This window comes from Mesorhizobium sp. BR115XR7A, assembly GCF_020165315.1.
In the GTDB taxonomy this organism is placed as follows: Bacteria; Pseudomonadota; Alphaproteobacteria; order Rhizobiales; family Rhizobiaceae; genus Mesorhizobium; species Mesorhizobium australicum.
Genome location: NZ_JAIUHW010000017.1, coordinates 57,672 through 112,825, shown reverse-complemented (window position 1 = coordinate 112,825; position 55,154 = coordinate 57,672). Strand labels below are relative to the sequence as shown.

The following is a 55,154-nucleotide window of genomic DNA, read 5'->3' as shown; positions in this document are numbered from 1 at the left end:
GGCAAGCGATCCTGAGGCGGCGCGCGCGCAGCTCTTCACGGCACTCGAGCGGATGGTCGGCTTCATCGTGGCACAGCCGCAGGCCGGAGAGATCGTGCAATTCGTGCTGCGCGAGCTGTCGCATCCGACGGCGGCGCTCGACCGCATCTATGACGGCGTCTTCGAGCCGACGCACCGTCGGCTGTGCCAGATCTGGGAGCAGGCCACCGGCGAGCCGGCCGAGAGCGAACGCACCCGGCTCACCGTGTTCACGTTGATCGGCCAGGTCATCTATTTCCGCATCGGCCGCGAGGCTCTCATGCGCCGCATGGGCTGGCGCGACATCGGCGCCGCCGAGGTCGCCAAGGTGGTGGCGGTCACCACGGACAATCTCGGCGCCATACTGGCCGCCCGGAAGGGGCCAGGGATGAAGGGATAAAACAATGAGCTTTCTGTGTTCGCTGCCGCTCGCCGCGCAGTTGTTCGGTGCCTGCGCGCCGGCGGCACCGCTCGCCGTCGGTTATGTCGAGGGCGATTATGTGCTCCTGGCGCCGATCGAGGTGGCGCAGGTCGAGACGGTGGCGGTGAAGCGCGGCGACCGCGTCACGCCGGGAGCCACCGTGGTGACACTCGAAAATGCCGACGCCAAGATCGCGGTGGCGCAAGCGCAGGCGGCGCTGGCCCAGGCGCAGGCGCAGTATGCCGATCTCCAGGTCGGCAAGCGGCCGGAAGAGATCGCCGTGCTGAAGGCCGAGGTCGACATGACCAAGGCACAGGCCGCCGATGCCAAGCGAAAATTCGACCGCGCCAGCGACCTGTTCAAACGCGGCGCCGGCACGCAGGCTGATTTCGACACGGCTTCCGCGACGCTGGAGACGGCCAATGCGCAGGTCGGCCAGGCGGAGGCCAACCTGGCGGTCGGCGGCCTGCCGGCGCGTGCCGAAACGATCAAGGCCGCCGACAATCAGGTCAAACAGGCGCAGGCGGCACTGGATCAGGCGCAATGGCGGCTCTCCAAACGGGTGTTGGCGGCGCCTTCGCCAGGCCGCGTCAACGACGTCATCCGCAATCCCGGCGACACGGCGGGCCCGACCGCGCCGGTCATCTCGGTGCTTCCCGACGGCGCGGTGAAGCTCAGCGTCTATATTCCGGAAAGCGCGTTCTCCTCGGTCAAGGTCGGCAGCCTGCTCAGCGTCCATTGCGACGGCTGTGGCCCGGAGGTGAAGGCGCGCGTCAGCTATGTCTCGCCCGATCCCGAATTCACCCCGCCGGTGATCTACTCCCTGGAAAACCGGCAGAAGCTGGTCTACCTCGTCGAGGCGCGGCCGGAGGGCGATGCGGGGCCGCTGCAGCCCGGCCAGATCGTCGATGTCGATCTCGCGGATATGGGAAAATGAACGCCATCGACGTTCACGGCCTGGTCAAACGCTTCGGCGACAAGACCGTCGTCGACCATGTGACGATGTCGGTCGCCGAGGGCGAGATCGTCGGCTTCCTCGGCCCCAACGGCTCGGGCAAGACCACCACCATCCGCATCATGTGCGGCCTGCTGACGCCGGACGAGGGCGAAGGCACGGTGCTGGGCTTCAACATCCGCACCGACAGCCTCAGGATCAAGCGCGAAGTCGGCTACATGACGCAGAAATTCTCCTTCTACGAGGATCTGACGATCGGCGAGAACCTCGAATTCGTGGCGCGGCTCTACCGGCTGCGGCCGGTCGAGGACTATGTCTCGCGCACGCTGGAGGAGCTCGGCCTGACGACGCGCCGCAACCAGCTGGCCGGCACCTTGTCCGGCGGCTGGAAGCAGCGCCTCGCGCTGGCCGCCTGCATCATGCACAAGCCGAAACTGCTGCTGCTGGACGAGCCGACGGCCGGCGTCGACCCGAAGGCGCGGCGGGAGTTCTGGGACGAGATCCATCGCCTGGCGAGCGGCGGGCTGACCGTGCTGGTGTCCACTCATTACATGGACGAGGCCGAGCGCTGCCACCGCATCAGCTACATCTCCTATGGCAGGATGCTGGCCACCGGCACCGTCGCCGAGGTGGTGAAGAATGCAGGCCTGACCACCTTCGTGCTGCAAGGTCCAAAGCTCGACGAGGTGGCGCAAGCACTGCAAGGCCGCCCCGGCGTCGACCAGGTGGCGCCGTTCGGCGCGACGCTGCACGTCGTCGGTTCCGACCGCGAGAAGCTCGAGGCCGCGCTTGCCGATGTCGAGAGGGAGCACAAGGGCGTAACGGTGACGCCGGGCGAGACCAGCCTGGAGGATGTTTTCATCCAGTTCATGTCGGGATCGAAGGACAACATGGCATGAACAGCGTCTTTTCCTTCGCCAGGCTCGGCGCACTGCTGATCAAGGAGTTCATCCAGATGCGGCGCGACCGCATCACCTTCGCCATGATGCTGGGCGTGCCGCTGATCCAGCTCGTGCTGTTCGGCTACGCCATCAACAACGACCCGAAAAGCCTGCCGGCGGCCCTGGTGGCGACCAGCAGCGATCCTTATACCCGCGCCATGGTCGCGGCGCTGCAGACCACCGGTTACTACCGCTTCGACCATGTCGCGCAAAGCGCCGAGGAGGCCGAGTTCCTGATGGCGCGCGGCGACGTCGCCTTCGTCGTCACCATCCCGGCCGATTTCGCCCGCCGCGTCGAGCGCGGCGACAAGCCGCAAATCCTGATCGAGGCCGACGCCACCGATCCGGCGGTGGCCAGCGGCGCCATCTCGACGCTCGGCACCATCGCCGGCCAGGCGCTGCTGAGAGCGCAGGGCACGCAGGAAGCCGCGGCGGAAGCCGCCAGGGGGCAGCTCGATCTCGTCGTCCACCGCCGCTACAACCCCGAAGGCATCTCGCAATACAACATCGTGCCCGGCCTGCTCGGCGTCATCCTGCAGATGACCATGGTGATGATGACCTCGATCGCGCTGACGCGCGAGACCGAGCGCGGCACGATGGAAAATCTCCTGGCGATGCCGTCGAGCCCGCTGGAGATCATGATGGGCAAGGTGCTGCCCTACCTGGCGGTCGGCGCCGTGCAAGTGGTGGTGGTGCTGGCCGCGTCGAAGCTTCTGTTCGCCATCCCGTTCACCGGCTCGATGACGCTGCTTCTGTCGGCGGTGCTGGTGTTCGTGCTGTCGCTGGTGCTGCTCGGCTACACGATCTCGACGATCGCACGCACGCAGATGCAGGCGCTTCAGCTCACCTTCTTCTTCTTCCTGCCGTCGATCATGCTGTCGGGCTTCATGTTCCCCTATCGCGGCATGCCGGACTGGGCGCAGACCTTCGGCGAGATCTTCCCGCTGACGCATTTCCTGCGCATCACCCGCGCGGTGATGCTGAAGGGCGCGCAACTGCCGGCGGTGGCGACCGAGATCGGCTGGCTGGCGGTTTTCGTGGCGCTGTTCGCCGGCGTGGCGCTGGTGCGGTTCAGGCGCACGCTGGACTGACGAGAGCTGACCTGTGCCGCCCTACGCCGCCATGATCCCGGCATAGGTGCCGAAATCGACATTGCCGCCGGACAGCACCACGGCGACGCATTTGCCCGACAGCTCGATCTCGCCCGACGACAGCGCCGCCAGCGCGACGCAGCCGCCGGGCTCGACCACCAGCTTGAGATAGGCCATGGCGTCGCGCATCGCCTGCCTGACGGCATCCTCGGAGACGGCGACGGCGCCGGCGAGGTTGCGGCGGTTGATCTCGAAGGTGATCGCGCCCGGCTCGGCGGTGAGGATGGCGTCGCAGATCGAACTGTGGCCAGGCTCGTTCGAAACCCTGGCGCCCGCGGCCAGCGAGCGGCGCGTGTCGTCGAAATGCTCGGGTTCGACAGCCCAGATCGCGGTGCCGGGCGAGGTATCCTTCACGGCGACCGAGATGCCGCTGGTCAGGCCGCCGCCACCACAGGGGATGACGACCGCGTCGAGGCCGACACCCAGAGCCCGCGCCTGCTTGACCAGCTCCAGTCCGATCGTGCCCTGGCCGGCAATGATGGCCGGATCGTCGAAGGGCGGCACCAACGCCATGCCCTTGTCGAGATAGGGGCGCACCACCGTCATGCGGTCGTCCTTGAATCGGTCGAAGGGCACCACCTCGGCGCCCATCCTGCGGACATTGGCGATCTTCATGTCAGGTGCATCCGCCGGCATGGCGATGACCGCCTTGACGCCGAACATGGCGGCGGAAGCCGCCACGCCTTGCGCGTGATTGCCCGAAGAGAAAGCGACGACGCCACGCGAGCGCTCCGCCTCGCTCAGCGTCGACAGCTTGTTGTAGGCACCGCGGAACTTGAACGAGCCGGTGCGCTGCAGCGTCTCCGGCTTGAACAGGATGCGGCCGCCGAAGCGCCTGTTCAGTTCCTGCGATTCGATCAAGGGGGTCTCGACGATCAGGCCCGAGAGGCGCGCTGCGGCGGCATGGATGTCGGCGATGCCGGGAGGGGTGGTCATGGCGGGTCCTGTGGCGATGCGATCCGGCCATGGTGCACGCAAAGGTGCGCGCGATGCCAACGAAAAGATGTGACCGGGACAAAGTTCGCGATTGTGATCAAGACACAAACACATCCTGCGTTGCGGCCGTCACGCCCGCATATCGAAATTCACCCCAGCAATGTCCGCTGCCGCTTGCTGCCGCCCAGCTTGCGCCAATTGTTGAACCGATGCGTGGCGGCGGCAAACGAGATCTTCATCTGCTGGGCGACCGAATAGCGCGACTTGCCCTCGTCGAACATGCGGTAGCAGCACTCGACGCCTTCCTCGGTCAGCTTGCCGTCGGGTGCCTTATTGTGCGGGTTGGCGGGGTCGAATTTCTCGATCTGGTGCTCGACCAGCCCCTTCAGACGCTGCAGGTCGGCCTCGATGCTGGCGATGAGATCGAGGACCGGTTTCGGGTCGTAGGGGTGCGGAGGCTTCTTGGCCGTCATCAGCTCGTTCCTTTTTTGGCTTGGCCCGATATATAGGTAAACATTCGCTGATAATGAAGAGGGATGCCCGGTGCCGGCTCAACTATTCTTGACCGTGGCCAAGCGCACGATTGACCAAGGACGTTGCAAATCATAGTTTAGAACAATTCTAAACTAGGGTGATTTCCTCATGCTTTCCCGTGTTTTCGGCTTCGGCCGCCGCTCCTTCGAATCGCTCTCCGAACAGGAGATCCTGGCGCTGGCCATTTCATCGGAGGAGGATGACGGGCGTATCTACCGAGCCTATGCGGACGGATTGTCCGAGACTTTTCCGCAATCGGCCAAACTCTTCGAGGCCATGGCCGAGGAAGAAGACGGCCATCGCGACTCGCTGATCGAACTCTTCCGCAAGCGTTTCGGCGAGCGCATTCCGCTGATCCGCCGTGAACATGTGAGGGGCTATTTCGAGCGCAAGCCCGACTGGCTGGTGCGGCCGCTCGGCATCGAGGCCGTGCGCCGCCAGGCCGAGGCGATGGAGCGGCAGGCCTACCTGTTCTATGTCGAGGCGGCCAAGCGCACCACCGACGCCTCGACCCGCAAACTGCTCGATGATCTGGCCGCGGCCGAACAGGGCCATGAAAGCTCGGCGCATGCGCTGGAACAGAAACATGTGCCGGGCGAAGTCAAGGTCGAGGAGGCGACCGCCGAGCAGCGCCAGTTCATCCTCACCTATGTGCAGCCGGGCCTGGCCGGGCTGATGGACGGGTCGGTGTCGACGCTGGCGCCGATCTTCGCCGCCGCCTTTGCCACCCATGACACCTGGCAGACGCTTCTGGTCGGTCTCGCCGCCTCGATCGGCGCCGGCATCTCGATGGGTTTCACCGAGGTCGCTTCCGACGACGGCAAGCTGTCGGGCAGGGGTTCGCCGATCAAGCGCGGCCTGACCGTCGGCGTCATGACGACGCTCGGCGGCCTCGGCCACGCGCTGCCCTATCTCATCCCGCATTTCTGGACCGCGACGGCGGTAGCCGCCGTGGTGGTGTTCTTCGAACTGTGGGCCATCGCCTTCGTCCAGAACCGCTACATGCAGACCCCGTTCCTGCGCGCCGCCTTCCAGGTGGTGCTGGGCGGCGCCCTGGTGTTCGCGGCGGGCGTGCTGATCGGGAATGCGTAAACAAAGTGGCGAGGTCAGCGCTGCCCCTCATCGCCCTGCCGGGCACTTCTCCCCGTATAGTGACGGGGAGAAGGAGGCTGGCTGCAGCGCTGGCTCCCAACGCTGGGCGGCGCCAACGTCAGCCCAATAACTCTCACCCATTCACGGCCCGGCTGTCCGCTGGCGCCTCGTCCCTCTCGGCCAGTCCGTAGTCGCGCACCACGTGCGCGATCCGCAATCGATAGCCGGCAAAGATACCGCCGCGCCCGGCCCGCTGCGCCTGCCGGTGCTCTTCGGTGTTGCGCCAGGCCTTCACCGCCTCCTCGTCGCGCCAGAACGACAGCGACAGCACCCGGTTCGGGTCGGCCAGGCTCTGGAAGCGCTCGACGGAGATGAAGCCGTCAATGCCGTCGAGCAGCGGACGCAGGGCGGCGGCTATGCTCAGATAGGCCTCGCGCCGGCCCTGCGCAGGCTGCACCTCGAAGATGACGGCGATCATAGCTTGACCAGCGGCGCATGCGGGCCGGAAGCCAGTTTCAGGAACATGCGGTCCTCCTTGAGGATGAAGCGTTCGCGCTTGGCGAATTCATAGTTTGCCTTGCCGGCGGGGTCTGCGGCAAGCCGGGCGCGGTAGGCTTCGTAGGCGGCGAGGCTTTCGATGTTGTAGGCGGCATAGGCCGTCGTGGCCGAGCCCTCATGCGGCACGAAATAGCCGATCAGATCGGCGCCGCAGCGCGGAATGGCCTGACCCCAGTTGCGGGCATACTCCTCGAAGGCGGCCTTGCCGAACGGGTCGATCTCATAGCGGATGAAGCAGGTGATGGTCATGGTCGGCTCCTTGGTGTTTAGCGGCGACAGTTCGGGCGGCGTCGAAACGTCGTGCCACCCGATCTGCTAGGCAGATGAGTTGGCGATCACACCTGCCAGAAGGATTTCGCGCATTCGCGGCGCACATCCTCCCGTGTCAGGCCGAGGTCACGCAGCAGGTGGTCGTCGATCTCCGAGAGGTCGCGGCGCTGCGCATGGCGGTCATACCAGCGGGCCAGCAACCGTGAGCGGACCCAGGTGACGAACGGGAACTATTGGCGGCGGGGCACCGGTTCGGGGGTGAAAGCGATTCGTGCGGCCATCCTCGTCTCCTTGATCCCGTCGGAGAATAATGGTTATCTGACAAGAATGCTTCGATGAGGATCAAACCATGCGTGAAGGACCCGACATTGCCCGCATCGCCAGCCTGGTCGGCGATCCGGCCCGCGCCAACATGCTGAACGCCCTGATGGGCGGCACGGCATTGACCGCGAGCGAACTGGCGCTGGAGGCCGGCGTGTCGCTGCCGACCGCCTCCTCGCATCTGTCCAAGCTGATGGAGGGCGGGCTGCTGACCTTGGCCAGCCAGGGCCGGCATCGCTATTACGGTCTGGCCGGCCCGCAAGTGGCCGGCATGATCGAGGCCATCACCGGCGTTGCGGAAGCCGTTGGCCCCAAGCGCGTGCGGCCGGGCCCGCGCGACGGCGCGATGCGCGTCGCGCGCGTCTGCTACGATCACCTTGCGGGCGAGCAGGCCGTTGCGATGCTGGACCGCCTTGTGGAGAAAAACATACTGGTCCGCAACGACAAGGAGATCAGGCTCGGGCCGTCCGCCGCATCGCATTTCGCGGCGATCGGCATCGATGTCTACACCGAGCCTCGGCGGCCGGTGTGCCGCGCCTGCCTCGACTGGAGCGTGCGGCGCTCGCACCTCGCCGGGACGCTGGGCGCCGCCATCCTCGACAAGATCCTTGCCGAGAAATGGGCGCGCCGCGAGAAGGACAGCCGCGCGGTGATTTTCTCGCCGCCGGGCAAGCAGGCGTTCGAGAGGGTGTTTTTGGGGTGAGGTCGGCGGCGCCGAGAGTCGAGCTACCCCCGCTTCAGCACTTTGCCCTTCTTGAAGAAATCCACCCACGGATCGGCTTCCGAGAGCCGTTTCAGCGTCGTCTTGTCGCCGATCGGGAAGGCGTTCGGCGGCAGGCCGGCCTCGATCTCGGCCCAGGTCACCGGCATCGACACCGTCGCGCCCTTCTTGGCGCGCGAGGAGTAGGGCGCGACGGTGGTCGCGCCGCTGCCGTTGCGCAGGTAGTCGACGAAGATCTTCCCCGTGCGCGCCTTCTTCGACAGCGTCGCGGTGTAGCGATCCGGCGCGCCTTGCTCCAGCGCCCTGGCGAAATCATGGGCGAAGCCTTTGACCTCGGCCCAATCCGCCGACGGCTTCAGCGGAACGACGACGTGAAAGCCCTTGCCGCCCGATGTCTTGACGAAATTGGGCAGCGACAGCTCGTCGAGCTTGCCCCTGATGTCGAGCGCCGCCTCGCGCACCGCCTTCACATCGACGCCCTCGTCGGGGTCGAGGTCGAAGACGATCTGGTCGGGCTGTTCAAGCTTGTCGATGGTGCAGCCCCAGATGTGGATCTCGACCACGCCGAGCTGGACCAGCGCCGCGATGCCGTCGAAATCGCGGATGAACAGGATTTCCTCGCCATCCGTGGGATCCTTGGTCTTCTCGATCTTCGCATGCATGCCGGGCGAGGCATGCTTCTGGAAGAAGCGCTGGCCGCCGACACCATCGGGCGCCCTGACCAGGCTGAGCGGGCGGTCGACCACGAATTGCTTCATGCGCGGCCATACCAGCGCGTAGTGATCGAGCAGGGCCTGCTTCGAGATCTTTTCGTCGGGCCACAGAAGCTTGTCCGGGTGGGAGAGCTTCACGCTGGTTTTCGCCGCCGGTGCTGCCGTATTGGCGCTGCCTGCCGCCGGCTTGGCCTTGGCGGGGCTTTTGCCTGTCGCTGTCTTGGTTCCCGTTGCCCCTGTTCCCGTTGCATTGGGCTTTTCCTGCACGACTTCCTCCGCCGGCTTGTCCTCGCGCAGCCCCTGGAACGAAGCATGGCGTATTATACGGTCCGACGTCCAGCTGCGAAACTCCACTTCGCCGACCAGTTCCGGCTTGACCCAGACCAGGCCCTTGCCCTTCGGCACGGCCGCATCGAAGGGCGAGGCGTCCGCCTTCAGCGCATCGAGCTTCTTCTTCAGGTCGTTGGCGCTCTTGGTGGAGAAGCCGGTGCCGACACGGCCGGCATAGTGCAGGCTGCCGCCTTCGAAATAGCCGACCAGCAGCGAGCGCAGGCCGCGCCCGGTCTTGTCCGACGGCAGATAGCCGCCAATGACGAATTCCTGCCGTGCCGTGCATTTCGATTTGACCCATGCCGGACCGCGCCCGCTCCGGTAGGGCGCATCGGCGCGTTTTGAGACGACGCCTTCCAGCCCCATGCGGCAGGCATGTTCCAGCATGATCTTGCCGGGTTCGGCAAAATGGTCGGAGAAACGCACCGCCGCGGTGTCGGACGGCTCGCCGAGCAGCGCCAGCAGGGCCTGCTTGCGCTCGACCAGCGGCTCGCGGCGCAAATCCTTGCCGTCGAGCCGCATCAGGTCGAAGACGTAATAGATGAACCGGTTCGTCCGCTTCGCCGACAGATCCTGCTGCAGCAGCGCGAAGGACGATACCCCGCTGTCGGCCAGCACGACGATCTCGCCGTCGAGGATGGCGTCGCTGCATTTCAGCCCGGCGAGTTCGGCCGTGATCTCGCCGCCGAATTTTTCCGTCCAGTCCAGCCCGGTGCGGGTCAGGAGCCGAACGTCGGTGCCGGCGATCTGCGCCTGCATGCGGTAGCCGTCGAACTTCACCTCATGCAGCCAGTCCTGGCCCGACGGTGCGTCGCGCTCCAGCGTGGCGAGCTGCGGCTCGATGAAATCGAGCTTCTTGCCGCCGGTCTTGGCCTTGCCGGCGGCCGGCTTGTTCGAATGCCAGACCTTCGGCTTCTCGCCCTTGGCCGCCTTGCCTTCGCCGACCTCCTCGATCGTCAGGCCTGATTTCACCGATTTCGGTTCGTCTTGCAGAATATCCTCGCCGGGGCGTGCGGCGGCATCGTCCGACTTGATCAGCAGCCAGTTGTCGCGTTTTTCGCCGGGCCGCGGCCGCAGCCGCACCAGATGCCACTTGCCACGCAGCTTGTGGCCCTCGAGCTCGAAGTTGATGTGCCCCTTCGCCATCATCTTGGCCGGATCGCCCTCGGGCATCCAGGTGCCCTCGTCCCAGACGAGGACCGAGCCGCCGCCATATTCGCCCTTGGGGATGGTGCCTTCGAAGCCGGCATAGTCGATGGGATGATCCTCGACATGCACGGCCAGCCGCTTTTCGTGCGGATCGAGGCTCGGGCCGCGCGTCACCGCCCAGCTCCACAGCACGCCGTCATGCTCGAGGCGAAAATCGTAATGCAGCCTTGTGGCGGCATGCTTCTGGACGACGAAGATGCCGCCGTCCTTCTTGCCGCGCGCAACCTTGCCCGCCGGCTCGGCGGTCTTCTTGAAGTCACGCTTCGAATGATACTGTTCGAGGCTGCTGGCCATCTCGTATCCTCAGGCCGATTTGCGCTTCGGCGCAACGCTTTTCGCCTTGGCACGTTTGGCCGCCGGCTTGGCTTTCGCCGGGGACGACTTGGTTTGTCCTGAACCCGAATCCGACGACAAGCTCTTCTTCAGCGCGTCGAACAGGTTGACGACATTGGAGGGTTTGGGCGCCTCCTTGGCCTTGGGCGCCTTGTGCCCCGCCTTCTTGGCGCGGATCAGCTCGAGCAGGGCTTCCTCATATTTGTCGTCGAATTTCGAGGGATCGAACCTGGTCTTCTTCTTGTCAATGATGAGCTCGGCCAGATCGGTCATCTCCTGGTCGGTCTTCACCGCCTCGATGTCGCCGAAGACGGTCTCCGGCTGGCGCACCGTGTTGTCGTAGCGCAGCGTGGTCAGCACCATGCCCTTGCCGAGCGGCTCGATGACCACCGGACGCTCGCGTCGATAAAGGACGATGCGCGCCAGCCCGGCCATCTTCTTGCCCGCCATCGCGTCGCGGATGACGGCGAACGCCTCCTCCGAAACCTTGTCGGCCGGCGCGACATAGTAGGGGGTGTCGAGATAGATCTGCCGGATCGAGGATTTGTCGACGAAGCCGTCGAGGCTCATCGTGTGCGAGGTTTCGATCTGCACCGCCTCGATCTCGTCCTCCTCTATATGGACGAAGTCGCCCTTTTCGATCTCGTATCCCTTGATCTCGTCGCCGTCCTCGACCGGTTTGCCGGTCTCGGCGTCGACATAGATCCGCTTCACCGTATTGCCGGTCTTGCGGTTCAGGATGTGGAACGAGACCTTGTCGGCATGGGTGACCACGTTGGTCAGTTCGATGGCGCAGGTGACCAGCGAGAGCTTCAGATAGCCTTTCCAGGCCGGGCGCGGCGCCATGATGATTTCCCCGTGAGAAAGATCAGCTGGAACGGGCGACCACCCCGCTCGGTTCCAACCCGGTCGGGCCGGGGCCGGCGCGGTTGCCGCCGGCCCCGGCCTTCAGCCCCTATTCGGCGGCCTGCAGGTTGATCTTGCTTTCCGCGATTTCGGTCAGCTTGCGATCCGTCGCCTGCTCTTCCTTGAGATTCTTGGCCAGCACATTGGCGCAGTCGCTGCGGCCGAGCTGCTTGGCCCAGGCGATCAAGGTGCCGTAGCGGGTCATTTCATAGTGCTCGACGGCCTGCGCGGAGGCGATCAGCGCGGCATCCAGAACGTCCTTGTCGTCGACATCGCCGCTGACGTCGTCGGCCTCCTCGAGAATGCCGTCGATGGCCGGGCAGTTGACCTGCTTGGCCTTGACGCCATGCAGCTCGAACACCTGCTCGACGCGTTCGATATGGCCCTTGGTCTGCTCGAGGTGTTTTTCGAAGCCGGCCTTCAATTGCGGATCGGTTGCCTTGTCGACCATCTTCGGCAGCGCCTTCTCGATCTGCTTTTCGGCATAATAGATGTCGCGCAGCGTGTGCACGAAGAGGTCGTCCAGCGTTTTGATGTCCTTCGAAAAGAAGCCCATGATTTCAACCTTTCCATTGCTCTTGCTTGTTCGGGAGATCCCGGCCTTGCCTGGGCAGTGCCTGTGAGCCGGCAATGCCGGTTCTTGGAACTCAACGTCCATTGGTGGGGCCGGTTCCGAGCGCTCGCGGCCGCACGGCAGGAAATTCCCGGGCGGCACGAAAGTTGAAACACAAGCGCGCCAAGGCGACATTCAAACGAAACATATGTGATGCAAAAGTCACACCAACCGAAATGGTGACAAAAGGCGTCGAAACACCCCGAATCAGCCGCAATCCGGCCATGAAGCGACGGGTTTTCGACCAAAAATTAACATCACGTTCACTGAGTATTCACGCCTCGATGCTATCGTTCTCGCACTTCGGAAGGGACGTCCGAAAATCGGGACAGGGACCAGGTAAAATGAACTTCCTCACGCAACTCATCGGCTATGCCGCCGCTATCCGCGAATTCGTCGCGCCGACCTATCGGCCCGAGCGCTATTACATGCGTGGCCCCGGTCCGGCCTGCGCCCGTCGCGGCACGTCGCTGGGCGCGCACTGACCATGAGCTTCGAAAGCCGCCACAACAGCCGCATCTGCAGGCCGGACGCCGACAGCCGCGCCACCGCCTATCGCGCCGAACGCCCTGTCCTGGCCGACCGCCGGCGTGCGGCAACGCCGCGTCTTTGATGCCGCCATCGGCTGGCTTGGTGTCATAGGACATAAGCAGCCGAGGCCAGCGTGACCGCGCGTCCGCGGACGAGCCATCCCACGCAAGCCGTCCCTCTGAACCCTTCGGTGCAGTCGCTGATCCTCTTCGAGAGCGTCGCGCCTGGTTGCGGCCAATCGGATGAATGCGCGCTACCGCGGCCGGCTCAAGCGATCGGCCACACAGGGTTGGAGCACAATCGCGCCGCCCGCCGCCTTACCCAGTTCGCGGCAATCCTGGGACGTGCACAGCGTCCAGCCACCGGCCGTCGCGCCGGAGGCCGCCAGCACGAGACGGGGCTGTGGCCCGACCTTAGGCGCATAGGCCCACCAGCCATCCTTCAGCACGGCACCTTCCGGCGGCTCCATGCCGGCACCCGAGCCCTTGATACGGGCCTCGACCACTTGCAGGCCGGAGGGCGTCACCTTCCAGTCTTCCTCCCAGCGTGTCCGCTCCACCGAATGCGTCCAGGACAGGGTGAAGGCGGCAACGCCGAGCGTCACGCTCTTGCCGGCGGCGAGGATGCACAGGCTCATGCGGTGTCTCGCCTGAGCAGGATCGCCGCCGCCAGCCGGGTGCCGCATTTTGCGTTCGCCGACCTTCGCTTCGGGATCATGCCCTGGCCGGCGCCTGCCGGGCACGCCAGACATGCCAGCCGATCCAGGCCAGCGACAGCGCCCAGCCGGTCTCGTCGGTCAGCGGCACCGCCGCCACCAGCAGCACGCCGGCGGCGAAGGCGACCAGCCGTTCCCACCAGGCCATGCGCGTGGCAAGGAAGCCGACGGCGGCGGCGCCCCACAGCACGATGCCCATGCAGGCCTTGAGAACGATGTAGGTGACCTCGACGGGATAACCGAACTGGGCGGCGATCGGTCCGGCGTCCTGCAGCATCAGCGCCGGCGTGTAGACCGCCATGAACGGAACGACGAAACCGGCAATGGCTAGTTTTGTCGCCTGGATACCGATCTTGAGGCCGCTCTCCTTGGCCATCGGTGCGGCGGCAAAGGCGGCCAACGCCACCGGCGGCGTCAGGTCGGCCATGATGCCGAAATAGAAGACGAACATGTGGCTGACCACCAGCGGCACGCCGAGCGATAGCAGCGCCGGCCCGGCCAGCGACGAGGTGATGATGTAGTTGGGGATGGTCGGGATGCCCATGCCGAGCACCAGGCAGGTCAGCATGGTCAGCACCAGCGACAGGAACAGATTGTTCTCGCCGATCGAGATGATCCAGCCGATGAAGGTCGAGGCGATGCCGGTCAGCGTCAGCGTGCCGATGACGATGCCGACGACGGCGCAGGCAATGCCGACCGGCAGCGCGTTCTTGGCGCCTTCGGCAAGTGAATCGATGCAGATCCGCAGCGTCTCGCGGCCACCCCTGAAGGCAAGGCAGGCAATGACGAGTGCGGCGATGACAAGGCTGAGGATGTTGACGCCGAATTTCATGAAGGAGGCGGCGGCAAGCCCCAGCGCCAGCCAGAAGACGACGCGGAAGGCGAGCGGCCCGATCAGCGCCGCCAGCGGCGTGCCGAGGATCAGCACGATGGTCAGCGCCAGGCCCATCGTACCCGCGAAGACAGGTGTGTAGCCGGCGAACAGCAGATAGATCAGCGCCGCCAGCGGCAGCACCAGCGGCCAGTGCTGTCGCACCGCGCCCCAGGGGTTGGGCAGGTCCGCCTTGGCCATGCCACGCAGGCCGGCCTTGCCTGCCTCCAGATGCACCTGCCAGAAACACGCGCCGAAATAGAGCAGCGCCGGGATGATGGCCGCCTTGACCACATCGGCATAGGGGATGTTCAGCGTCTCGGCCATGATGAAGGCGACCGCGCCCATCACCGGCGGCATGATCTGGCCGCCCATCGAGGAGGTCGCCTCGACGGCGCCGGCGAAGGCCGAGCGGAAGCCGAAGCGCTTCATCAAGGGAATCGTGAACTGGCCGCTGGCCACCACATTGGCGACGCCGGAACCGGAAATGGTGCCCATCAGCGCCGAGGACAGCACGCAGACCTGCGCCGGGCCGCCGCGCCAGGTGCCGACCAGGCCGAGCGCGAAATCGTTGAACAGCGCGATCATCCCGGCGCGTTCGAGGAAGGCGGCAAAGACGACGAAGATGAAGATATAGGCGGCCGAGACATAGATCGGCGTGCCGTAAATGCCTTCGGTGCCGTAGGCGAAGGTGTCGACCAGCTGGGCGAAGTCATAGCCGCGATGGATGAAGGGCGGCGGCAGATGATTGCCGACGAAGCAATAGGCGAGAAAGATGAAGGCGATGGCCGCCAGCGGCAGCCCCATCAGCCGGCGCGCCGCCTCGAAGACCAGCACCACCAGCACCGCGCCGACGATCAGGTCCGGCGTGGTGAGGAAGCCGGAGCGCCGGATGAGGTCGGTATAGAACACCCAATTGTACAGGCCGGTGCCGAAGCCGAGCACGCCCAGCGTCCAGAACGCGGCCTTGGCCGGCAGGCTGGTGGCGCGCAGATTGGCGATCAGGCCGAAGCCGAGCAGCAGCAGGAAACCGACATGCATGGCCCGCACCACCTGGCTCGGCAGGCTGCCATAGGCGGCGATGTAGATCTGGAAGGCGGAAAAGGCGACCGCGATGGCGAAGGCCGCCTTGCCGGCGATGCCGTCGCCGAAACCCGGCGGCAGTCCTTCGATAGGTTCTTCCTCGGCAAGGGTAGAGGATTTCCCGTCGGTGATCGTTGCAGGCATCGCTTCGCTCATCCGATCGACTCCAAGACGAGCGAATTGCAGTGCAAGGACATATCGGATTGGCGGGCCAACCTACTTCAACAGCCCTTTTTCCCTGTAGTATTTCTCCGCGCCCGGATGCAGCGGCACCGGCATGCCGTCGAGCGCCTTGGCCGGGTCGATCGCCTTGGCGGCGGCGTGCGCGGCGGCAAGCTGGTCGAGATGCTCGAACATCTGCTTGGTCATCTGGTAGGCGGTCTCATCCGAGACATCGGCCCGGGTGATGAGGAAATTGCCGACGGCGGCGGTCGCGACATCCTCAGTCTGGCCCTCATAGGTGCCCTTGGGAATGACGACCGACAGATAGGGCGAGCCGATCTTGGCGACGTCTTCGGCCGGCACCGCAACGACATTGATCGGCAGCGAGGTGGCGAGATCGCGGATCGAGGCGACGCCCAGCCCGGCCGATTGCAGCGTGGCGTCGAGCTGGCGGTTCTTGATCAGCTCGACCGATTCGGCGAAGGGCAGATATTCGACGCGGCCGAGGTCCTCGTATTTCAGCCCGGCGGCGGCGAAGATGGCCCGCGCGTTGAGCTCGGTGCCCGATGCCGGCGCGCCCACCGACAAGCTCTTGCCCTTGAGGTCGGCGAGCGTCTTGATGCCGGATTCCTGGCTGGCGACGATCTGGATGTAATTGGGATAGATGGCGGCGATGCCGCGCAGCTTGTCGAGCTTGCCGGGGAAGCCGGCCTCGGCATTGCCCTCGGCGGCCATTTTGACGGAATCGCCGAGCGCGAACGCGATCTCGCCCTTGCCCTGCTGCAGGAGGTTGAGGTTCTCGACCGAGGCCTTGGTCGCCTGCACCTGGGTGCGGGCGCCCTCGATGCCCTTGCCGTAGATTTCCGACAGTGCCACGCCGAGCGGATAATAGACGCCCGAAGTTCCGCCGGTCAGCACGTTGATGAATTCCTGCGCGGTGGCCGACACCGCGCCAAGGCCAAGGGAAAGCGCCATCGCGCCGGCAGCAACAAATTTCGTCCTGAAATTCAACATCCGGTTTCCTCCCTGAAATATTGGCCGCATCGCCTCCCTGACGCGAACCGGGCGAGTTTAGACAGCGGAGGGGAAATGCCAACCCGCAATTCCGCTCGTTAGACGAATGGTTGAGAGTGTCGCCAAACATATGCCCGCTTGCACAAGGCGCGGCCGGAGCCGAAAGTTTTTCCAGCGCCTGTCGAAATCGGCCAAGGTCGCGCGACATACGTTCGGCCCGCAACGAAGCGGCCTTCGAAACCACGGGAGAAGACCCATGCGATACATGCTTATGATTTACGCCGACGAAGCCGCGATGGCGAACGTGCCGACCGAGGCGACCTATCAGATGAGCGCCGCCTATGACGCCTACACGGAAGCGCTGAAGAAGTCCGGCACCTGGCTGGCCGGCGACAGGCTGCGCCCGAGCCAGGCGACCACCCTGGTCCGGATGACTGACGGCAAGACCAGCGTGCTCGACGGCCCCTATGCCGACACCAAGGAGCAGCTTGCCGGCTTCTACATGATCGAGGCCGAGGACGCCGACGCCGCGATCGCCTGGGCGGCGCGCTGTCCGGCGGCCAGCACCGGGACTGTCGAGGTGCGGCCGATCTGGGAAATGGCCGACTATCTGCCCAGGAAATGACGGCGTGATGGACACACGCCCCGAAATCGCCCGGGTGGCCGCCGAGACGGCCGCCCGGCAGAGCTACGGCAAGCTGGTCGCCTGGCTGGCGGCGCGCACGCGCGACGTGGCTGCCGCGGAGGATGCTCTGGCCGACGCCTTTGCGGCGGCGCTTGAACGCTGGCCGCGCTCCGGCGTGCCGGAAAAGCCGGAAGCCTGGCTGCTCGCGGTGGCAAGGCGGCGGCGTGTCGATGCGGTGCGGCGGCGGCTGACCAGCGAAGCCGGCCGCGACCATCTCAAGCTGATTGCCGAGGAGGCGGAGGCGCGCATGACCGATGAGGACCTGCCCGACGAACGATTGCGGCTGATGTTCGCCTGCGCCCATCCGGCGATCGAACCCGGCGTGCGGGCGCCGCTGATCCTGCAGACCATCCTCGGCTTCGATGCCGCGACGATCGCTTCCGCTTTCCTGCTCTCGCCGTCAACGATGGGGCAGCGCCTGGTGCGCGCCAAGAGCCGCATCCGCGAGACCGGCATTCCGTTCCGCGTACCGGAGCGAGCCGAACTCGGCGAAAGGCTGGACGCGGTGCTGGAGGCAATCTACGCCGCTTTCGCCGAGGGCTGGTCCGATCCGGCCGGTACCGAGACGCGGCGCCGGAACCTCGCCACCGAAGGCATCTGGCTCGGCCGGCTGGTGGCCTCGCTGCTGCCGCAAGAGCCGGAAGCGCTGGGCCTGCTGTCGCTGATGCTGTTCGCCGAAGCGCGCCGCGCCGCGCGTCGCGACACGGCCGGAGAGTATGTGCCGCTCGCCGAGCAGGACCATGCACTGTGGGATCACGCCCTGGTTGACGAGGCCGAAGCGCTGCTCCGCCGTGCCGCCGCCATGGGCACGATCGGCCGCTATCAGCTCGAGGCGGCGGTCCAGTCGGCGCATGTGGCGCGACGACTGAGCGGCCGCACCGACTGGGCGGCGATCCGCGCGCTCTACGAAGCGCTGTTCTCGATCGCGGGATCACCGGTCGTGGCGATCAACCGCGCGGTGGCGATCGCAGAGACCGAGGGCGCGGTGGCGGGGTTGGCGGCTCTTTACGTGCTGGGAGACGACAAGCGGCTCAATGACTACCAGCCCTACTGGGCCGCGCGGGCCGGCCTGCTGGCCAGGCTCGGCCAGGCACCGCAGGCGCTCGAGGCCTATGATCGGGCGATCGGCTTAGAGCGCGATCCGGCGGTGCGCCGCTTCCTGCAGGCAAGACGCGCCGCTCTCATCCAATGAGCTCCCGGGCGCGGGCGGCTTTTCGGACCACCTCGTTCAGGCCGGCCACATCTCGTGCGACGTGTTGAGCGTCTTCATGAGCGGATGCTCGCGCAACCGCGCCCACAGGCGTTCGATACCGGGCCAGGCCGCCCGCGCCATGTCGATGTCGGGATGCCAGGCCACCAGCATGACGAGATAGATGTCGGCCAGCGACATCTGATCGCCGGCGAGCCAGTCGCGGTTGCGCAAGGCTGCATCGACGACGGCAAAACCGCGGTCCATCTCGGCGACCGCCGCCTGTTTCACCGCCTTCGTGCCCTCGGCATCCGTCGTGTAGCGATGGGCGTAGTAGAGCCGCAGCACCGCCGGGTAAAGCACCGAGGACATGAACGCCATCCAGCGCAGGAACTCCGCGCGGGCGGGCGCGCCGACCGCCGGCGCCAGGCCGGCTTGCGGGTGGCGCTCGGCGAGCAGGATGCAGATCGCCGCCGATTCGGTGATAGAGCGTCCGTCCGGCAAGGTCAGCACCGGCACCTGGTTCAACGGGCTGATGGCGAGGAAGGCCGGATCGGGCGCCTCGCTTTTCGGCACGTCGATCTGCTGGAAAGGCGCATCGATCAGCGCCAGCGCCGCCTCGACGACAAAGCCGCCGCTGCCCGGACGCGTGTAGAGCTTGTACATGAAATCCTCCCCCGGCCCGTCTTCTCGCGGGCCGGTGGTGATATGAACCGGAAGCAGGGGTCGGCTCAAGCGGCGCGGCGGCGCCAAGGGGAGTTTTTCTGCGGGCCAGGCTCAGGACGCAAAACAAGCCACGCTGGCCCGCCGACGCATGTTATTCCTGGGGTATCGAAGCCCTAAGCCCCCAGCCCCTCGAACAGGATCGTCGACAGATACCGCTCGGCGAAGTCGGGGATGACCACGACCAGGGTCTTGCCCTTGTTCTCGGGCCGCGAGCCGACGACGATGGCCGCCTGCAGGGCCGCGCCCGACGAGATGCCGACCGGCACGCCTTCGAGGCGGGCGATGAGGCGCGCATTGGCGACCGAATCCTCGTTCGAGACCTTGACGATCTCGTCATAGACCGTGGTGTCGAGGATTTTTGGCGCAAAGCCGGCGCCGATGCCCTGGATCTTGTGCGGGCCGGGCTGGCCGCCCGACAGCACCGGCGAGGCATCCGGCTCGACGGCGACGACATGCAGCGCGGGCTTGCGCTTCTTCAGGACCTGGCCGACGCCGGTGATGGTGCCGCCAGTGCCGATGCCGGCGATGAAGATGTCGATCCCGCCCTGGGTGTCGTTCCAGATTTCCTCCGCCGTCGTCTTGCGATGGATCTCTGGATTGGCCGGGTTTTCGAACTGCTGCGGAATGATGGCGTTGGGGATCGTCGCGGCCAGTTCGTCGGCCTTGGCGATGGCGCCCTTCATGCCTTTCGGGCCTTCGGTCAGCACCAGTTCGGCGCCGAGCAGCGCCAGCATCTTGCGGCGCTCGACCGACATTGTCTCCGGCATGGTCAGGATCAGCTTGTAGCCCTTGGCGGCGGCGGCGAAGGCGAGCGCGATGCCGGTGTTGCCGGATGTCGGTTCGATCAGCGTGGTCTTGCCGGGGGCAATCTTGCCGGCCGCTTCCAGCGCCTCGATCATCGCTACGCCGATACGGTCCTTGACCGAGGCGATCGGATTGAAGAATTCGAGCTTGGCGACCAGATTGGCGACGATGCCCTTCTCCTTGGCGAACTTGTCGAGCCGTACCAGGGGCGTGTCGCCGATCGTGTCGGTGATGGAATCGTAGATGCGGCCGCGGCCGGGCACGCGGGCTGAAGTGACGGGCTTGGTCATTGGTTTCGCTCCCTGGATTTCAGGCAATTGGCAGTAGCCGACAGAATAGGGCTTTCAACCGCGCAAGATAGGCTGCGGCTGGAAAATATCCGAGTGGGGCGCGTGCTGAAAACGCCTGGCACTCGGAAAAGCATTTCCCGAAACAGCCGAAGTAGGGAATGGTTTGGCCGAAACGACCTACTGACGAGCGGCGATCGCCGCCGCCGCGCCAACCATGAAGGCGCCGGCGGTGCGGTTCAGCACCTTCAGCGCGCGCGGCGACTTCAGGAACCAGCGCGCCTTGGCCGCCAGCGCCAGGTAAGGCACCAGCACGACGAACAGGACGACGACCGTCAGCGCGACGAGAATGCCGTAATCGGCAAGCGTGATCGTCTTCAGGTCGACGATGGTCGGCGTGATGGCGAGGTAGAAGATCATCGTCTTGGGGTTGCCGAGCGTCACGGTGAGGCCGGCGACGAAGCTCGACAGCAAGCCGCCCTTTCCCTTCCTGGCTTCGATGGTTTCGGGTGTGATGCCGGCGGTCCAGAAGCGCCAGCCGAGAAAAGCCAGGTAGGCGACGCCGGCCCATTTGATGGCCAGGAAAACCATGCCGAATTCCTGCGCGACGAAGGCGAGGCCCAGCACCACGGCGGTCAGGTAGGTGAGATCGCCCAGCATGAGGCCGAAGGACATGGCCAGCGACGAGCGAAAGCCCGAGCCCAGCGCACGCGCGACCAGCGCGGTGATGCCGGGGCCAGGAATGGCGGCGGCGATACCGAGTGCGGCGCTATAGGCGAGGAATCCGGTGAGGGTCATTGGCGTTGGTCTCCAAGGGCGGTCGCGCCCCTTGTCGCACGAGGCGGGTCTCCAGGTGAACCCCTGAGCGCGGGATTCGCTTGCACCAGACGGCATGGCCCGGTTCGCAAGCAAGGATCAGGAGCGGTCGCCACCATAAGTCACGCGCCAGATCGTGCCGTTGCCGTCCTCGGAGACGATCAAGGATCCGTCGCCGGCCACCGCAACGCCGACCGGGCGGCCCCACACCTCGCCGTTCGAAACGACGAAGCCGGTCATGAAATCCTCGTATTCGCCGGTTGGCTTGCCGTCCTTGAACTTGAGCCGGACCACCTTGTAGCCGGTCCTGTTGCCGCGGTTCCACGAACCGTGCAGGGCAACGAAGGCGTCGCCTCGATAGTCCTGGGGAAAGCCGGTGTCGGCGGGCAAATCCTTGCCATCGTAGAAGGCGATATTGAGCGGCGCCGAATGCGCCTGCATCAGCACGTCGGGACTGTCAGCCTTGCCGGCGAGATCGGACCGCTCGCCCCTGTGGCGCGGGTCCTCATTGTCGCCGATATAATACCAGGGCCAGCCATAGAAGGCGCCTTCCCTGACCGATGTCGCGTATTCGGCGGGCACATTGTCGCCGAGCCCGTCGCGCTCGTTGACGACACACCATAGCGCGCCGGTCGCCGGCTGGACGGTCATGCCCGAACAGTTGCGCAAGCCGGTGGCGACTGTGTGGCCGTTCTTGCCGTCGGGATCGAAGGCCCGGACCTCGGCCCGGCCCGCCTCGGAACCCCAACTGGCGCCGAGCGGCTCAGCCTTGACCCAGGCGTCGAGCCCGCCCCTGGGCCTCTTGCCCATGTCCTCGGCGACATTCGAGCCGGAGCCGACGGAAAGATAAAGTGTCTTGCCGTCGGGCGAGAAGGCGATGTCGCGGGTCCAGTGGTGGGTCGAAGGAATGTCGGCGACGATGGTTTGCGGCTCGCCCGAGGCCTTCAGGTCGCCATTGCCGTAGGCAAAACGCACGATGCTGTCGCTGTTGGCGACGTAGACCCATTGCGGGTCCTTGCCAGGGGGATAGAAGGCAATGCCATAGGGCCGGTTGAGGCCGCCGGCAAAGATGCTTTTCTCAGCGGCTTTCGCGCTGCCCTTCGCCAGGCGATAGAGGCGGAGCTGGTTGGCCTTGCTGTCGGCAATGAACAGGTCGCCATTGGGCGCGATGCGCACGACGCGCGGATTGTCGATCCCCGAGGCGATCAACTCGGCCGAAAACCCCGGCGGCAAATGCGGCTTTGCGTCCGCCGGCATGTCGATCACGCCGGCGCTGTTGGAGGCGGATTTGGTGACATAGGGTTTCGGCAGGTCTTCCGGCTTGATCAGCCGGCGCACGCCGGGCCTGTCCGCCCGCCAGTCGCCGAAGGCGGCCGGGCCTTTGAGCACAGGCTGGTCGGCTTGCTGGGCGAGCGCCGCGGTCGTGACAAACAGTGCGGACATCGCCAGTCCGGCCAATCGCATCACTTCCTCCAATCCGTCATGAAGGAAACCAACGATCGGTTTGCTCGTGGGTTCCGTTGCGCTCGATGCTCAAAACTTCTCGGATCAGGTCCCGGCAGCGTAAAAATCGTCGTCCAGGCGTTTTTCCAATTCAACGAGATCGGCCGGCAATGGGAGGCCCATGGCGCGCATCTCGCGCAGTTTTTCGCGCAGCTGTTCCTGAATTTCGTGCTGGTCCTCCGGCTGGTTGACCATCTCCTCGAGCAGCAGACTGATCTGGGCCTTGAACGATTCCAGCGCCATTCTTTTTCTCCTTTGCAGCCTGTCTGGATTACGGTCCCGCCAGGAAAGTCGTTCGCGGTCGAATTCCGGCATGGAAACCAAAGCAATAATTCCTCGGACTCCTTACCTCAGCATGCGGGAAATCAGCTGTGCCGTATAATCCACCATCGGCACGATGCGGGCATAGTTCAGCCTTGTCGGGCCGATGACGCCGAGCGCGCCGACGACGCGGGCGTCCTTGTCGCGATAGGGCGCCACCACCAGCGACGAGCCCGACAGCGAGAACAGCTTGTTTTCCGAGCCGATGAAGATGCGCACGCCCGATCCCTGCTCGGCGAGGTCGAGCAATTGGATCAGCCCGTCCTGCGTCTCCATGTCCTCGAACAGGTGGCGCAAGAGTTCGATGTCGGCCTGGGCGGTGACGTTTTCCAGCAGATTGGCGCGGCCGCGCACGATGAGCCGCGCCGGCAGGCCGCTTTCGGCCCCCGCCCACACCGCAAGCCCCTTCTCGACGAGGTCCTGCGACAGCGTATCGAGGGCGGCTCTCGTCTCTTCCTTGATGCGGGCGATCTCGGTGCGCGCCTCGGCCAGCGTGCGGCCACGAATATGCGCGTTGAGGAAATTCGAGGCCTCGTGCAGTTGCGAGACGGTGATGCCGGCGGGCAGCTCGACGACGCGGTTTTCGACATCGCCATTCTGCGACACCAGCACGGCAAGCGCCTTGGTCGGCTCCAGCTGGATGAATTCGATGTGCTTCAGCGCCACCTCGTTCTTGGCCGCCAGCACCAGGCCGGCGCCGCGTGACATGCCCGACAGCATCTGGCTGGCCTCGGTCAGCATATGCTCCAGCGTCGCGCCGGAGCCGGAGGCCCGCACCTGCGCCTCGATGGTGCGGCGCTCCTCGTCGGAGAGGTCGCCAAGCTCCATGAAGGCATCGACGAAGAAACGCAGGCCAGCCTGGGTTGGCAGGCGCCCGGCCGAGATGTGCGGCGCGTAGATCAGCCCGAGATGCTCGAGGTCGCTCATCACGTTGCGGATGGTGGCGGGCGACAGCGAGGACGGCAGGATGCGCGACAGGCTGCGCGAGCCCACGGGTTCGCCGTCCCGCAGATAGGAATCGACGATGCGCCGGAAGATGTCGCGCGAGCGCATGTCGAGCGACTGAAGAGCCAGCGACTGCGAGGCGGGATCGACTGCCTTGGTCATTCGGCTAAAAACCTCCGGTTCAAGGATATAGACTTCGGTGGGCCGCGCGCAACCCGGTGTCTGTGTCGGATCGCTCGGCCATTTTCCTTTGCGCCATGGGCTTGGTGGGGCTACAAGCCGGCCACGATTCAAAAAATGACAAGAAAGCAGGCCGAATGCGCCCCTCCAAACGCCAATTCGACGAAATGCGCGCCATATCCTTCGAGCGCGGCGTCTCCAAGCATGCCGAAGGCTCGTGCCTGGTGAAGTTCGGCGACACGCATGTCCTGTGCACCGCCAGCCTTGAGGAAAAGGTGCCTGGCTGGATGCGCAATTCCGGCAAGGGCTGGGTGACGGCCGAATATGGCATGCTGCCGCGCTCGACAGGCGAGCGCATGCGCCGCGAGGCCTCCGCCGGCAAGCAGGGCGGCCGCACGCTGGAGATCCAGCGGCTGATCGGCCGTTCGCTGCGCGCCGTGGTCGACTTGCAGGCGCTGGGCGAACAGCAGATCACCGTCGACTGCGACGTCATCCAGGCCGATGGCGGCACCCGCACCGCTTCGATCACCGGCGGCTGGGTGGCGCTGTATGACTGCCTGCGCTGGATGGAAGCGCGGCAGATGGCCAGTGTTTCGAAAGTGCTGAAGGATCATGTCGCGGCAATTTCCTGCGGCATCCATGACGGCCAGCCGGTCATCGATCTCGACTATATCGAGGATTCCTCGGCCGGCACCGACGCCAATTTCGTCATGACCGGCAAGGGCGGCATCGTCGAGATCCAGGGCACCGCCGAGGGCGAGCCCTTCTCCGAAGAGCAGTTCGCGGCCTTGATGGGCCTGGCCAAGAAGGGCATTTCCCGGTTGGTCAGCCTGCAGCAGATGGCGGTGGCTTAGTTTATTCATGCGGAGCCTGGGCACCCCCCTCTGCCCTGCCGGGCATCTCCCCCGCAAGGGGGGAGATCGGATGTTGTCGAGAGCTTCGCCAATAATCAGCATAGAATACCATGAGCTGGCGCTCACGCTGCCGATCTCCCCCCTTGCGGGGGAGATGGCCGGCAGGCCAGAGGGGGGTGCCTCGTGACTCCCTCTGCCATTCTTGAATCCGCCCTCTATGTCACCGACCTCGCTGAAGCAGAGGTCTTCTACACCGATATCCTCGGCCTCACCCTGCTTGGCAAGGTAGAAGGCCGCCACCTTTTCTTCCGCTGTGGCCCGGGCGTGCTGCTGATCTTCAACGCCGAGGCGACCAAGATTCCGCCGGCGTCCGATGCGCGGCTGAAGGTGCCGCCGCACGGCACGGTCGGCGAAGGCCATCTGTGCTTTGCCGCAAACGCCGCTGAAATCGACGGCTGGAAAGCCCATCTCTTGGCGAAGAAAATCGCCGTCGAAAGCGAATTCGAATGGCCGCAAGGCGGCCGTTCGATCTATATACGCGACCCTTCGGGCAATTCGATCGAGTTCGCCGAGCCGAGAATCTGGGGCCTTTGATGCACTCGCCAAACCTCCATACGCTTGATGGCAAGAAGATCGTCGTCGCCAGCCACAATGAAGGCAAGCTGCGCGAGTTCGCCGAGCTGATGGGACCGTTCGGCTTCGAGGCGAAATCGGCCAAGGCGTATGGCCTGCCCGAACCGGACGAAACCGGCACCACCTTCGAGGAAAACGCCTACATCAAGGCCTTTGCCGCCGCAAAGGCGACTGGCCTGCCGGCACTGTCGGACGATTCCGGCCTGTGTGTCGACGCGCTCGACGGCGCGCCCGGCGTCTATACCGCGAACTGGGCCGAGACTCCGGACGGTTCGCGCGATTTCGCCATGGCCATGCAGCGCACCGAAGTGGCGATGCAGGAAGTCGGCGCGGCCACGCCCGAACGGCGCACGGGCCGCTTTGTCGCCGTCATCTGCCTCGCCTTTCCCGACGGCGAGGCCGAATATTATCGCGGCGAGGCCGAGGGCACGCTGGTCTGGCCGCCGCGCGGCGAGCTCGGCTTCGGCTACGATCCGGTGTTTTTGCCCAATGGCTTCGACAAGACCTTCGGCGAGATGAGCGCGGAGGAAAAGCACGGCTGGAAACCCGGCCAGGCGACGGCGCTGTCGCACCGCGCCCGCGCCTTCCAGAAATTCGCCCAAGCCCGGCTTGGTTCGGTGAGGCCTGGCTCGGCATGATCGGACCCGGCACCACCATGGCGCTCGACCGCGGTCCCGGCTTCGGCGTCTACGTGCATTGGCCGTTCTGCGCCGCCAAGTGCCCGTATTGCGACTTCAACAGCCATGTCCGCCACCAGCCGGTCGACCAGGAGCGCTTCGCCGCCGCCTTCGAGGCCGAGTTGGCAACGATGCGCCAGCGCACCGGGCCACGCGAAGTGACCAGCATCTTCCTCGGCGGCGGCACGCCGTCGCTGATGAAGCCGGAAACCGTGGCCAGGGTTCTGGACGCCGTGGCCAGGAATTGGACAGTGCCTGACGGCATCGAGGTGACGCTCGAGGCCAACCCGTCCTCGGTCGAGGCGGAGCGGTTTCGCGGTTACCGCGCCGCCGGTGTCAACCGCGTCTCGCTCGGCGTGCAGGCGCTGAACGACAAGGATTTGCGCTTTCTCGGCCGGCTGCACAATGTAAGGGAAGCCTTGCACGCCATCGGGCTCGCGCGCGAAATCTTTCCGCGCCTGTCCTTCGACCTGATCTATGCGCGGCCCGGGCAGACGCCGGAGGATTGGCAGGCGGAACTCGAACAGGCGATCGGCCATGCCGCCGACCACCTGTCACTCTACCAGCTGACCATCGAGGAAGGCACGCCCTTCCATGCGCTGCACGCGGCGAAGAAATTTGCCATTCCCGACAATGACCACGCCGCCGATCTCTATGCGCTGACGCAGGAAATCACGTCGGCGCACGGCCTGCCGGCCTACGAGATCTCCAACCACGCCAGGCCGGGCGCCGAGAGCCGGCACAATCTGACCTATTGGCGCTACGGCGAATATGTCGGCGTCGGCCCCGGCGCGCATGGCCGCTTCGTCGAGAACGGCCACCGTGTGGTGACCATCGCCGAACGGATGCCGGAGACCTGGGCCAATCTGGTCGAGGCCAAGGGCCATGGCATCACCGGCGGCGAGCTCCTGACGCGCTCCGAAGAGGCGGACGAGTTTCTTTTGATGGGGCTGAGGCTTGCCGAAGGCATCGACCTCTCGCGTTATGAGGCCTTCTCCGGGCGCGGGCTGTCGAGCGCTCGGCTGTCGGTGCTGCAGGGTGAGGGGCTGGTGGCGCCGATCGGCAACGCCCGCCTGCGCGCCACGCCGGCCGGCATGATCGTGCTCGACGCCGTGGTGGCGGACTTGGCGCGCTAAACCTTGAAAAACGTCCTTTTCGTCTGCAGCCAGAACCGCTTGCGCGGCCCGACCGCCGAGCAGGTGTTTTCCACGCGGCGCGACATCGAAGTCGCGTCGGCTGGCACCAATCATGACGCCAACACACCGCTGACCCACGAACTCGTCGGCTGGGCGGACATTATCTTTGTCATGGAGAAAACCCACCGGACGAAACTGCGGAAGCAGTTCAAGGCCAGCCTGAAGGCGGCCAAGGTGATCTGCCTCGATATCCCCGATGATTATGAATTCATGGACCCGGAGCTGATCGCGCTTCTGAAGGCGCGCGTGTCCCGGTACCTGGACTGAGCGCTTGCGTTCGCCCCTTCGCCTTCGGCCGAACACCGTTGACCCCGAAGCCCATCTGTCCGAATTGTAGCCCCGATCCTCCCGGCTCCGGACGTCATGGCCACGCGCGAACCACCCAAACCCACGGACGCCCCGCTCACCTTCGCGGTGCTGGTGTTCCCCGGCTTTCCGATGATGGCGTTCAGTTCCGTCATCGAGCCACTGCGCGCCGCCAACATACTGGCGAAGCGGGAATGCTACCGCTGGATCATCGTCGGGGCGACCCAAGGTCCGGTCGAGGCCTCGAACGGCGTCGTCATCCAGCCAGGCTTTTACGCCGAGGCAGCGCCCAAGGTAGACCGCATCGTGGTCTGCTCGGGCGGCGATGCCGACCATCTCGTCGCCGAGGACGCAGCGAGCTGGATCCGCCGCAGCCTGCGCAATGGCGCCCATATCGGGGCGGTGGCGGACGCGGCGTTCTTCCTGGCACGCGCGGGCCTGCTCGACGGCCATGCCTGCACCTTGCACTGGACCAGCCAGGCCGCCTTCACCGAGGCGTTCCCCAACATCGAGCTGCGCCGCGATCTCTACGTCATCGACCGCAAGCGTTTTACCTCGGCCGGCGGCGTCGGCAGCCTCGACATGATGCTGGAGATCATCACCCGCGACTACGGCGCCGAGCTTGCCGCGGGCGTCGCCGAGTGGTTCGTGCACAGCCAATTGCGCTCGAGCGTCGACCGCAAGCTGATGCCGCTGCGCCTGCGCACCGGCGTGCAGAACGAGCTGGTGCTGTCGGCCATTGCCATCATGGAAGACGCGGTGGAGGAGAAGCTCGGCATGGCCGAGCTGACCGCGAAGCTCGGCGTTTCCTCCGACAAGCTCGAACGATCCTTCCGCTCCGAACTCGCCATCTCGCCCAATGGCTATTACCGGCGGCTCAGGCTGAAACGCGCCGCCGACCTGCTGGCCCACTCGACGCTTGCCGTGCGCGACGTGGCGCTCGCCTGCGGCTTTGCCTCGATGTCGAGCTTTGCCCGCGCCTTTCGCGAGGAGCATGGCCATGCGCCGAAGCTGGCGAGAAGGCATTAGCGCGAGCGTTGACGCGGGAGGCGTTGGCGGGACAGCGCCCCCCCTCTGTCCTGCAGCGGTATCCCGCACAACCCACGCGGTTTTCCGCACAATCGCCCCGATCCCCCTGCGCCATGCTCTGGCCCTACACCCAGCCAAAGGCCAGACCCCATGAGCATCGTCGTATTCGACCCCGACAGCACCGAGGACGTCGACTTCAAGGACCGCATGCGCCACCCGGCGGCGGCCGATCCGGCCGGCGGCATGTGGCTGTCCGATACCGAGCCGTCCTTCATCGATGCCGACGCCTTGCGCAAAGGCCGGCTCAACAAACTGCGCGGCTGGATGCGCGAGGCCGGCTATGGCGGCGTCGTTTTGTTCGACCCCTACAACCAGCGCTACGCCACCGGTTCGCGCAACATGTTCGGCTATTTCCTGCGCAACTCGACCCGCTATTTCTTCATTCCGGCCGACGGGCCGATCGTGCTGTTCGAATATCCGCAGAGCTACCATGTCTCGATGGTGCTCGACACGATCGACGAGGCGCGTCCTTCCAAGCTCGTCTGGTCGTCCGTGTCGGGCCGCGACGACGAGACCGCCGGGCCCTTCGCCGACGAGATCGCCGAACTCTTGAGAAAGCACGGCGGCGGCTCGATGAAGCTCGGGCTCGACCGCTGCAGCCATCTGCAGGCCCTGGCGCTTGAAAAGCGCGGCTGCGAGGTTCGCGATTGCCAGGGCGAAATTCTCGCCGTGCGCGCGGTGAAGACGCCCGAGGAAGTCAAATGCCTGCAGGTGTCGATGGCCGGCGCCGAGGCCGCCGTCTATGCGGTGCGCGAGGCGATCAAGCCCGGCGTTTCCGAAAACGATCTGTTCGCCATCATGTATGGCGAGGTCATCCGCCAGGGCGGCGAGTTCATCGAGACGCGGCTCTTGACCTCAGGCCAGCGCACCAATCCGTGGTTCAATGAAGCCAGCGGCCGCAAGATCAGGCCCGGCGAACTCTTGGCGCTCGATACCGACACGATCGGCTGTTACGGCTATTATTCGGATTTTTCGCGCACCTTCCGCTGCGGGCCGGGCAGACCGACGCCTTATCAGAAATCGCTCTACCGCATGGCGCACGATCAGGTTCAGCACAACATTTCGATCGTGAAGCCCGGCATGGCGTTCCGCGAGATCGCCGAGAAGGCGTGGAAAATTCCGGACCGCTTCGTCGACCAGCGCTACACCTCGGTCATGCACGGCGTCGGCATGCATGGCGAGACACCATTCATCGCGCATGCCATGGATTACGAGACCTATGGCCGCGACGGCCATATCGTGCCAGGCATGGTGGTGAGCGTGGAAAGCTATATTGGCGAGAAGGGCGGCCGCGAAGGCGTCAAGCTGGAGGACGAAATCCTGATCACCGAGACCGGCACCGAGCTTCTTTCGCGCTTTCCGTATGAGGATGAGTTTCTGGAGACGCAGGTTTGATGTGGGTTGGCCACCTCACCGACAACGGGCGAAACACCCCACGCTTCGTCGGGGAGGCTTCGACCAACCTGCAAGAGTTGCGCCAGCCCACGGGACCGGCTGGCGTTGGCTTTCGACCAGGCGCGGTCGCATGAGACCACTCGCATGAAAGCCCCCATCTCCATCCGCCCCGGCACGGTGGCCGCAGTGTTCATCGACCTGCAGGAAGAGCACCGGCGGGACAAGCGCTACCTTGTCGAGGGTTATGATAAAATCCTCGGCAACGTCCAGCGCCTGCAGGCGGCGGCGCGGCAAAACCATGTGCCGCTTCATCACTGGGCCTATATCGTCGATCTCGACAGCCAGGACCGGCCCTTTCATCCGGTCGGCGAAGACGGCAAGTCGGCCTTTTCCGACAAGAGCGACCCGCTGACCGAGATCTGCCACGAGGTGGCGCCGGCGAATGGCGAGGCGCTTCTGATCAAGGCCGAGGCCAGCGCCTTCCGCTCCGGTCCGGCCGGCGATCGGCTCAAGGCTTCCGGCATCGAATGGCTCGTCATGGCTGGCGTGTGGACCGAGGCCTGCATCGACGCGTCGGTCAGGGATGCCGTGGCAAGGGGCTTTCGCGTGCTTTTGGTCAAGGATGCCTGCGGCAGCGGGAGCGCGGCCATGCACCAGACCGGCATCCTCAACCTTGCCAACCGGCTCTATGGCGGCGCGGTTGCCGACACCGACGGCGCCTGCCGGCTGCTGGCCGGCGAGCCGGTCACCGTCTGGCAGGTCGAAGGCTCGGTACCCCTGCGCTTCACTTTTGAAAACGCCGCGCGTCTCTATGCCGAGCTTTGACGTGCCGCTCGGATTGAAATGACCAGCCGCGGCAAATATGGACCATGGCTCGACCCGGCGCTCTGGGCCTATATCGACAGCGTCAACGCCTGGTACCCGCCGGAGATTGCCGGCCTGCCCATCGACAAGCAGCGCGCGGTCTATGCGAGGATGTGCCGGGCCTTCCACCAGGGCCGTCCGCCCGGGGTCAAGGCCACCGACAGCCTGGTCGCCGCTTCGAACCATGATATCCCGGTCCGCCGTTACCGGCTCGCCGGCGCCACACCGCGCGCGACAGTGCTCTATTTCCACGGTGGCGGTTTCATCCTCGGCGGGCTCGAAAGCCATGACGACATCTGCGCCGAAATCTGCGCCGGCACCGGCTTCGACATTGTGTCGGTCGATTACCGGCTGGCGCCCGAGCATCTTCATCCCGCCGCCTTCGACGATGCGCTGGCGGCTTTCGAATGGGCGGCGGCGACCAGCGAGCCGCCGCTCGTGCTCTGCGGTGAAAGTGCGGGCGGCAATCTGGCGGCGGCGGTGGCACAGGCCACGCGTCGCCATCCGCGCGCCGCGATCGGCCAGGTGCTGATCTATCCCGACCTCGGCGGCAACGAGGCGATCGGCTCCTACGTGGAACACGCCGATGCGCCGCTGCTGTCGACAAGCGACGTCGCCTTCTACCGCGACGTCCGCTCGGCCCGGAAGCAATCGCCCGGCGATCCGACCTTCGCGCCGCTGCGCGGCCGCGACTTTTCCGGCCTGCCGCCGACGGTGATCATCACGGCCGAATGCGATCCGCTGTCGTCGGACGGCGAAGTCTATCGCGACCATATCCTGGAAGCCGGCGGCAAGGCCTGGTGGCATGAGGAGCCCCGCCTCGTGCACAGTTTCCTGCGCGCCCGCACGGCCGTGCCGGCCGCGGCGGAGGCTTTTGCGCGCATCATTGCGGCCGTTGCCGCGCTGGGCCGGGGGGAATGGCCGTACTGAGGCCGCTCCTCGGATGGCTTTATGAGGACAGCGCCTGGGCTGCTTCCTGGGGGGAGGCTTTCAGCCACAGCGCCTTTTCGCCCAGCGTCGCGACCATGGCGGCGTGCGCGGCGCGCTCCGCTTCGGTCAGGCGGGGCAGCAGCGGCGCCGGACGCTCGGCAACGATGATCTCAATATGCCTGACATTGTTGCCGCCCTGGGCCGGCGCGGTGGCGCTGTCGAGGATCAATGCGGCCTGCTTGCCGCCGATCAGCTCGATATAGACTTCTGCCAACAATTCGGAATCGAGCAGGGCGCCGTGCTTGGTGCGCTTGGTGTTGTCGATGCCGTAGCGCCGGCACAGCGCGTCGAGCGAATTGGGTCCCATCGGGTGCTTGCGGCGCGCCAGGGCCAGCGTGTCGACGACAAGCCCGTTATCGACAGGCGGGTGGCCAAGCCGCCCGAATTCGACATTGAGGAAGCCGATATCGAAGGTGGCGTTGTGGGCGACCAGCTTGGCGCCTTCCGTGAATTTCAGCCATTCCTCGGCAATTTCGGCGAAGCTCGGCTTGCCCGCGAGATCGGCCGCGCTGATGCCGTGCACGGACTGCGCCTCGGCATGGATCGCGCGGCCTTGCGGGTTGATATAATGATGGAAGGTCCTGCCGGTCGGAAAGCGATTGACCAGCTCGACGCCGCCAAGCTCGATCACGCGGTCGTCGCGCGAATCGAGGCCGGTGGTTTCCGTATCGAAAATGATCTCACGCATCGAATCAGGTCGCTCCTGGGAGGAGAATCGCCAGACCGGAACAAAATGGCAATGGGCAATGCTGACGGCCTGCCGTCAGGAGCCCGACTTATCCCTTGATTTCGGCAACAATCGAAGCAACCGCCGCACGCGCGGCGGCCAGCCCCTCGCCGGTGTCGATGACGAAATCGGCCAGCCGGCGCTTTTCGGCATCCGGCACCTGCCTGGCCAGAATCGACGCCAGTTTTTCCTCGCTCATGCCGGGCCGCGCCAGCACGCGTTGGCGCTGGACTTCGGCCGGCGCCGTCACCACGACGACCTTGTCGACGCGGCCACGGCCGCCGGTTTCGAACAGCAGCGGGATGTCGAGGACCACGAGCGATTCGCCCGCTTCACGATGCCTGGCCAGGAAGGCATCGGCATCGGCACGGACCAGCGGGTGGATGATGGCTTCGAGTTTTTTCAGCGCCGCGGCATCGCCGAGCACGCGAGCGCCGAGTTTTGCGCGGTCAACGCTTCCGCCAACCGTGGTGCCGGGAAAGGCGGCCTCGACCAGCGGGGCCGCCTTGCCGGCATAGAGGCGGTGCACCGTCTCGTCGGAATCATGCACCGGCACGCCTGCTTCGGCGAACATCCTGGCCGTGGTCGACTTGCCCATGCCGATCGAGCCGGTGAGGCCGAGCACGATCATGATTTCGGCACCCGGGATTTGGACACTAGATCGGCAACGATGAGCACGCGCAGTTCAGCCGTCACCTTCGGCCTGACGCCGAACCAGCGTTCGAAGCCGGGCACCGCCTGGTTGAGCAGCATGCCGAGCCCGTCGACCGTCTTCAGCCCCCGTGCCCGCGCGGCGGCGAGCAGGGGGGTCTCGAGCGGCACATAGACGATGTCGTTGACCACGGCGTGGGCGGGCAGATCCCTGGGGTCGGCGGCCAGATCCCCGTTGCCCTGCATGCCCAGCGCCGTGGTGTTGACCAGCAGGCCGGCGTCGCGCAGCAATTCGCCGGTCGCCGCCAGGGGATGCGCGGACACCCCGGCGCCAAAGCGGTCGCGCAATTCGATTGCCCGGGCGAGCGTGCGATTGACGACGCGGATATCACGGAGGCCGCGCGCCTTCAGCGCATGGATCACGGCACGGGCGGCCCCCCCGGCACCCAGCACCACGGCAGGGCCATTGGCCGCCCAGCCCGGAGCGTGGTCGTCGAGATTGGCGGCAAAGCCATGGCCGTCGGTGTTGCCGCCCCACAAATTGCCCTCCTCGAACCACAGCGTGTTGACGGCGCCGATCTCGTCGGCCGCATGGTCGCGGCGTGCGGCCCCGGCAAAAGCCGCCTCCTTGTGCGGGATGGTGACGTTGCCGCCGCGATAACCGTTCGCCTGCAGCGTCGCCAGGAATTCGGCGAAGTTTTCGGGCGCGACATCGATCGCCTGATAAGTGCCGTCAATGCCATGCTTGGCCAGCCAGTGACCGTGGATCATCGGCGAGCGCGAATGTTTTATGGGGTGGCCGGTGACGAAGGCCTTTTTCGGGGTTTCAGCCATCGATGGCTCCCAGTGCGCGCAGTTCCGCTAGTAACGGCAGCAGCGGCAGGCCGACAATGGTAAAATGGTCGCCTTCGATTTTTTCGAACAGCTGGATGCCTTCGCCCTCGACCTGGTAGGCGCCGACACTCGACAATGCCTTGACGCCGACCCGGGCCAGATGCCGGCCGATGAAGGCGGGGTCAAGCTTGCGCATGGTCATCGAGGCGATGCCGACATGGCGCCACAGCGCCTTGCCGTCGCGCACCAGAACGGCGGCGCTGTTGAGCTGATGGGTCTTGCCCGACAACGCCAGGAGATGGCGGCGCGCGCCCTCCATGTCGGCCGGCTTGTGGAAGACCTCGTCGCCGAGCGACAAAGTCTGGTCGCAGCCAAGCACCAGTGCCCCGGGCCGGCGCTCGCTGACTTCGGTGGCCTTGGCTTCGGCGAGCACCAGCGCGACGTCCTCGGGCGAGGCGCCGCTGTCCTGCAACGGCGCTTCCAGCGCCCGCTCGTCCAGCGTCGCGGGAACCGCCTCGATGTCGACACCGGCATCGACCAGCATCGCCTTGCGGAACGGGCTGCCTGAAGCGAGGATGATTTTTTCTGTCATGATCTTTCGCCTGTTACCGGTCATTGAGTTGCTGGCTGGGTGGGACGCTAGCGGCCGCCGCACCCCTTGGCCACTGTAACGGCATGGATCCTAGGGTCTGCGCGACGGAGCTTCGCTCCTGCTTCGCCCTAGGATGACGAATGCATTGCGATCCACGGCTAATCTCAACGGCCGGAGATTTGCAGTTGTGTCGCCGCATAAGAAGTGACGATGCTGGCAAGTCACAAAACCTTCGAGATTAGCCGAGACAATCATCCCTTCGTCATCCTAGGGCGAAGCAAGGAGCGAAGCGACGCGGCGCAGACCCTAGGATCCATGCCGTGACCTTTCGAACCACGCAGCGGTTCTGTTGGCAGGTTGGCGCACGGTCCCAATTATCTGTTCTTCCCCCGCAGGGCAACGATGGCCGCCGCCGTTTCCTCGATCGAACGGCGGCTGACGTCGATCATCGGCCAGCCGTGGCGGGTGCAGATCTGGCGGGCGTAGGCGAGTTCCTCGTTGATGGCGGCGCGGTCTACATACTCGGTCGGCACATAGGTGCTCGAATTGCCGAGGATGCGGTTCTGGCGCACATGCGAGATGCGCTCGGCGGTGGCGATCAGCCCCACGACCAGCGGCGCCCTGGCGTTGACCAGGCTTTCTGGCACCGGCACGCCGAGCACGATCGGGATGTTGGCGGTCTTGATGCCACGGTTGGCGAGATAGATGCTGGTCGGCGTCTTCGAGGTGCGTGAAATGCCGATCAGCACGACATCGGCGTCATCCATGTTTGCCGGCAGCTGGCCGTCATCATGGTCCATGGTGAAGTTGAGCGCATCGATGCGCCGGAAATATTCGGCGTCGAGCACATGCTGGGCGCCGACGCGGCGGCCGGCCGGCGTCCCCAAATAGGACTGGAAGACCGTCAGCACCGGCTCCAGCACGGACACACAGGGCAGGCCCATGGCCGCGCAGCGTTCGTCGATGCCGCGTGCCAGCTTCTGGTCGACCACCGTGTAGAGGATGATGCCCGGCTCCTCCTCTATGTCCTCGAACACCTTGGCTATCTGCTTTTCGGTGCGGATGAGCGGGTAGATGTGCTCAATGGCGCGTGCATCCTTGTATTGCGCTGAAGCCGCGCGGCCGGCGGCGAGCAGGGTTTCGCCCGTGGCATCGGAAATCAGATGCAGGTGGAAGAAGCTCTGGGGTTTGTTCACAGGGATCACCTGGGGCTGTGGGCGGATGTGGATAAGATCGGACGGGCCGACGGGCCGGCCGGAGGCGACTGTATCAGATGCCGGTTTGTCCACAATTCGATGCGCTGTCAGCTTCTCCTGGCGGCTGGGGACAAGTCCGTGGACGAAGCATTTTGCCTTTTGCTCGTCCACAGGGCAGGTCTCCAGGGCATCAGACCTAGCGCATTGACTCCAGTGGCAGATTCCTGATTGTCCCCAGAACCCTGCCAGCCGCGATCGGGAGTGCGCGACAATATGCTTGCTGGCGTTTTGGCGGCCAAAGCGGGACAGGTGACAACCACCACAACCAACAGACTCTTAGAATCAGAAGACTCTTTTAAAATAAGATATTTGATTAAGAGGAAGCCGGGAGAGGCGAGCGCTCGATGCCTGCAAGACGGATCATGCTGGATGTGCTGAAAGGCGAGGCGGTGTTTCCTCCTCCGCTCTGGATGATGCGACAGGCCGGGCGCTATCTGCCGGAATATCGTGAGACGCGAAGACGGGCCGGCTCGTTCCTTGATCTCTGCTACGACCCCGACCTTGCCGTGGAAGTGACGCTGCAGCCGATCGAGCGCTTTGGCTTCGACGCTTCGATCGTGTTTTCGGACATCCTTGTCGTTCCCCATGCGCTTGGCCGCGACGTGCGCTTCGAGGAAGGACGTGGGCCGCTGCTGACGCCGATTTCGGCGGCCGAGATTCCGGCGCTGGAAAGCGATGTGTTTCACGTGAATCTCGAACCGGTCTACGAGACGCTTCGCCGGCTGCGGGCGAAATTGCCCGACGAGACGACGCTGATCGGCTTTTGCGGCGCGCCGTGGACGGTGGCGACTTATATGATCGCCGGCCACGGCACCCCGGACCAGGCGCCGGCGCGGCTGTTCGCCTACCGCGAGCCGGCGGCGTTTCGGCAGCTGCTGAAAGTGCTCGCCGACCATTCGGCGTCCTATCTGATTGGGCAGATCGAGGCCGGTGCGGATGTCGTGCAGATTTTCGATTCATGGTCGGGGGTGCTCGACGATGCCTCGTTCGAACGCTTCTGCGTCGAGCCGGTGGCCGAGATCGTCAGGCAGGTTCGGGCGGTTCATCCCGGCGTGCCGATCATCGGTTTTCCCAAGGGCGCCGGAGCCCGCTACCAGAGCTACCGCGAGAAGACCGGCGTGACGGGGCTGGGAATCGACTGGACGGTGCCGCTGGAGGCCGCGAAGGCGTTGCAGCGGCAAGGCGCCGTCCAGGGCAATCTCGATCCCTTGCGGCTGGTCGCCGGCGGGCAAGCGTTGGCCGATGGCGTCGAGGCGATCCTCCAGGCGCTGGGGAATGGGCCGCTGATCTTCAATCTCGGCCACGGCATCACGCCGGAGACGCCGGTGGCGCATGTCGAGGCGATGGTGAAACAGGTTCGGAGCGCGGCACGCTGATGGCTGACAGAGATAACACCAACAGCACCGGCCAGGCGATGAAGCGCATGGTCGTTGGCATCGCTGTCCTGATCGTTCTCACCGCGCTTTTGTTTTTCTTCGCGCCGGAAAGCTTCTACCCCTGGGCAAAGGCGATCCATATCCTCGCCGTCATCTCCTGGATGGCTGGGATGCTTTATCTGCCGCGGCTGTTTGTCTATCACGTCGATGCGCAGAAAGGCTCCGTGCAGTCGGAGACTTTCAAGGTGATGGAGCGGCGCCTGCTGCGCGGCATCATCAATCCGGCGATGATCCTCACCTGGGTGTTCGGGCTGTGGCTGGCCTGGAAGATCTTTGCGTTCCAGGGCGGCTGGCTGCATGCCAAGATCGGCCTGGTGCTGATTTTGTCGGGCATTCACGGCTATCTGGCCGGCGCGGTGCGCAAATTCGCCGAGGACCGCAACGAAAAACCGGCAAGGCACTGGCGGATCGTCAATGAGATCCCCACATTGCTGATGATCGCAATCGTGATCCTGGTCGTCGTGAAGCCCTTCTGAGACTTCATCGGACCCGCTCAAAAGGCGGCTTGCTCTTTCAGCCGACCGACGATACAAGACGGGTCTTCCTTCCCGTCATGCGCCGCCCGTCATTGCTTTCGGCCGCGCCCGGCATTTGTCGCATCCCGCCGATCTTTCCCCCAAAGCCTACCCAGAGTCCGTCTAATGCAAGAAATGAAACTCACCGAGTTCAAGAACAAGAAGCCGCCAGAGCTGATCGCTTATGCCGAATCGCTCGAGGTCGAGAACGCCAGCGTCATGCGCAAGCAGGAACTGATGTTCGCGATCCTGAAGAAGCTCGCCGCCCAGGACATCGAGATCATCGGTGACGGCGTGGTCGAGGTGCTGCAGGACGGTTTTGGCTTCCTGCGCTCCGCCAATGCCAACTATCTGCCAGGTCCCGACGACATCTACATCTCGCCGTCGCAGATCCGGCGCTTTTCGCTGAAGACCGGCGATACGGTCGAAGGGCCTATCCGCAGCCCGAAGGAGGGCGAGCGCTATTTCGCGCTGCTCAAGGTCAACACGATCAATTTCGATGATCCCGAAAAGATCCGCCACAAGATCCACTTCGACAATCTGACGCCGCTCTACCCGACCTCGCGGCTGAAGATGGAGGTCGACAATCCGCCCGGCAAGGACATCTCGCCTCGCGTCATCGACCTGGTGGCGCCGATCGGCAAGGGCCAGCGCGCGCTGATCAACGCACAGCCGCGCACCGGCAAGACGGTGCTGTTGCAGAACATCGCGCACTCGATCACCGCCAATCATCCGGAATGCTACCTGATCGTGCTGCTGATCGACGAGCGGCCCGAGGAAGTCACCGATATGCAGCGTTCGGTCAAAGGCGAAGTCATCTCCTCGACCTTCGACGAGCCGGCGGTGCGCCACGTCCAGGTCGCCGAAATGGTCATCGAGAAGGCCAAGCGGCTGGTCGAGCACGGCCGCGATGTGGTGATCCTTCTGGATTCGATCACTCGCCTGGGCCGCGCCTACAACACCGTCGTGCCGTCCTCCGGCAAGGTGCTGACCGGTGGTGTCGACGCCAATGCGCTGCAGCGCCCGAAGCGTTTCTTCGGCGCCGCGCGCAACATCGAGGAAGGCGGCTCGCTCACCATCATCGCCACCGCGCTGATCGACACCGGCAGCCGCATGGACGAAGTCATCTTCGAAGAGTTCAAGGGCACCGGCAACTGCGAAATCCAGCTCGACCGCAAGGTGGCGGACAAGCGCATCTATCCGGCCATCGACATCCTCAAATCCGGCACCCGCAAGGAAGACCTGCTGGTGTCGCGCCAGGACCTGCAGAAGATCTTCGTGCTGCGCCGCATCCTGGCGCCGATGGGAACCACCGACGCGATCGAGTTCCTGATCGACAAGCTGAAGCAGACCAAGACCAATGGCGATTTCTTCGATTCGATGAACACGTAATCGAGGCGCGGCAGAGCCTTATCTTCGTCATCCTCGGATCAAGCCCGAGGATGACGAATCACTTTCGCCGCAACAATCCTTCCAATTCGTCAACATCCGTAACCACCGGCAGGCAGACCTGGCCGGTGCACAACCAGGCGCCGTGCCGGTTGGTCGGAGGCAGGATCCCGCCGGGGAGCAAGGGTCGATTCGCCGCCGTACCGATTGGCACGACGATATCGACGCGACGCGGATCCGGGTTTCGATTCGCCACCGGAATGAGCTTCGGATCCTCCAGGCCGTCGACGATGACCAGTTTCAGCGGCTCGAGGGCAAGCGCGCAGGCATTGACGATACCCGCCTGGCCATAGGCCTGGTGCGCAGCGCGGCCGGCGGCATGCTCGGCCGTTTTCCACGCCTTCTCCTGCAAGTCGAGGTTGCCGGTAATAGAAGCCAGCCGGACCTGCGCCTCGATGATCTGGCTGGTGGCCGACAGGATGGCCTCGTCGACATCGCCCCGGATGCGGATCGGCACGTCGGTGCTGTCCGAGGCAGTCAGATAATAGCCCGTGCCTTCCACGTCGGCGTGCCAACGGTCGAGCTGTCCAAGGAACTGGCTGGCCTGCTCGACATAGCTCCAGTCCTCAGTGGCCTCGAACAGCGAGATCGCCGCGTTGGTCATGGCGGCATAGTCGCTCGACAGTGCGGGAAACAGTTTCCGGACGCCAAGCATGGAATGCGGCAAGCGACCGTCGCGGCCGGCTTTGCCGATATGGGCAAAGGCCTTGGCCGCGGCCTCGATCCAATCCGGCCGCGCCAGCGAACGACCCGCCTCGGCAAGGGCGGCGATCATCAGGCCGTTCCAGTCGGTAAGGGTCTTTGCGTCCAGGCCCGGCCTGACGCGTTGTTCCCGGACAGCGAGAAGCCTTGCCTTGAGCGGGACAAGCCGTTCCCGGTCGGCAACACCAAGCGCCTGCTGGGAGAGGGTCTGATGGAGCACCGGCTTGCCTTCCCATCCGGGCGGGCTGGAAAGGGTGAAGTAGTTGAAAAACAAGGCTGAATCGTCTCCCAGAACAGATTCGACCTCCTCCCTGCTCCAGGTGTAGAACAGGCCTTCCTCGCCATCGCTATCGGCATCGAGGCTGGCGGCGAAGGCGCCGCCTTCGACACGCATTTCGCGCAGCAGCCAGTCGACCGTGTCCTCGATTCGGACCCGGAACAAATCATTGCCGGTCGCCGCGAGGGCCCAGTTGCAGAAGCGGATGAGCTGCGCATTGTCGTAGAGCATCTTCTCGAAATGCGGCACCAGCCATTCGGCGTCCGTCGAGTAGCGGCTGAGCCCGCCGCCAATGTGATCGTAGATGCCGCCGCTCAGCATATGCTCGAGGCTGACGAGGACGTCGTCGCGATGCGCGGCATTGCCGTCCCGCAGCCAGGACAGCCACAGCGTCTGCATGAACGGCGCGTTCGGGAATTTCGGCGCGCCGGCGAGCCCGCCGCGGTCGCGGTCGATCATGCCACTGACGCGGCCGGCAAGGTCGGACAGCATATCGCGATCGAGAAGTGCCTTGGAATGCGTGGCCGAGAGCCGCGCCTCGACATGCGAGGTCAGGCCGTCGGCGCTCTGGTGCAGGCTTGCCCGCTTCTCGCGCCATGCCTTGTCGACCGCTTCCATCACCTGGATGAACCCCGGACGGCCATAGCGCGGCTCGCGCGGGAAATAGGTGCCGCCCCAGAACGGTTTGCCATCGGGCGTCAGGAACATGGTGAGCGGCCAGCCGCCTTGCTCGCCCATCGAGGACAGGGCCGCCATATAGATCTGGTCAATGTCGGGTCGCTCCTCGCGGTCCACCTTGATATTGACGAACAGACGGTTCATGACGGCGGCGACGTCGTCGTTCTCGAAGCTTTCATGGGCCATGACATGGCACCAATGGCAGGCGGCATAGCCGATGGAGAGCAGGATTGGCCTGTCCAGCGCTTTAGCCTCACCGAGCGACGCCGGTGACCATCCCCGCCAATGTACGGGGTTGCCGCTGTGCTGCTGCAGATAGGGGCTGGCCTCGTCGGCAAGCAGGTTTTGCGCGGGCAATGTCACAATGGCCAACTTTCAGGAGCAATCCGGGGCGGTGATGAAGCGAAAGCTAGGGCGGTTCGGTAGAGCGGGCAAATGATTTCAGGCGATTCGATCGTGGCGCTGTCGAGCGGCCGGCTTCCGGCCGGAGTCGCGGTGCTGCGCATATCCGGCCCGCAGACTCGATTCGTAATCGAAACGATCGCCGGAGGCATGGTTAAGGCGCGGGGTGCGGTTCTGCGGAGATTCAGGGCTCCGGATGGAACCGTGCTCGATAACGGCTTGGTTCTGTTCTTTCCCGGTCCGGCGAGCTTCACCGGCGAGGATGTCGCCGAGTTCCATGTTCATGGCGGGCGCGCCGTGGTGGCCAGGATGCTGGAAACGATCGCTGATTTCGACGGCGTCAGGCATGCCGAGCCCGGAGAATTCACGCGCCGCGCCTTCTTCAACGGCAAGGTCGATCTGGTCGAGACGGAGGCGCTCGCCGACCTAGTCAATGCTGAAACCGAGGCGCAGCGGCGTTTTGCCATCCAGAACGCCGGGGGCGCGCAGAGCGCGCTCTACCTCGGCTGGCGTCGGCGCCTGATCCATGCGCGGGCCATGATCGAGGCCGAGATCGACTTCGCCGATGAAGACGATGTACCGGGTTCCGTTTCGGATACGGTTTGGTCCGACGTGAGGTCGATGGCCTCGGAGATCGACCGCCACATCGCCGGTTTCCATGCCGCCGAGATCATCCGCGATGGCTTCGAAGTCGTCATTCTCGGCGCGCCCAATGCCGGCAAGTCCAGCCTGTTCAATGCCTTGGCGCGACGCGATGCCGCTATTGTAACGGATGAACCCGGCACCACCCGAGATTTGCTGGAGGTGGTGCTGGATCTCCGGGGCTTGCGTGTCCGACTGACCGACACGGCCGGGTTGCGGGAAGCGCCTAGCAAAATCGAGGCGATCGGCATCGAGAAGGCAAGAGCCAAGGCGGATCGCGCCGATCTGCTGCTGCTGCTCGAGGACGCCGCGGACCCCAAGGACGCCGGTCCGCTGCCGATGTCGACGCCGGCATTGCGCGTCGGCACCAAGCTCGACCTGCTCGATAAGGGAGCGACCCAGGATGCAGCTGGGCGCTACGAGTTTGGTATATCGGTGGTCGACGGGACGGGTGTGGATGGATTGCTGGCGGAGATCGGTCGCCGCGCTGCCGAGGCGGCCGGCGTTAGCGGCGATGTGCTGCCGTCACGGCTACGCCATGTCGAGTTGCTCGACGCGGCGAACCGGCATCTGCACCGCGCCGCCGATGAACGCATGCCTCAGGAATTGCGCGCCGAAGAGCTGCGCCTGGCAGCGGATCGCCTGGGACGGATAGTGGGTGCGGTGGAGGTCGAAGACTTGCTCGACGTGATCTTTTCCCAGTTCTGCATTGGAAAATGACTCACGTGAAACATTATGGCTGCCGAAGCTCGTGTTGACTCACGTGAAACAATCAAACGGTAATTCACGTGAAACGCCGCTAGAAGCGGGGTTTGGCTGTTTCACGTGAAACGCCTGCGCGGAAGTTTTCTTGACAGTCCCGCCTCGCGGGCACATGTGTCGCTCATCTTCTTCGAGTCCGGGACCTATATGGAATGACCGATCACTATGATGTGGTTGTGGTGGGCGGCGGCCATGCGGGTTGCGAGGCGGCCAGCGCCGCCGCGCGCGCTGGCGCGAGCACCGCGCTGGTGACGCTGCGTTTCGACACGATCGGCGTGATGTCGTGCAACCCTGCCATCGGCGGGCTCGGCAAGGGGCACCTGGTGCGCGAGATCGACGCCATGGACGGGCTGATGGGCCGTGTGGCTGACGCAGCCGGCATTCAGTTCCGCCTGCTCAACCGCCGCAAGGGTCCGGCGGTGCGCGGCCCGCGTACACAGGCCGACAGAAAACTCTATCGCCTTGCCATGCAGGAAGCGATTCGGCAGCAGAACGATCTCGAGGTCATGGAAGGCGAAGTTCTCGATTTTGAGATCTCCGATGGAAAGATCGCGGCGGTTCTCCTGGCTGACGGCCGCCGGCTTGCCTGCGGCGCCGTGGTGCTGACGACGGGAACCTTCCTGCGCGGGCTCATTCACATTGGTGAAAAGAAGATCGTCGCGGGTCGCATGAACGAGAAGGCCAGCATGGGCCTGTCGGCGACAATGGACCGCGCCGGCTTCAAGCTCGGGCGGCTCAAGACCGGCACGCCGCCGCGACTGGACGGACGAACCATCGATTGGGCGTCGCTGGAAAGCCAGGCGGCGGATGAGAATCCCGTACCGTTCTCGCTGATGACCAACCGGATCGTGACGCCGCAGATCGATTGCGGCATCACCCGCACGACCACAGCCACACATGAGCTGATCCGCGCCAATCTTGGCCGTTCGGCCATGTATTCCGGCTCGATCGAAGGGGTTGGGCCGCGTTATTGCCCGTCGATCGAGGACAAGATCGTCAAGTTCGGCGACCGGGACGGGCACCAGATCTTCCTCGAGCCGGAGGGGCTCGACGACCACACCGTCTATCCCAACGGCATTTCGACCTCGCTGCCGGAAGACGTTCAGCTGGAGATATTGAAGACTATTCCCGGTTTGGAGCATGCGGCCATGCTGCAGCCTGGCTATGCCATCGAATATGATCATGTCGATCCGCGCGAACTGCATCCCACGCTAGAGACCAGGCGCGTTGCCGGGCTTTTTCTGGCCGGGCAGATCAACGGCACGACCGGCTATGAAGAGGCCGCCGGGCAGGGCCTGCTCGCCGGCCTCAATGCGGCGCGGCGGGCGGCGGGCGGAGCACCGATCGTGCTCAGCCGCACCCAGGCCTATATCGGTGTGATGGCCGACGATTTGACCAGTCGCGGCATCAGTGAACCTTATCGGATGTTCACGTCGCGGGCCGAGTTCCGGCTCTCGCTGCGCGCCGACAATGCCGATGAGCGGCTGACGCCGCTGGCGCAGACGCTGGGGATCGCCTCGGCGGAGCGGATGCAGCGTTATGGCGATGTCATGCAGCGGCTGGATGAAGCGCGCGAGATGGCGCTTTCGTTGACCATGACGCCGAACGAGGCGGCACGGCACGGTTTGGAGATCAATCGCGACGGCGTGCGCCGGTCCGGCTTTGAACTGCTGGCCTATCCCGGTGTTGATGTGGCTTGGCTGGCTGGGGTTGAACCGAAATTTCACGACGTCGATGCCAGGACTGCGGAGCGGCTCGAAACGGAAGCGAAATATTCGGTTTATCTGGATCGCCAGAGCACCGATGTCGCGCAGATCCGGCGTGAAGAGAGCCGGCTGATCCCGGACAGCGTCGATTTTGCCGGCGTGCCTGGCCTGTCCAATGAGCTGAAGCAGAAGATGCAGGCGCGGCGGCCGCGCTCCATCGCGGAGGCGCAGCGCATGGAAGGCATGACGCCGCCTGCGTTGGCGATCATCGTCGCGCATGTCCGGCATTGGGAATCGGTGCAGAAAGCCGAGCAGAGGGATGTTGCGTGAGTTCCTTCTCTCGCGAGCGCCTGCAGGAGGCCGCCGGCCCGGTTTCACGTGAAACATTCGATCGCCTGGTGGCGTTCGAAGCGATGTTCCAGAAATGGAACCGCAGCATCAATCTGGTGGCGCAGTCGACCTCGGGCGATGTCTGGCAGCGCCACATCCTGGACAGCGCGCAACTTGCCGGGATAGAACCCGATGCGAGGCATTGGGTCGACATCGGGTCTGGTGGCGGATTTCCCGGGCTTGTCATAGCCTTTCTGCTCGGCGACCGCGCGGGCGCCAGCATCGATCTGGTCGAAAGCAACCGCAAGAAGGCTTCGTTCCTGCAGACCGTCGTCGGGCAGTTCGGTCTGCCGGCGCGGATCGTGGCGCGCCGCATCGAGGACAGCCATGTGCTTGTTTTGAAGCCGGAAATCATCACCGCACGGGCCCTGGCACCGCTTTCGGTGCTGCTGGACCTGTCGGCGCCGTGGCTGGCCTCGGGCGCGCGGGCGCTGTTCCACAAAGGCCGGGATTATCGTGCCGAAGTGCAAGAAACCGTTAACCGGTGGACCTTCGATCTGGTAGAACATCCAAGCGTGACCGACGCGAGCGGCGTCATCCTCGAATTGTCCAATGTGCGACCTGTCTGAACCGAGACCGGTCTGAGTGTTCGGCGACCCAAGATGAATTTCTGGCATAGACCCATGATGAAGAACGGCCCTCGAATCATCACCGTAGCCAACCAGAAGGGCGGCGTCGGCAAGACCACCACCGCCATCAATTTGGCCACCGCGCTCGCGGCAATCGGCGAGAAAGTGCTGATCGTCGACCTCGACCCGCAAGGCAATGCCAGCACCGGCCTCGGCATCGACCGCAAGGATCGGACGGTCTCGTCCTACGATGTGCTGACGGGCGAACTGGATCTGGAAGCCGCCGCCATTCCGACCGCGGTGCCCGGCCTTTCCATCGTGCCTTCGACGCTGGACCTGCTCGGCATCGAGATGGAGATCGCCTCGGCACCGGACCGGGTGCTCAAGCTGCGCAACGCGCTGCGTGCCGCGGCCGAGCGCGGGGCGCCCTTCGGCTATGTGCTGATCGATTGCCCGCCCTCGCTCAATCTTTTGACCTTGAATTCAATGGCGGCGGCCGATTCCGTACTCGTGCCGCTGCAATGCGAGTTCTTCGCGCTGGAGGGTCTCAGTCAGCTGCTCGAAACCGTCGAGCAGGTGCGTCGCTCGATCAATCCGGACCTCACCATCCAGGGCATCGTGCTGACCATGTATGACGGCCGCAACAATCTCGCCAACCAGGTGGTGCAGGACGTGCGCGAGCATATGGGCGACAAGGTCTATGAGACGATCATTCCGCGCAATGTGCGGGTGTCCGAAGCCCCCTCCTATGGCAAGCCGGCCATTCTCTATGACCTGAAATGCTCGGGCAGCCAGGCCTATCTGCAGCTGGCGTCCGAAGTGATCCGCCGCGAGCGCAAATTGCGCGCCGCTTGATTTAGAACCGATGCACATTTAACAGCCGATTCGATACCGAAACGATCTGAAATAGACGTGGAATAAAGATGAGCGAAGATCTCTCGAGGAAAAGACTGGGTCGCGGGCTGGCAGCACTGATCGGCGAGATCGATCGCCCGGCGGCCCCGGAAAAGCCCGGCATGAGCGCCGACGGCAAGGTGCCGATCGAGTTCATCAGCGCCAATCCGAAAAATCCGCGCCGGCATTTCGGCGATGCCGAACTGACCGACCTTGCCCAGTCGATCCGCGAACATGGCGTGGTGCAGCCGGTCGTGGCGCGGCCTTCGCCGACGCAGGCCGGCCGCTACGAGATCATTGCCGGCGAGCGGCGCTGGCGGGCGGCGCAGCGCGCCGGCCTGACCGAGATCCCGGTCATCATCCGCGACGTCAACGACCGCACCGCGCTGGAACTGGCGATCATCGAGAACGTCCAGCGCGCCGACCTCAATCCGGTCGAAGAAGCGCAGGGTTACCAGCAGCTCATCGACGACCATGGCTACACCCAGGCCGATCTCGGCCAGGTCATCGGCAAGAGCCGCAGCCATGTCGCCAACACGTTGAGATTGTTGAAGCTGCCCGACGTGATCCGAGACATGCTGGTCGACGGCGCGCTTTCGGCCGGCCACGCCCGCACGCTGGTGACGGCGGAGGATCCGGCCGGTCTCGCCAAGCGCATCGTCGAGGAGGGGCTTTCCGTGCGCCAGGCCGAAGCGCTGGCGCAGATGCCGGCCGGCGCCAGTTCCAACGGCACCAAACCAGCCGCGCCTGCCGCCGAAAAAGACGCCGACACGCTGGCGCTGGAAAAGCTGCTCACCGACACGACCGGCATGATCGTCACCGTCGACCACAAGGGCAAGGGCGGGGTGCTGCGGGTCGCCTATCGCAGCCTGGAACAGCTCGACGAGCTGTGCAGGCGGCTGAAGCAGGATTAACGCTTAGCCGGCAAATTATGCGACACAGCGTTACTCCCGGCGTTCGGCGCCGCCCCTCATCCCCCTGCCGGGACCTTCTCCCCGTATAGAGACGGGGAGAAGAGGCTGGGTGTGCGACGCCGGCGCCTTTCTGCGACGCCGGCGGCCAATTTCTCTACCGCTGACCCAGCCTGGCGCTTTCCACCGCGATACCGAGCAGCGCCTGCCGTGCCAGCGCGACGGACAGGTCGGGGCGCCGCCGCGTCTGCAGCACGGCCTGATGCAACCGGGTCAGCGCGCGGCCGAGCGCTTCGCTGTTCCAGCGCTCCAGGGTCTTCTCCACCAGCTTGCGCCTGGAGAAAAAGACCGGCGGGCGCGCGGCGGCAACGACGGAAGCGGCGTTGCGGCCGCCGGTCTCCATCTGGCCGCGCATGACCTGGATCTGCTGGAGCTGCCGCATCGCCGAGGACAGCACCTGGAAGGGCTGCCCGCCGCCCTGGCAGTGGCGCGTGAAAGCGGTGTCGAAGTCGCCGACCTTGCCTTCGAGCAGCGCGTCGACGGCATCGTCGTAAGAGGCGCCAGACACGTCGCCGGACATGGCTCTCACCTCTTCCAGCCCGATCTCCTTCTGGCCGTGGGCGTAGAGGACGAGTTTTTCGATCTCACCGCGCGAGGCCAGCCGGTCGCCACCGAGATTGCGGCGCAGCGCCTGCCGCGCCTCCAGCGTCATTGCCATGCCGGCCTTGCGCAGTTCGTCGTCGATGACGGTGTCGATGTCACGGGCCTCATCGGCGTAGCAAGGCAGCGCCATGGCATTGTCCGCGCCCTCGACCACGGCGCGCAGCCCGACGCCCTTCTTCAAATCGCCGGCTTCAATGAGAATGATGGCGTCCCGCACCGGCTCCGCCGTCAGCGCCTTGACGTCGTCGGCCAGTGCCTTCTGGCCGCTGGCATTGCGCACCCAGAGCAGCCGCCGGTCGGAAAACATCGGCACGGTGCGGGCCTCGTCGAGCAGGCGGCCCTCGTCGCGATCGACCTCCGAACCCTCGAGCCTGACCACCGAGAACGGGTCGTCGAGCGGCAGGCCGGTCTTTCTGGCAAAGGCCTTCGCCCGCTCGGAGACAAGGCCGCGATCGGGGCCATAAAGCAGGACGATCGAGATGCGCGGATCAGGCCGCGCCAGCCAACCGTCGACCTCGAAAGCTTTCTTCTGTGCCATGGAGGGTGGTTAGCATGATGCGGGGATGGAGTGAACGTCTTCCGGTTCGAGTTCTTCTCTCGGAGATGTCCGATCGCGGACAGGGGAAAAGCGCCGGGTTCGCCAACCCTTCCTCTCCCCCGTCGATCGGGGGAGAGGTGGCGAGCGAAGCTCGACGGAGTGGGGGTCGATCTGGCTCGGTTATCTCGGGACGACGCCTCGCCCTGATTGAGGCTCTGTGATGAGTGCCAGTGCCGGCGGATTTGAGGACCGGCTTCCCCCACTCCGTCCCGGCTTCGCCGGGCCACCTCTCCCCCCTCCGGAGGGAGAGGAAGGGCGCCAAGGGTGGCGAAACCCCAATTTCCCCTGCCTGCGGAGGCACAAAAGGAGGCGTGGAACCAAGTCTCGCCAGCCAATCACTTTATCTGGCGACAAACACGGCACAACCATGCGCCAAATTGCGCGCGGCCGCCCAACATCGACAAGAAATTTCGCGGACATATCTTCATCTTGAGCGGGGAAGGCCGGATCGGCCGGCGCGGCCGGAACCGACACCCCGACGCATTCGCACTGGCGGCGCGGATATGCAAATATCCCTGCCAGGCAACATTGGAGGACTCGAGGTCATGGCCGATGCTGGGATGTTGCGGTTTCACGTTCCGGAGCCGGAAGTGCGGCCGGGCGGGACGCCTGATTTCTCCAATGTGACCATCGCCGAGGCCGGCTCCGTGCCACGCCCCGATATCGACGTCGATCCGCGCACCATCCGCGACATGGCCTTTTCGATCATCCGGGTGCTGAACCGCAATGGCGAGGCCGTCGGGCCGTGGGCCGGGCTGCTTTCCAGCGAGGAATTGCTGGAAGGCCTGCGCAACATGATGACGCTGCGGACCTTTGATGCGCGCATGCAGATGGCGCAGCGCCAGGGCAAGACCTCCTTCTACATGCAGCATCTCGGCGAGGAGGCGGTGAGCTGCGCCTTCCGCAAGGCGCTCGCGCCCGGCGACATGAATTTCCCGACCTATCGCCAGGCTGGCCTGCTGATCGCCGACGGCTATCCGATGGTCACGATGATGAACCAGATCTATTCCAACGAGGCCGATCCGCTGAAGGGCCGTCAGCTGCCGATCATGTATTCGTCGAAGGAGCACGGCTTTTTCTCGATCTCGGGCAATCTGGCCACGCAGTATATCCAGGCGGTCGGCTGGGCGATGGCGTCGGCGATCTCCAACGATTCCAGGATCGCCGCGGCCTGGATCGGCGACGGCTCGACGGCGGAATCCGATTTCCATTCGGCGCTGGTGTTCGCCTCCACCTACAAGGCGCCGGTGGTGCTCAATGTCGTCAACAACCAGTGGGCGATCTCGACTTTTCAGGGCATCGCGCGCGGCGGCTCCGGCACCTTCGCGGCCCGGGGGCTCGGCTTCGGCATCCCGTCGCTGCGCGTCGACGGCAATGACTATCTGGCCGTGCACGCGGTGGCAAAATGGGCGGCGACAAGGGCGCGGGACAACCTCGGGCCGACGCTGGTCGAATATGTCACCTACCGCGCCGGCGCTCATTCGAGCTCGGACGATCCCTCCGCCTACCGGCCGAAGACCGAGTCCGACGCCTGGCCGCTGGGTGACCCGGTCGTGCGGCTGAAGAACCATCTCATCAAGCTCGGTGTCTGGTCGGACGAACGGCATGCGCAGGCCGAGGCCGAAATCCTCGACACGGTGATCGCGGCGCAGAAGGAAGCGGAAAGCCACGGCACCCTGCATGCCGGCGGCAAGCCGTCGACACGCGAGATGTTCGAAGGTGTGTTTGCCGAGATGCCGCCGCATCTCAGGCGCCAGCGCCAGCAGGCGGGAGTCTGAGCCATGCCAAGACGGACCATGATCGAGGCCATTCGCGACGCCATGGACGTGTCGATGGAGCGCGACGACAAGGTCGTCGTGTTCGGCGAGGATGTCGGCTTCTTCGGCGGCGTTTTTCGCGTCACGCACGGGCTGCAGGCCAAATACGGCAAGAGCCGCTGCTTCGACGCGCCGATCAACGAATCCGGCATTGTCGGCTCGGCCATCGGCATGGCCGCCTATGGTTTGAAGCCCTGCGTGGAAATTCAGTTTGCCGACTACATGTATCCGGCCTACGACCAGCTGACGCAGGAAGCCGCAAGGCTGCGCTACCGCTCGAACGGCGATTTCACCTGCCCGATCGTTGTCCGCATGCCGACCGGCGGCGGCATTTTCGGCGGCCAGACGCATAGCCAGAGCCCGGAAGCCTTGTTCACCCATGTGTCGGGCCTGAAGACGGTGGTGCCATCCAACCCGCACGACGCCAAGGGGCTTTTGATCGCGGCGATCGAGGATCCCGATCCGGTGATCTTCCTCGAGCCGAAGCGGCTCTACAACGGCCCGTTCGACGGCCATCACGACCGGCCGGTGACGCCATGGTCGAAGCACGAGCTCGGCGAGGTCGCCGACGGCCATTACACCGTGCCGCTTGGCAAGGCCGCCATCCGCAGGGCGGGCGCGGCGGTCACTGTGCTGGCCTACGGGACCATGGTCTATGTCGCGCAAGCGGCCGCCGAGGAGACCGGCATCGACGCCGAGATCATCGATCTCAGAACCCTGCTGCCGCTCGACCTCGACACGATCGTGGCTTCGGTCAAGAAGACCGGGCGCTGCGTCGTCGTGCATGAGGCGACGCTGACCTCGGGCTTCGGCGCCGAGCTGTCGGCGCTGGTGCAGGAAAACTGCTTCTATCACCTGGAGGCGCCGGTCGCCCGCGTCGCCGGCTGGGACACGCCCTATCCGCATGCGCAGGAGTGGGAGTATTTTCCCGGTCCCGCGCGTGTCGGCCGCGCTTTGCTTGAAACATTGGAAGCCTAGAGTGGGGGAGGCCTGAGATGGGCGAACACATCATCAAGCTGCCCGATGTCGGCGAGGGTGTCGCCGAGGCCGAGCTCGTCGAATGGCATGTCAAGATCGGCGACATCGTGCGCGAGGACACGGTGCTCGCCGCCGTGATGACCGACAAGGCGACGGTCGAAATCCCGTCGCCCGTCGATGGCGAAATCCTGTGGCTGGGCGCCGAGATCGGCGACACGGTGGCGATCGGTTCACCGATCGTGCGGCTGAAAGTGGCGGGCGACGGCAATGTGAAAGCCGGCAAAGAGGCTGAACCGGCGACCGGGGCGGAGCCGCCCGCCAGGCTGCCGAGCCCGAAGCCCCAAGCCGCTTCGCCGCCCAAGCCGGCAAAACCCGCCGAGACACCGGCGAAGCCCGCATCCTCGTCGGCGGCGCCGAAAACCGTGACACGCTCCTCGGCTTCGGGCGCGCCGCGTCCGGAAGGCGAAAAGCCGCTGGCCTCCCCCGCCGTTCGCTTGCGGGCGAAAGAGGCGGGCATCGATCTCAGGCAGGTGGCGGGGACCGGCCCCGCCGGCCGCATCGGCCACGAGGACCTGGAGGCGTTCCTGGCGCGCGGGCCGCAATCGGCCAAGGCGCCGGGCCTCGCCCGCGACGACACCGTCGAGGACATCAAACTGGTCGGCCTGCGGCGCAAGATCGCCGAGAAGATGACGCTGTCGAAGTCGCGCATCCCGCACATCACCTATGTCGAGGAGATCGACGTCACGGCGCTCGAGGAATTGCGCGCTGCGCTCAACAAGGAAAAGCGTGTTGCCAAGGGCGGCGCGGAGAGGCCGAAGCTGACCTTGCTGCCGTTCCTGATGCGGGCGATGGTCAAGGCGATCGCGGACCAGCCCCAGCTCAATTCCCTGTTCGACGACGAGGCCGGCATCATCCACCAGCATGGCGGCATCCATATCGGCATTGCCGCGCAGACACCGTCGGGACTGGTGGTGCCTGTCATCAAGCATGCCGAGGCGCGCGATGTCTGGGACTGTGCCGCCGAGGTGGGCAGGCTGGCGGAGGCTGCCAAGTCGGGAACGGCGACGCGTGACGAGCTGTCCGGCTCGACCATCACCATCACCTCGCTCGGCGCCATGGGTGGGATCGCGACGACGCCTGTGATCAACCACCCGGAAGTGGCGATCATCGGCGTCAACAGGATGATGGTGCGGCCGGTTTGGGACGGCACCCAGTTCATCCCGCGCAAGATGATGAATCTGTCGTCGAGCTTCGACCACCGCGTCATCGATGGCTGGGACGCGGCGGTGTTCATCCAGCGGATCAAGGCGCTGCTGGAGACGCCGGCGCTGATTTTCGTGGATTGAGGGAGATGTGATGCGTTCTCGAGTTTCCATTGGCGGGCGCCGCGCCGCCCCTCATTGCCCTGCCGGGCATTTCTCCCCGTATAGTGACGGGGAGAAAGACGCCGTTATCCATGGTTTCGCCAATCGGCAGCGTTGCAGACGAGGGCGCCAACATCGCGGCCAATCCCTTCTCCCCGTCACTATACGGGGAGAAGGTGCCGGCAGGCGGATGAGGGGCAGCGCTGGGTTGGATGGGAGGACGTTGACGGCTCTCACGACAAGGAAGCTGCCAACATGAAGGAAATCTCCTGCAAGCTGCTCGTCGTCGGCGCCGGTCCGGGCGGTTATGTCTGCGCCATTCGTGCGGGACAGCTCGGCGTCGATACGGTCATCGTCGAGGCTGCGAAGCCCGGCGGCACCTGCCTCAATGTCGGCTGCATCCCGTCCAAGGCGCTGATCCATGCGGCGGAGGAGTTCGAGAAGGTTTCGAACATGGCCGGCGGCAACAGCCCGCTCGGCATTTCGGTCACCGCACCGGTGCTCGACCTGGCCAGGACCATCGCCTGGAAGGACGGGATCGTCAGCCGGCTCAACAGTGGTGTCGCCGGCCTGCTGAAGAAGGCCGGGGTGAAGACCGTGCATGGCTGGGCGAGGTTTCGCGACGGCAAGACCGTCGAGGTCGAGACCGAGACCGGAAGCCAGGTGATCCGGGCCGAGACGATCGTCATCGCCACCGGCTCGGCGCCGGTCGAGTTGTCTTTTCTTCCCTTCGGCGGGCCTGTGATCTCGTCCACCGACGCGCTGGCCCTGAGTGAGGTTCCCAAGAAAATCGCTGTCGTCGGTGGCGGCTATATCGGGCTCGAACTCGGCATGGCCTTCGCCAAGATGGGTGCGGGGGTCACCGTGGTCGAAGCCTTGCCGCGCGTGCTGGCGCAGTATGACGCCGAGCTGACCCGGCCTGTCGTCAAGCGGCTCTCCGCGCTCGGGGTCGAGGTGATGCTGGGCGCCAAGGCCAAAGGGCTGTCGACAAACGGCGATGCCCTGCTGGTCGAGACATCGGATGGCAAGAGCACCAAGGTCGCCGCGGACAAAGTGCTGGTGACGGTCGGCCGCAAGCCGGTGACGGAAGGCTGGGGACTCGACCAGATCGATCTCGACAGGGCCGGAAAGTTCATACGGATCGACGACCAGTGCCGGACCTCGATGCGCGGCGTCTTCGCCATCGGTGACGTCACCGGCGAGCCGATGCTGGCGCACCGGGCGATGGCGCAAGGCGAAATGGTCGCGGAGATCGTCGCCGGCCACAAGCGCGGCTGGGACAAGCGCTCGATCCCGGCCGTCTGCTTCACCGATCCCGAGCTGGTGACGGCGGGTCTGTCGCCCGAAGAGGCCAAGGCGCAAGGCGGCGAGATCAAGATCGGCCTGTTCCCCTTCGCCGCCAATGGCCGCGCCATGACCAAGCTCGGCGAAGACGGGTTCGTCCGCGTCGTGGCGCGCGCCGACAATCACCTGGTGCTCGGCATCCAGGCCGTCGGGCAAGGCGTATCGGAACTGTCGGCGGTGTTTGGGCTGGCGCTGGAGATGGGCGCCAGGCTGGAGGACATCGCAGGGACGATCCATGCGCACCCGACGCAAGGCGAAGGGTTTCAGGAAGCCGCGCTCAAGGCGCTGGGCCACGCGCTGCATATTTAGAGCTCCCCCTCTCCCGCGTCAGGCGTAAAGGGGGAGGAGTTGCTCGATTGCCCCAGGCTCCTTTCCTCTCCCTCCGGAGGGGGGAGAGGTGGCGCTGCGAAGCAGCGACGGAGTGGGGGAAGCCGGTCCTCAGACGCACCGCCGCTGAAAACTCATCACAAGCCTCAATCAGTCAGGACGAGGCATCACCCCGGCTTGAAATAACAAGCCCGAGCCAGGTCGACCCCCACTCCGTCGAGCTTCGCTCGACACCTCTCCCCCGGTCGACGGGGGAGAGGAAAGGCGCCGTCGCTCAGCTCGCCAGCCGGCTTACCATTTCATGCTGGGCATAGGCGCGGCCGAAGCGGTTGGCGAGGAAGGCGTCGAGCGCGATTTCCTCCTGCTTGACGAAGCCGGTCGCCGGCAGCGATCCGTCGGCCAGCATGTCGAGCACGGCGCAGATGCCAGACGCGGTGGTGATCTGGATGGCGCTGCGGACCGTCTGGCCGATGCGCCGGGAATAGATCTTGTTGGCGTAGGTCTCCTGCAGCAGGCGGCCGTTCCTGCGGCCTGAGACGGTGACGAAGACGATGACCACGTCCTGCAGCGTCGCCGGCAGGGCGCTTTCGAAAATATCCTTGAGGACGTCACGGCGGTGGCGCAGCCCAAGGTCGTTGAGCAGCGCCTTCATGATCGCGGCGTGGCCGGGATAGCGGATGGTGCGGTAGTTCAGCGTGCGTACCTTGCCCTTCAGCGTCTCGGCCAAGGTACCCAGTCCACCAGAGGTGTTGAACGCTTCGTAGGTGACGCCGTCGAGCGAAAACTCCTCGCGCTCCTCCAGCGGCGGCACT

General features: G+C 65.0%; 56 protein-coding genes (2 of these 56 cut by a window edge). 31 read left to right on the top strand and 25 right to left on the bottom strand.

Features of this window, described 5'->3' with window-relative positions:
- The 4 genes in view from LB557_RS28405 to LB557_RS28390 are tightly spaced (at most 4 nt apart) and all read left to right on the top strand, a layout consistent with a single transcriptional unit that may run on beyond the window.
- Window positions 1-418, top strand: the 3' portion of a protein-coding gene (locus LB557_RS28405; protein WP_224643076.1) for a CerR family C-terminal domain-containing protein. 293 nt of this gene lie to the left of the window's left edge; 418 of the gene's 711 nt are visible here — the last part of the coding sequence; its start codon lies off the left edge, out of view; the stop codon is at window positions 416-418.
- 4 nt (window positions 419-422) lie between these two features.
- Window positions 423-1,376, top strand: coding sequence for an HlyD family secretion protein (locus LB557_RS28400; RefSeq protein ID WP_015314769.1), 954 nt, complete (start codon window positions 423-425; stop codon window positions 1,374-1,376).
- On the top strand, window positions 1,373-2,293 hold the full coding sequence (locus tag LB557_RS28395) for an ABC transporter ATP-binding protein (protein ID WP_140618109.1): 921 nt from the start codon (window positions 1,373-1,375) through the stop codon (window positions 2,291-2,293). Before LB557_RS28400 ends, LB557_RS28395 begins: the two co-directional genes overlap by 4 nt.
- Window positions 2,290-3,426 (top strand): ABC transporter permease, encoded by a 1,137-nt coding sequence (locus LB557_RS28390; RefSeq protein WP_224643075.1) that lies wholly within the window; start codon window positions 2,290-2,292, stop codon window positions 3,424-3,426. The genes LB557_RS28395 and LB557_RS28390 overlap by 4 nt, the downstream gene beginning before the upstream one ends.
- A 21-nt stretch (window positions 3,427-3,447) precedes the next feature.
- Here the strand turns inward: LB557_RS28390 and LB557_RS28385 are convergent, their stop codons facing one another.
- Window positions 3,448-4,422 (bottom strand): threonine/serine dehydratase, encoded by a 975-nt coding sequence (locus tag LB557_RS28385; RefSeq protein ID WP_140712065.1) that lies wholly within the window; start codon window positions 4,420-4,422, stop codon window positions 3,448-3,450.
- A 149-nt stretch (window positions 4,423-4,571) separates the two neighbouring features.
- Window positions 4,572-4,895, bottom strand: a complete 324-nt coding sequence (locus tag LB557_RS28380; RefSeq protein ID WP_224643074.1) for a hypothetical protein — start codon at window positions 4,893-4,895, stop codon at window positions 4,572-4,574.
- 169 nt (window positions 4,896-5,064) lie between these two features.
- On the opposite strand from LB557_RS28380, the gene mbfA reads away from it, so the two are divergent.
- Window positions 5,065-6,048 carry an iron exporter MbfA gene (gene mbfA / locus LB557_RS28375; RefSeq protein ID WP_140618116.1) on the top strand — a complete coding sequence of 328 codons (984 nt, stop codon included), beginning with the start codon at window positions 5,065-5,067 and terminating at the stop codon, window positions 6,046-6,048.
- Window positions 6,049-6,181: 133 nt separating this feature from the next.
- Here the strand turns inward: mbfA and LB557_RS28370 are convergent, their stop codons facing one another.
- The 3 genes from LB557_RS28370 to LB557_RS28355 all read right to left on the bottom strand — a co-directional run bounded on the left by LB557_RS28370 (window position 6,182) and on the right by LB557_RS28355 (window position 7,076).
- The gene (locus tag LB557_RS28370) at window positions 6,182-6,526 is read right to left on the bottom strand and encodes an antibiotic biosynthesis monooxygenase family protein (protein WP_224643073.1); all 345 of its coding nucleotides are present in this window, start codon (window positions 6,524-6,526) and stop codon (window positions 6,182-6,184) included.
- A complete protein-coding gene (locus LB557_RS28365; protein WP_140660347.1) occupies window positions 6,523-6,855 on the bottom strand; it encodes an NIPSNAP family protein in 333 nt (110 codons plus the stop codon). The genes LB557_RS28370 and LB557_RS28365 overlap by 4 nt, the downstream gene beginning before the upstream one ends.
- 86 nt (window positions 6,856-6,941) lie before the next feature.
- Window positions 6,942-7,076 (bottom strand): DUF1127 domain-containing protein, encoded by a 135-nt coding sequence (locus LB557_RS28355; RefSeq protein WP_224643071.1) that lies wholly within the window; start codon window positions 7,074-7,076, stop codon window positions 6,942-6,944.
- Window positions 7,077-7,225: 149 nt separating this feature from the next.
- Here LB557_RS28355 and LB557_RS28350 point away from each other — a divergent pair, with 149 nt between their 5' ends.
- Window positions 7,226-7,900, top strand: a complete 675-nt coding sequence (locus LB557_RS28350) for an ArsR/SmtB family transcription factor (RefSeq protein ID WP_224643070.1) — start codon at window positions 7,226-7,228, stop codon at window positions 7,898-7,900.
- 23 nt (window positions 7,901-7,923) lie between these two features.
- On the opposite strand, the gene ligD is transcribed toward LB557_RS28350, so the two are convergent.
- The 3 genes from ligD to LB557_RS28335 all read right to left on the bottom strand — a co-directional run bounded on the left by ligD (window position 7,924) and on the right by LB557_RS28335 (window position 11,965).
- A complete protein-coding gene (gene ligD / locus LB557_RS28345; RefSeq protein WP_224643069.1) occupies window positions 7,924-10,464 on the bottom strand; it encodes a DNA ligase D in 2,541 nt (846 codons plus the stop codon).
- A gap of 9 nt (window positions 10,465-10,473) precedes the next feature.
- Window positions 10,474-11,349: a Ku protein gene (locus LB557_RS28340; protein WP_224643068.1), complete on the bottom strand. Its 876-nt coding sequence runs from the start codon at window positions 11,347-11,349 to the stop codon at window positions 10,474-10,476.
- A gap of 109 nt (window positions 11,350-11,458) precedes the next feature.
- On the bottom strand, window positions 11,459-11,965 hold the full coding sequence (locus LB557_RS28335; RefSeq protein WP_015314781.1) for a ferritin-like domain-containing protein: 507 nt from the start codon (window positions 11,963-11,965) through the stop codon (window positions 11,459-11,461).
- Window positions 11,966-12,366: 401 nt separating this feature from the next.
- Here LB557_RS28335 and LB557_RS28330 point away from each other — a divergent pair, with 401 nt between their 5' ends.
- Window positions 12,367-12,507, top strand: a complete 141-nt coding sequence (locus LB557_RS28330) for a hypothetical protein (RefSeq protein ID WP_015314782.1) — start codon at window positions 12,367-12,369, stop codon at window positions 12,505-12,507.
- A gap of 2 nt (window positions 12,508-12,509) precedes the next feature.
- The gene (locus LB557_RS31665) at window positions 12,510-12,635 is read left to right on the top strand and encodes a hypothetical protein (RefSeq protein ID WP_263484918.1); all 126 of its coding nucleotides are present in this window, start codon (window positions 12,510-12,512) and stop codon (window positions 12,633-12,635) included.
- A gap of 171 nt (window positions 12,636-12,806) precedes the next feature.
- Here the strand turns inward: LB557_RS31665 and LB557_RS28325 are convergent, their stop codons facing one another.
- The 3 genes from LB557_RS28325 to LB557_RS28315 all read right to left on the bottom strand — a co-directional run bounded on the left by LB557_RS28325 (window position 12,807) and on the right by LB557_RS28315 (window position 16,398).
- A complete protein-coding gene (locus LB557_RS28325; protein WP_224643067.1) occupies window positions 12,807-13,190 on the bottom strand; it encodes a DUF1850 domain-containing protein in 384 nt (127 codons plus the stop codon).
- A 76-nt stretch (window positions 13,191-13,266) separates the two neighbouring features.
- On the bottom strand, window positions 13,267-15,378 hold the full coding sequence (locus LB557_RS28320; protein ID WP_224643066.1) for a TRAP transporter permease: 2,112 nt from the start codon (window positions 15,376-15,378) through the stop codon (window positions 13,267-13,269).
- Window positions 15,379-15,438: 60 nt separating this feature from the next.
- On the bottom strand, window positions 15,439-16,398 hold the full coding sequence (locus LB557_RS28315; RefSeq protein WP_224643065.1) for a TAXI family TRAP transporter solute-binding subunit: 960 nt from the start codon (window positions 16,396-16,398) through the stop codon (window positions 15,439-15,441).
- Between the two features lie 256 nt (window positions 16,399-16,654).
- Here LB557_RS28315 and LB557_RS28310 point away from each other — a divergent pair, with 256 nt between their 5' ends.
- Together LB557_RS28310 and LB557_RS28305 are read left to right on the top strand one after the other, a co-directional pair.
- Complete coding sequence (locus LB557_RS28310) at window positions 16,655-17,023, top strand: YciI family protein (RefSeq protein WP_015314786.1); 369 nt, start codon at window positions 16,655-16,657, stop codon at window positions 17,021-17,023.
- Window positions 17,024-17,030: 7 nt separating this feature from the next.
- Window positions 17,031-18,275, top strand: a complete 1,245-nt coding sequence (locus LB557_RS28305; protein ID WP_224643082.1) for an RNA polymerase sigma factor — start codon at window positions 17,031-17,033, stop codon at window positions 18,273-18,275.
- A 36-nt stretch (window positions 18,276-18,311) separates the two neighbouring features.
- On the opposite strand, the gene LB557_RS28300 is transcribed toward LB557_RS28305, so the two are convergent.
- The 6 genes from LB557_RS28300 to hrcA form a co-directional block, all read right to left on the bottom strand.
- Window positions 18,312-18,938: a glutathione S-transferase family protein gene (locus tag LB557_RS28300; protein ID WP_224643064.1), complete on the bottom strand. Its 627-nt coding sequence runs from the start codon at window positions 18,936-18,938 to the stop codon at window positions 18,312-18,314.
- 173 nt (window positions 18,939-19,111) lie between these two features.
- Complete coding sequence (gene cysK, locus LB557_RS28295; RefSeq protein ID WP_224643063.1) at window positions 19,112-20,092, bottom strand: cysteine synthase A; 981 nt, start codon at window positions 20,090-20,092, stop codon at window positions 19,112-19,114.
- A 177-nt stretch (window positions 20,093-20,269) separates the two neighbouring features.
- Complete coding sequence (locus LB557_RS28290; RefSeq protein WP_224643062.1) at window positions 20,270-20,887, bottom strand: LysE family translocator; 618 nt, start codon at window positions 20,885-20,887, stop codon at window positions 20,270-20,272.
- A 117-nt stretch (window positions 20,888-21,004) separates the two neighbouring features.
- A complete protein-coding gene (locus LB557_RS28285) occupies window positions 21,005-22,369 on the bottom strand; it encodes a PQQ-dependent sugar dehydrogenase (protein WP_224643061.1) in 1,365 nt (454 codons plus the stop codon).
- Window positions 22,370-22,453: 84 nt separating this feature from the next.
- Window positions 22,454-22,651 (bottom strand): hypothetical protein, encoded by a 198-nt coding sequence (locus LB557_RS28280; protein WP_015314792.1) that lies wholly within the window; start codon window positions 22,649-22,651, stop codon window positions 22,454-22,456.
- 102 nt (window positions 22,652-22,753) lie between these two features.
- Window positions 22,754-23,836 (bottom strand): heat-inducible transcriptional repressor HrcA, encoded by a 1,083-nt coding sequence (gene hrcA, locus LB557_RS28275; RefSeq protein ID WP_015314793.1) that lies wholly within the window; start codon window positions 23,834-23,836, stop codon window positions 22,754-22,756.
- A gap of 155 nt (window positions 23,837-23,991) precedes the next feature.
- Between hrcA and rph the strand changes: the two genes are divergently transcribed.
- The 9 genes from rph to LB557_RS28230 all read left to right on the top strand — a co-directional run bounded on the left by rph (window position 23,992) and on the right by LB557_RS28230 (window position 31,798).
- A complete protein-coding gene (rph, locus tag LB557_RS28270; RefSeq protein ID WP_015314794.1) occupies window positions 23,992-24,708 on the top strand; it encodes a ribonuclease PH in 717 nt (238 codons plus the stop codon).
- Between the two features lie 183 nt (window positions 24,709-24,891).
- Entirely contained in the window at window positions 24,892-25,302 is a 411-nt protein-coding gene (locus LB557_RS28265) for a VOC family protein (protein WP_140618142.1), read from the top strand.
- Window positions 25,302-25,979 carry an RdgB/HAM1 family non-canonical purine NTP pyrophosphatase gene (gene rdgB, locus LB557_RS28260; protein ID WP_015314796.1) on the top strand — a complete coding sequence of 226 codons (678 nt, stop codon included), beginning with the start codon at window positions 25,302-25,304 and terminating at the stop codon, window positions 25,977-25,979. The genes LB557_RS28265 and rdgB overlap by 1 nt, the downstream gene beginning before the upstream one ends.
- Window positions 25,976-27,154, top strand: a complete 1,179-nt coding sequence (gene hemW, locus LB557_RS28255; RefSeq protein ID WP_224643060.1) for a radical SAM family heme chaperone HemW — start codon at window positions 25,976-25,978, stop codon at window positions 27,152-27,154. The genes rdgB and hemW overlap by 4 nt, the downstream gene beginning before the upstream one ends.
- A gap of 3 nt (window positions 27,155-27,157) precedes the next feature.
- On the top strand, window positions 27,158-27,481 hold the full coding sequence (locus tag LB557_RS28250; RefSeq protein WP_140719556.1) for a low molecular weight protein tyrosine phosphatase family protein: 324 nt from the start codon (window positions 27,158-27,160) through the stop codon (window positions 27,479-27,481).
- Window positions 27,482-27,577: 96 nt separating this feature from the next.
- A complete protein-coding gene (locus tag LB557_RS28245; RefSeq protein ID WP_224643059.1) occupies window positions 27,578-28,549 on the top strand; it encodes a GlxA family transcriptional regulator in 972 nt (323 codons plus the stop codon).
- 150 nt (window positions 28,550-28,699) lie between these two features.
- Window positions 28,700-30,004: a M24 family metallopeptidase gene (locus LB557_RS28240; RefSeq protein WP_224643058.1), complete on the top strand. Its 1,305-nt coding sequence runs from the start codon at window positions 28,700-28,702 to the stop codon at window positions 30,002-30,004.
- A 144-nt stretch (window positions 30,005-30,148) separates the two neighbouring features.
- Window positions 30,149-30,829 carry an isochorismatase family protein gene (locus LB557_RS28235; RefSeq protein ID WP_224643057.1) on the top strand — a complete coding sequence of 227 codons (681 nt, stop codon included), beginning with the start codon at window positions 30,149-30,151 and terminating at the stop codon, window positions 30,827-30,829.
- Window positions 30,830-30,847: 18 nt separating this feature from the next.
- Complete coding sequence (locus tag LB557_RS28230) at window positions 30,848-31,798, top strand: alpha/beta hydrolase (RefSeq protein WP_224643056.1); 951 nt, start codon at window positions 30,848-30,850, stop codon at window positions 31,796-31,798.
- Between the two features lie 19 nt (window positions 31,799-31,817).
- Here the strand turns inward: LB557_RS28230 and dnaQ are convergent, their stop codons facing one another.
- The 5 genes from dnaQ to LB557_RS28205 all read right to left on the bottom strand — a co-directional run bounded on the left by dnaQ (window position 31,818) and on the right by LB557_RS28205 (window position 35,858).
- On the bottom strand, window positions 31,818-32,546 hold the full coding sequence (gene dnaQ, locus LB557_RS28225) for a DNA polymerase III subunit epsilon (protein WP_015314803.1): 729 nt from the start codon (window positions 32,544-32,546) through the stop codon (window positions 31,818-31,820).
- Between the two features lie 88 nt (window positions 32,547-32,634).
- Window positions 32,635-33,216, bottom strand: coding sequence for a dephospho-CoA kinase (gene coaE, locus LB557_RS28220; protein ID WP_224531619.1), 582 nt, complete (start codon window positions 33,214-33,216; stop codon window positions 32,635-32,637).
- The gene (locus LB557_RS28215) at window positions 33,213-34,070 is read right to left on the bottom strand and encodes a shikimate dehydrogenase (protein WP_224643055.1); all 858 of its coding nucleotides are present in this window, start codon (window positions 34,068-34,070) and stop codon (window positions 33,213-33,215) included. Before LB557_RS28215 ends, coaE begins: the two co-directional genes overlap by 4 nt.
- On the bottom strand, window positions 34,063-34,662 hold the full coding sequence (locus LB557_RS28210; RefSeq protein ID WP_140618158.1) for a Maf-like protein: 600 nt from the start codon (window positions 34,660-34,662) through the stop codon (window positions 34,063-34,065). Before LB557_RS28210 ends, LB557_RS28215 begins: the two co-directional genes overlap by 8 nt.
- A gap of 374 nt (window positions 34,663-35,036) precedes the next feature.
- Complete coding sequence (locus LB557_RS28205) at window positions 35,037-35,858, bottom strand: pyruvate, water dikinase regulatory protein (RefSeq protein WP_140788946.1); 822 nt, start codon at window positions 35,856-35,858, stop codon at window positions 35,037-35,039.
- A gap of 404 nt (window positions 35,859-36,262) precedes the next feature.
- Between LB557_RS28205 and hemE the strand changes: the two genes are divergently transcribed.
- From hemE to rho, 3 genes are all read left to right on the top strand, one after another.
- Window positions 36,263-37,294 carry a uroporphyrinogen decarboxylase gene (gene hemE / locus LB557_RS28200; protein WP_224643054.1) on the top strand — a complete coding sequence of 344 codons (1,032 nt, stop codon included), beginning with the start codon at window positions 36,263-36,265 and terminating at the stop codon, window positions 37,292-37,294.
- On the top strand, window positions 37,294-37,830 hold the full coding sequence (gene hemJ, locus LB557_RS28195; RefSeq protein WP_140719578.1) for a protoporphyrinogen oxidase HemJ: 537 nt from the start codon (window positions 37,294-37,296) through the stop codon (window positions 37,828-37,830). The genes hemE and hemJ overlap by 1 nt, the downstream gene beginning before the upstream one ends.
- Window positions 37,831-37,995: 165 nt before the next feature.
- Complete coding sequence (rho, locus tag LB557_RS28190; protein ID WP_015314810.1) at window positions 37,996-39,261, top strand: transcription termination factor Rho; 1,266 nt, start codon at window positions 37,996-37,998, stop codon at window positions 39,259-39,261.
- A 58-nt stretch (window positions 39,262-39,319) separates the two neighbouring features.
- Here the strand turns inward: rho and LB557_RS28185 are convergent, their stop codons facing one another.
- Window positions 39,320-41,338: a thioredoxin domain-containing protein gene (locus LB557_RS28185; protein ID WP_224643081.1), complete on the bottom strand. Its 2,019-nt coding sequence runs from the start codon at window positions 41,336-41,338 to the stop codon at window positions 39,320-39,322.
- 72 nt (window positions 41,339-41,410) lie between these two features.
- On the opposite strand from LB557_RS28185, the gene mnmE reads away from it, so the two are divergent.
- The 5 genes from mnmE to LB557_RS28160 all read left to right on the top strand — a co-directional run bounded on the left by mnmE (window position 41,411) and on the right by LB557_RS28160 (window position 47,254).
- Complete coding sequence (gene mnmE / locus LB557_RS28180) at window positions 41,411-42,739, top strand: tRNA uridine-5-carboxymethylaminomethyl(34) synthesis GTPase MnmE (protein ID WP_224643053.1); 1,329 nt, start codon at window positions 41,411-41,413, stop codon at window positions 42,737-42,739.
- A gap of 194 nt (window positions 42,740-42,933) precedes the next feature.
- Window positions 42,934-44,817, top strand: coding sequence for a tRNA uridine-5-carboxymethylaminomethyl(34) synthesis enzyme MnmG (mnmG, locus tag LB557_RS28175; RefSeq protein WP_224643052.1), 1,884 nt, complete (start codon window positions 42,934-42,936; stop codon window positions 44,815-44,817).
- Window positions 44,814-45,446, top strand: coding sequence for a 16S rRNA (guanine(527)-N(7))-methyltransferase RsmG (gene rsmG, locus LB557_RS28170; protein WP_224643051.1), 633 nt, complete (start codon window positions 44,814-44,816; stop codon window positions 45,444-45,446). Before mnmG ends, rsmG begins: the two co-directional genes overlap by 4 nt.
- 54 nt (window positions 45,447-45,500) lie before the next feature.
- On the top strand, window positions 45,501-46,301 hold the full coding sequence (locus LB557_RS28165) for a ParA family protein (RefSeq protein WP_224643050.1): 801 nt from the start codon (window positions 45,501-45,503) through the stop codon (window positions 46,299-46,301).
- 68 nt (window positions 46,302-46,369) lie between these two features.
- Complete coding sequence (locus LB557_RS28160) at window positions 46,370-47,254, top strand: ParB/RepB/Spo0J family partition protein (RefSeq protein ID WP_140618171.1); 885 nt, start codon at window positions 46,370-46,372, stop codon at window positions 47,252-47,254.
- Window positions 47,255-47,408: 154 nt separating this feature from the next.
- Here the strand turns inward: LB557_RS28160 and holA are convergent, their stop codons facing one another.
- Window positions 47,409-48,452: a DNA polymerase III subunit delta gene (holA, locus tag LB557_RS28155; protein WP_224643049.1), complete on the bottom strand. Its 1,044-nt coding sequence runs from the start codon at window positions 48,450-48,452 to the stop codon at window positions 47,409-47,411.
- Between the two features lie 605 nt (window positions 48,453-49,057).
- Here holA and LB557_RS28150 point away from each other — a divergent pair.
- From LB557_RS28150 to lpdA, 4 genes are all read left to right on the top strand, one after another.
- Entirely contained in the window at window positions 49,058-50,290 is a 1,233-nt protein-coding gene (locus LB557_RS28150) for a 3-methyl-2-oxobutanoate dehydrogenase (2-methylpropanoyl-transferring) subunit alpha (protein WP_015314818.1), read from the top strand.
- Between the two features lie 3 nt (window positions 50,291-50,293).
- Window positions 50,294-51,307, top strand: a complete 1,014-nt coding sequence (locus LB557_RS28145) for an alpha-ketoacid dehydrogenase subunit beta (protein WP_015314819.1) — start codon at window positions 50,294-50,296, stop codon at window positions 51,305-51,307.
- 17 nt (window positions 51,308-51,324) lie between these two features.
- Window positions 51,325-52,653 carry a dihydrolipoamide acetyltransferase family protein gene (locus LB557_RS28140; protein WP_224643048.1) on the top strand — a complete coding sequence of 443 codons (1,329 nt, stop codon included), beginning with the start codon at window positions 51,325-51,327 and terminating at the stop codon, window positions 52,651-52,653.
- Between the two features lie 273 nt (window positions 52,654-52,926).
- Complete coding sequence (lpdA, locus tag LB557_RS28135; RefSeq protein WP_224643047.1) at window positions 52,927-54,324, top strand: dihydrolipoyl dehydrogenase; 1,398 nt, start codon at window positions 52,927-52,929, stop codon at window positions 54,322-54,324.
- A gap of 292 nt (window positions 54,325-54,616) precedes the next feature.
- On the opposite strand, the gene LB557_RS28130 is transcribed toward lpdA, so the two are convergent.
- On the bottom strand, window positions 54,617-55,154 hold the end of the coding sequence (locus tag LB557_RS28130; RefSeq protein ID WP_411970583.1) for a saccharopine dehydrogenase C-terminal domain-containing protein. It continues 644 nt past the right edge of the window; only the last 538 of its 1,182 coding nucleotides appear in the window; its start codon lies beyond the right edge, outside the window — the gene reads right to left on this strand; its stop codon occupies window positions 54,617-54,619.

What these genes read in the sequence shown, in the direction of transcription:
- LB557_RS28400 (WP_015314769.1), top strand. Translation starts at nt 423, where the DNA reads ATGAGCTTTCTGTGTTCGCTGCCGCTCGCCGCGCAGTTGTTCGGTGCC.
- LB557_RS28395 (WP_140618109.1), top strand. Translation starts at nt 1,373, where the DNA reads ATGAACGCCATCGACGTTCACGGCCTGGTCAAACGCTTCGGCGACAAG.
- LB557_RS28390 (WP_224643075.1), top strand. Translation starts at nt 2,290, where the DNA reads ATGAACAGCGTCTTTTCCTTCGCCAGGCTCGGCGCACTGCTGATCAAG.
- LB557_RS28385 (WP_140712065.1), bottom strand. Translation starts at nt 4,422, where the DNA reads ATGACCACCCCTCCCGGCATCGCCGACATCCATGCCGCCGCAGCGCGC.
- LB557_RS28380 (WP_224643074.1), bottom strand. Translation starts at nt 4,895, where the DNA reads ATGACGGCCAAGAAGCCTCCGCACCCCTACGACCCGAAACCGGTCCTC.
- mbfA (WP_140618116.1), top strand. Translation starts at nt 5,065, where the DNA reads ATGCTTTCCCGTGTTTTCGGCTTCGGCCGCCGCTCCTTCGAATCGCTC.
- LB557_RS28370 (WP_224643073.1), bottom strand. Translation starts at nt 6,526, where the DNA reads ATGATCGCCGTCATCTTCGAGGTGCAGCCTGCGCAGGGCCGGCGCGAG.
- LB557_RS28365 (WP_140660347.1), bottom strand. Translation starts at nt 6,855, where the DNA reads ATGACCATCACCTGCTTCATCCGCTATGAGATCGACCCGTTCGGCAAG.
- LB557_RS28350 (WP_224643070.1), top strand. Translation starts at nt 7,226, where the DNA reads ATGCGTGAAGGACCCGACATTGCCCGCATCGCCAGCCTGGTCGGCGAT.
- ligD (WP_224643069.1), bottom strand. Translation starts at nt 10,464, where the DNA reads ATGGCCAGCAGCCTCGAACAGTATCATTCGAAGCGTGACTTCAAGAAG.
- LB557_RS28340 (WP_224643068.1), bottom strand. Translation starts at nt 11,349, where the DNA reads ATGGCGCCGCGCCCGGCCTGGAAAGGCTATCTGAAGCTCTCGCTGGTC.
- LB557_RS28335 (WP_015314781.1), bottom strand. Translation starts at nt 11,965, where the DNA reads ATGGGCTTCTTTTCGAAGGACATCAAAACGCTGGACGACCTCTTCGTG.
- LB557_RS28330 (WP_015314782.1), top strand. Translation starts at nt 12,367, where the DNA reads ATGAACTTCCTCACGCAACTCATCGGCTATGCCGCCGCTATCCGCGAA.
- LB557_RS31665 (WP_263484918.1), top strand. Translation starts at nt 12,510, where the DNA reads ATGAGCTTCGAAAGCCGCCACAACAGCCGCATCTGCAGGCCGGACGCC.
- LB557_RS28325 (WP_224643067.1), bottom strand. Translation starts at nt 13,190, where the DNA reads ATGAGCCTGTGCATCCTCGCCGCCGGCAAGAGCGTGACGCTCGGCGTT.
- LB557_RS28320 (WP_224643066.1), bottom strand. Translation starts at nt 15,378, where the DNA reads ATGAGCGAAGCGATGCCTGCAACGATCACCGACGGGAAATCCTCTACC.
- LB557_RS28315 (WP_224643065.1), bottom strand. Translation starts at nt 16,398, where the DNA reads ATGTTGAATTTCAGGACGAAATTTGTTGCTGCCGGCGCGATGGCGCTT.
- LB557_RS28310 (WP_015314786.1), top strand. Translation starts at nt 16,655, where the DNA reads ATGCGATACATGCTTATGATTTACGCCGACGAAGCCGCGATGGCGAAC.
- LB557_RS28305 (WP_224643082.1), top strand. Translation starts at nt 17,031, where the DNA reads ATGGACACACGCCCCGAAATCGCCCGGGTGGCCGCCGAGACGGCCGCC.
- LB557_RS28300 (WP_224643064.1), bottom strand. Translation starts at nt 18,938, where the DNA reads ATGTACAAGCTCTACACGCGTCCGGGCAGCGGCGGCTTTGTCGTCGAG.
- cysK (WP_224643063.1), bottom strand. Translation starts at nt 20,092, where the DNA reads ATGACCAAGCCCGTCACTTCAGCCCGCGTGCCCGGCCGCGGCCGCATC.
- LB557_RS28290 (WP_224643062.1), bottom strand. Translation starts at nt 20,887, where the DNA reads ATGACCCTCACCGGATTCCTCGCCTATAGCGCCGCACTCGGTATCGCC.
- LB557_RS28285 (WP_224643061.1), bottom strand. Translation starts at nt 22,369, where the DNA reads ATGCGATTGGCCGGACTGGCGATGTCCGCACTGTTTGTCACGACCGCG.
- LB557_RS28280 (WP_015314792.1), bottom strand. Translation starts at nt 22,651, where the DNA reads ATGGCGCTGGAATCGTTCAAGGCCCAGATCAGTCTGCTGCTCGAGGAG.
- hrcA (WP_015314793.1), bottom strand. Translation starts at nt 23,836, where the DNA reads ATGACCAAGGCAGTCGATCCCGCCTCGCAGTCGCTGGCTCTTCAGTCG.
- rph (WP_015314794.1), top strand. Translation starts at nt 23,992, where the DNA reads ATGCGCCCCTCCAAACGCCAATTCGACGAAATGCGCGCCATATCCTTC.
- rdgB (WP_015314796.1), top strand. Translation starts at nt 25,302, where the DNA reads ATGCACTCGCCAAACCTCCATACGCTTGATGGCAAGAAGATCGTCGTC.
- hemW (WP_224643060.1), top strand. Translation starts at nt 25,976, where the DNA reads ATGATCGGACCCGGCACCACCATGGCGCTCGACCGCGGTCCCGGCTTC.
- LB557_RS28245 (WP_224643059.1), top strand. Translation starts at nt 27,578, where the DNA reads ATGGCCACGCGCGAACCACCCAAACCCACGGACGCCCCGCTCACCTTC.
- LB557_RS28240 (WP_224643058.1), top strand. Translation starts at nt 28,700, where the DNA reads ATGAGCATCGTCGTATTCGACCCCGACAGCACCGAGGACGTCGACTTC.
- LB557_RS28235 (WP_224643057.1), top strand. Translation starts at nt 30,149, where the DNA reads ATGAAAGCCCCCATCTCCATCCGCCCCGGCACGGTGGCCGCAGTGTTC.
- LB557_RS28230 (WP_224643056.1), top strand. Translation starts at nt 30,848, where the DNA reads ATGACCAGCCGCGGCAAATATGGACCATGGCTCGACCCGGCGCTCTGG.
- dnaQ (WP_015314803.1), bottom strand. Translation starts at nt 32,546, where the DNA reads ATGCGTGAGATCATTTTCGATACGGAAACCACCGGCCTCGATTCGCGC.
- coaE (WP_224531619.1), bottom strand. Translation starts at nt 33,216, where the DNA reads ATGATCGTGCTCGGCCTCACCGGCTCGATCGGCATGGGCAAGTCGACC.
- LB557_RS28215 (WP_224643055.1), bottom strand. Translation starts at nt 34,070, where the DNA reads ATGGCTGAAACCCCGAAAAAGGCCTTCGTCACCGGCCACCCCATAAAA.
- LB557_RS28210 (WP_140618158.1), bottom strand. Translation starts at nt 34,662, where the DNA reads ATGACAGAAAAAATCATCCTCGCTTCAGGCAGCCCGTTCCGCAAGGCG.
- hemE (WP_224643054.1), top strand. Translation starts at nt 36,263, where the DNA reads ATGCCTGCAAGACGGATCATGCTGGATGTGCTGAAAGGCGAGGCGGTG.
- hemJ (WP_140719578.1), top strand. Translation starts at nt 37,294, where the DNA reads ATGGCTGACAGAGATAACACCAACAGCACCGGCCAGGCGATGAAGCGC.
- rho (WP_015314810.1), top strand. Translation starts at nt 37,996, where the DNA reads ATGCAAGAAATGAAACTCACCGAGTTCAAGAACAAGAAGCCGCCAGAG.
- mnmE (WP_224643053.1), top strand. Translation starts at nt 41,411, where the DNA reads ATGATTTCAGGCGATTCGATCGTGGCGCTGTCGAGCGGCCGGCTTCCG.
- mnmG (WP_224643052.1), top strand. Translation starts at nt 42,934, where the DNA reads ATGACCGATCACTATGATGTGGTTGTGGTGGGCGGCGGCCATGCGGGT.
- LB557_RS28165 (WP_224643050.1), top strand. Translation starts at nt 45,501, where the DNA reads ATGATGAAGAACGGCCCTCGAATCATCACCGTAGCCAACCAGAAGGGC.
- LB557_RS28160 (WP_140618171.1), top strand. Translation starts at nt 46,370, where the DNA reads ATGAGCGAAGATCTCTCGAGGAAAAGACTGGGTCGCGGGCTGGCAGCA.
- holA (WP_224643049.1), bottom strand. Translation starts at nt 48,452, where the DNA reads ATGGCACAGAAGAAAGCTTTCGAGGTCGACGGTTGGCTGGCGCGGCCT.
- LB557_RS28150 (WP_015314818.1), top strand. Translation starts at nt 49,058, where the DNA reads ATGGCCGATGCTGGGATGTTGCGGTTTCACGTTCCGGAGCCGGAAGTG.
- LB557_RS28145 (WP_015314819.1), top strand. Translation starts at nt 50,294, where the DNA reads ATGCCAAGACGGACCATGATCGAGGCCATTCGCGACGCCATGGACGTG.
- LB557_RS28140 (WP_224643048.1), top strand. Translation starts at nt 51,325, where the DNA reads ATGGGCGAACACATCATCAAGCTGCCCGATGTCGGCGAGGGTGTCGCC.
- lpdA (WP_224643047.1), top strand. Translation starts at nt 52,927, where the DNA reads ATGAAGGAAATCTCCTGCAAGCTGCTCGTCGTCGGCGCCGGTCCGGGC.